This is a genomic window from Litoreibacter arenae DSM 19593 (assembly GCF_000442275.2).
GTDB classification, from domain to species: Bacteria; Pseudomonadota; Alphaproteobacteria; order Rhodobacterales; family Rhodobacteraceae; genus Litoreibacter; species Litoreibacter arenae.
Map to the genome: position 1 here is coordinate 112,368 of NZ_KE557310.1, position 55,125 is coordinate 167,492.

The window sequence follows — 55,125 nt, forward strand, 5'->3', positions numbered from 1 at the left end:
GGACAGCGCACTGTCGCGGGCGGCAAGGTAGGTGACCAGGACGTAATCCATGTTGGACCGGTGGTTGATGATGAACACCACCGTCGCCTCCGGATCAATCGCCGCCATCGCATTCCCGCGCGCATTGACGACGCGCACACGGTAGAGCGAGCGTGACAGCCACCGCGCCAGCTTCGTGCCAAGACCGAAATACACGGACGCGCTGAACGACGGGACTATCTCGCGGGCGTAGCGTTGCGCGGTCTCGAAGGCGACGTTGTCGGGGATGCCTTTCTCGTCGGCGTAGGCGTTCACTGCCCGAATGACGTCCGGATCATAGAGCACGTTCTGGATCATGTCGTGGCGCCGCGCCAGCTTGAACGGCTGGATCGGACGCGCCAGCTTGGTGTTGAGCCGCGCGACCACGCGCTCCGCCCGCCGCCGAAAGAACCAGCGCACCGACGGGAACAGAAGGTGCGACGCAGCGGTGACCGCAGCCAGCACCCCCATCAGCACCAGCGCCCAGACGGGCAGTTCGACGGTGGTAAACATCTGCTCCCTCAATTCACCGCTTGGACCATAGTTTGCGAGATCATACCCAACGGCTCCTGATTGACCGCAATAATTCCGCGGCGCGGGCGATCCAGGTCAATGATAATGAACACCAATGCCACGATCAGGAACATCATCGCATAGATGGGAAAGCCCGCCTTTACCATTGTCAGGCCGGAACTGTATCCCAGTATACTCCCCAACAACACAAACGTGGCGAACATCAAGAACAGCACAGGCTCCGGCACGTGACGCTCGATGGCCGCATCGCGCGCGCCCAGCGAGTCGATCATGTCGTTCAGCGACGCGGCAAAACTGACGGCAGCAGGGCCGCCGACCTCTTGCGCTTCGGCGCTGGCGAGCACCCATAGCTTGTCAAATATCTCTTCCGCGGCTTTGACAAGTTCGTCACGACGCTCGATCTCGCTGGCAGGCACACGTCCCGCCTCGAATCTGGTCAGGCCGTATCTGCTCATCAGGGCTTTCGCCTCGTCGCGTCGCGCGTCACTCAGAAAATCGGTGCGCAACCACGCCGTCCCGATCGCATTCGCCTCGTCTACTACTGCGCGGGACCGGTCATCATAGCGGTTGAGTGCAAGCGAAAAGGTGAAACCCAGCAAAAGCGCGAGCAGACCCAGAAGCGAGCCCTGCACCGCGCCAATCTGCGACTTGCTTTCATCGTTGTGATGGCCAGACCCGCGTTTCCCCACAACGCGCCCCAGGCGCATGGCTACCCCCATCGCCAGCAACAGCAGCACGGCGATCACGAGTGAATTGACGTCATACATTATTTCTTCAGGCCCCATTCCAGTCGGCTCCAGGTTCAACTCAGGGCCAGTTCGCGCCCTTATGTCACAGATCGCGGCAGTGGCCGATAAAAACCATGGCGGAACCCGTGACAAGCGTATAAATTCTGCATTGCAGCGAATTGACAATGGTATAAAATTCCACGTATCAATCTCAGGACGCAACAATATTACGCAACTAATGTCACACGAGGCCCCTATGTCCGACCTGCCGAACACGCCGCAAAAAGACCGCCCATGGCTGTTCCGCACCTATGCGGGGCACTCGACCGCGACTGCGTCCAACGCGCTTTATCGGGGCAATCTGGCGAAGGGGCAAACCGGACTGTCAGTCGCCTTCGATCTGCCGACGCAAACGGGTTATGACAGCGACCACGTTCTGTCCAAAGGCGAAGTTGGCAAGGTCGGCGTGCCAGTGGCGCATTTGGGCGACATGCGGACCCTGTTCAACGATATCCCGTTGGACCAGATGAACACGTCGATGACGATCAACGCCACCGCGCCGTGGCTTCTGGCGCTCTATATCGCGGTGGCCGAGGAACAAGGCGCGGACGTATCGGCCCTGCAAGGGACCGTGCAGAACGACATCATCAAGGAATACCTGTCGCGCGGCACCTATATCTGCCCGCCCAAGCCGTCTTTGCGGATGATTACCGACGTTGCCGCCTACACCCGCGAACACCTGCCCAAATGGAACCCGATGAACGTCTGTTCGTATCACTTGCAAGAAGCAGGTGCGACGCCGGAGCAGGAGCTTGCCTTCGCGCTTGCCACCGCGACCGCCGTTCTGGATGACCTCAAGGGCAAAGTCCCTGCGCAGGATTTCCCGCAAATGGTGGGCCGCATCTCGTTCTTCGTGAACGCCGGCATCCGCTTCGTCACCGAAATGTGCAAGATGCGCGCTTTCGTGGACCTGTGGGACGAGATTTGCCGCGACCGCTACGGCGTCGAAGACCCCAAGTTCCGCCGGTTCCGCTACGGGGTGCAGGTGAACTCCCTTGGGCTGACGGAGCAGCAGCCTGAAAACAATGTCTACCGCATCCTGATCGAGATGCTGGCCGTTACCCTGTCGAAAAACGCCCGCGCCCGCGCCGTACAACTGCCTGCGTGGAACGAAGCCCTTGGCCTGCCCCGCCCATGGGACCAGCAATGGTCGCTTCGGATGCAGCAGATCATGGCCTACGAGACCGACCTGCTGGAATATGACGACCTGTTCGACGGCAACCCCGCTGTGGAGCGCAAGGTCGAAGCACTGAAAGAAGGCGCCCGCGCCGAACTGGCAACCATCGACGGCATGGGCGGCGCCAACGAGGCGATTGAGTACATGAAGTCCCGCTTGGTAGAGGCCAATGCAGAACGCCTCGGCTGCATCGAATCCGGTGACACCATCGTGGTCGGCGTCAACAAATACCAGCAGCACGAGGAAAGCCCGCTGACCGCGGGTGACGAGGCGATTATGGTGGCCGACAAGGACGCCGAGGCCGACCAGATCGCGCGGCTGGACGCATGGCGCGCGTCGCGCGACAATGACGCGGTTGAAGCGGCACTCACTAGGGTCCGCGCTGCCGCAAAAGATGGCACCAATGTTATGCCTGCCACCATCGAAGCTGCCAAAGCTGGCGCCACAACCGGCGAATGGGGCGACGTGATCCGGCAGGCTTTCGGGCAGTATCGCGGCCCAACAGGCGTCTCGCGCAACCCGTCGAACCGCACCGAAGGGCTGGAGGAAATCCGCGAACGGGTCGATGCCGTGTCGACCAAGCTCGGCCGCCGCCTCAAGTTCCTCGTGGGGAAACCTGGTCTCGACGGCCACTCCAACGGGGCCGAGCAGATCGCCGCCCGCGCCCGCGACTGCGGCATGGACATCAGCTATGAGGGCATTCGCCTGACGCCTGACGAGATCGTCGAGGCTGCCCTGAAAGACGAGGCGCATGTGGTCGGCTTGTCGATCCTCTCCGGCTCCCACATTCCGCTGATCGAGGACTTGATGAAAAAGATGCACGCGGCGGGCATAGGCCATATCCCGGTCGTGGTCGGTGGCATCATTCCCGAAGACGACGCGCAGCGGCTGCGGGCTATGGGCGTGGCCAAAGTCTACACCCCGAAGGATTTCGAGCTGAACCGGATCATGATGGACCTCGTGGCTCTGGTGGAGCCTGAAGACATCGCAGCGGAGTAATCCCGTACTTGACACGCGGCACGCAGGGTCTGACCCTGCGCCCAACGAACTGTGACCAAAGGTTTTTCCATGAGTGCTGCCATGCCCCAGACCCGCCGACCCGCGCGGGAGTGGATCCCCATTCTCAAAGCATATCGCGACCCGTCACTGCCCCGCTCGCTTTGGGAACTCGCGACGACCTTCGTGCCATATGTTACCCTGTGGGCAATCGCGTGGTGGTCGCTATCGGCTGAGCTATACTGGATCACCATCCCCGCCGTCATTCTGACAGGCATGCTGATGATGCGCATGTTTGCCATCCAGCACGATTGCGGCCACGGCGCGATCTTCAAATCATGGGCCGCGAACCGCTGGTTGGGCCGCTGCCTTGGCGTGATCTGTATCGCCCCCGCCGCTGTCTGGGCCAAGAAACACGACGTCCACCACGCCACCCACGGCAACCTGGACCGCCGCGAGATGGGCGACCTGCTGACCCTGACGGTCGCGGAATACAACGCCAAAGGCCCGCTCGCCAAAGCCGCCTACCGCCTTTACCGCAACCCGTATTTCCTGCTCGCCTTCGGGCCGTTTTACTCCTTCTTTCTGGAGTACCGCCTGCCCTTCCGCCTGATGGACCGCCGCGAGTATTGGATCAGCGCCATGGGCACCAACCTGTCCATCGCGATTGTGCTCGGCACGATCTACTATTTCGGCGGCTGGGGTCCGATCCTCTTCATCTTCGTGCCCTCCACCCTGATCGGGGCGTTCTGCGGCGTCTGGGTGTTCTACATCCAGCACCAGTTCGAGGGCGTCGAATGGGATCACCAAGGCAACTGGTCGGTGCACGATTCCGCGCTCTATGGCTCCAGCTACTACGTGCTGCCGGGCTGGCTGAACTGGTTCAGCTGCAACGTAGGCATCCACCACGTCCACCACCTCTATGCCCGCATCGCCTTCTACCGCTTGCCCGAAGTCCTGCGCGACCACCCCGAACTGGCCGGAACCAACCGCGTCACCTTCCGCGATAGCCTCAAATGCATGAAGCTGAAGCTCTGGGACGAGGACACCCGCCGCATGGTCGACTTCGCAGCGGCCGACGCGAAAGCGGCGCAAGGGGCACTCGCACCGGCGGAATAGGGCTGATATACGGGACGGAAACCAGTCCCAAAGGAGCCCGCCCCATGACCGTCCATATCGGTGCCAAACTCGGCGATATCGCTGAAACCGTCTTGCTGCCCGGCGATCCCTATCGTGCCAAATGGGCGGCGGAGACGTTCCTTGAGGACGCTAAACTGGTCAACGAGGTGCGCGGCATGCTGGGCTTCACCGGCATGTGGAAGGGCAACCGCGTCACCATCCACGGCTCTGGCATGGGGATGCCGTCGCTGTCGATCTACGTCAACGAGTTGATCAAGGACTACGATGCGAAAACGCTGATCCGCATTGGCTCCTGCGGCGGCATGCGGGACAAAGTCGCCGTGCGCGACGTGATCCTAGCTACCGCGACCACAACCCTGTCCACCCCGTCGCGTGGCATCTTCAAGGAACTGCAATTCGCCCCGACTTGCGATTGGGACCTCCTGCACAACGCCTTCCACGCCGCCGAAGCGAAAGGCGTGCCGACCCATGTGGGCGGTATCTATTCGGCCGACGTGTTCTACGACGAACGCCCCGACCTGAATGAACAGATGACCCGCCACGGTATCCTCGGCGTCGAGATGGAAGCGGCCGAGCTCTATACCCTCGCCGCCCGCTACAACCGCCGCGCCTTGGCGGTGCTGACAGTGTCCGACCACCTGCTAACCGGCGAGGCGCTGCCCTCCGAAGACCGGGAACGCAGCTTTGGCGACATGGTGGAAATCGCACTCGAGGCGGCCTTCGCATGAAGACGCGCCAGCTTGGAAAAGGCGGTCCTCAGGTCGGCGCAGTCGGTCTAGGTTGCATGAGTTTCGCAGGTTTCTACGGCGAAACCGACCTTGCCACATCGCACGACACCTTGGATGCCGCCCGCGAATATGGCGTCGACTTCCTCGACACCGCGCTGATCTACGGCATGGGCAAGTCCGAAGAGGTCATCGGCAGCTACCTCAAAGCCAACCCCAACCACGGCTTCAAGATTGCCACCAAAGGCGGGATCGAGACGCAGCCGACGCGGCATTTCAACAACTCCGAAGCCAGCTTGCGCCGCGCGCTGGAAAGCTCCCTCAAGCGGCTCGGGGTGGATTATGTCGACCTCTATTACATCCACCGCCGCGAGGCCGAGCGCCCGATCGAAGAGGTCACAGAAACGCTGGCCAAGTTCATCAAAGAAGGCAAAATCGGCGGCATCGGCTATTCCGAAATCGCGCCCTCCTCCTTGCGCCGCGCCCATGCGGTCCATCCCGTCATGGCCGTGCAAAGCGAATACTCGCTTTGGACACGTCAGCCCGAAATGGGCATGATCCAGACCTGCGCCGAACTTGGGGTGGCCTTCGTGCCGTTCTCTCCGGTCGCCCGTGGCATGTTCGCTGACGCGTTCCCCGATCCCGCCGACTTTGCCGAAACCGATTTCCGCAAAAAGCAACCGCGTTTCATGGAAGAGAACTTCGCGGCGAACTGCAAAATCCTCGAACGTTTCCAAGACTTCTGCACCTCTCGCGGCTGGAGCCCGGCAGGCACCGCAATCGCATGGACACTGGACCAAGGGAGCCACATCATCCCGATCCCCGGCACCCGCACCCGCGCGCATCTGGAGCAACTGGTGGAAGGCGACGCCATTGAGTTCACCGACGAGGACCGCGCCGAAATCAAACGCATCCTGCCCATCGGCTGGGCACATGGCGATCGCTATTCCGACGCCCAGATCGTCGGTGTGGAGCGCTACTGCTAGGCCCGAAGAACAGTCTGTTTCCTTAAATTCGGCGCATTCACCCCCCAAATATGAGGTATGCGCCGCTCTTTGATCTCATTGTATGTTTTGCTGACGACCCGTCTGCCCATCCCCAAGGGCCTGCTGGCGCGGGCCATAGCCGTCATTTTTACCTACACGGCCGCCCTGGCCATCGTGCCACAATTAGCGCTGAATATCGCCGTGGCGATGGGGCTGGCCGCGACGCTTTGGGTGCGCCTGCCACAAGCGTGGTTCGAGGGCGAAAACCGCGACGCCAGCACAGGCGCAACCATACTCGCAGTCAGCCTAAGCCTCATTGCCATTTGCCTCTTCCTGCCCGCCAACATGGTGCAAATCTCCATCTCTTTGGGATTCTTTGTAATGGCCGCGCTCTACGGCCTTATCTGGGCTGTGGACCCGGACATGCTCGACAAAATGGGCTGGGATGTGAACAGTTGGGGCGTTGAGGGTCGCGCCAATGCAGTGCGCTGGCAGGTCGTACGCAGCGCCGCGCTTGGCGTGGCAAACGCCTACACCGCGTCTAATTTGATACCCCATGAATGGATCGTGGCCCATGCCATTCTGCCTTTGGCGGCCTATTACCTCTACCATTGGACCGTCCTTTCCACTCACCCTCATGACGATCCATAGTCGCCGAGATACAAGCCGAATTGTATGATGCTGGCCGTTCAGGCGCTGGCCATCAAGCTTTCGAAGCACCCTTTCATCGTCAAATGCACTCTTCTCCTCGCCCTAATGCAAAACGGGGCGCCGCTCTAACGACGCCCCATCCAATCTGACAAGCTGTCGCCAACCTAGACCTGACGTTCCACCATCAATTTCTTGATCTCAGCGATGGCTTTGGCCGGGTTCAATCCTTTGGGGCAGGTCTTTGCACAGTTCATGATCGTGTGGCAGCGATACAGTTTGAACGGGTCTTCCAACTCGTCCAGCCGCTCCCCCGTGGCCTCGTCACGGCTGTCGATGATCCAGCGGTAGGCGTGCAACAACGCGGCTGGCCCGAGGTAGCGGTCGCCGTTCCACCAGTAGGACGGACAAGCGGTCGAGCAAGACGCGCACATCACGCATTCATATAGCCCGTCCAGCTTCTTGCGATCCTCGATGGATTGCCGCCATTCCTTCTTGGGGCGGTTGGTCTTGGTTTCCAGCCACGGCATGATCGAGGCGTGCTGGGCATAGAAATGCGTCAGGTCGGGGATCAAGTCCTTGATCACCGGCAGGTGCGGCAGCGGGTAGATTTTCACATCGCCCTTGATCTCGTCCATGCCGTAGATGCAGGCCAGCGTGTTGATCCCGTCGATATTCATCGCGCACGACCCGCAGATACCCTCGCGGCAAGAGCGGCGGAAGGTCAGCGTCGGGTCAATCTCGTTCTTGATCTTGATCAGCGCGTCCAGAACCATCGGCCCGCATTTGTCCATATCGACAAAATAGGTATCAACCGAGGGGTTCTTTCCGTCGTCAGGGTTCCAGCGGTAAATCTGGAACTTGCGCACATTGTTGGCACCTTCGGGCTTCGGCCATGTCTTGCCGCCCATGATCTTGGAATTCTTGGGAAGGGTCAGTTGGACCATGGTGTTCTCCTACGTCAAAAACGGCGCGATGCCGTCTTCCAAAAGACAAGCGATCGTGTCGCGGCGGGTGGCGATCTCGATCACCAGTTGTGTTTCTTCCGGGCCAAGGCCGGTAGCACCAGCGCGGGCCAGCTTTATGATCTCGGCGGCGGATGCGTTATGGATGACGCATTCCGTGGCAGGCTCCAGCGGCACACCGGGGAAGCGTTTCGCCAGCACGGGTCGCACCGCGTCGGAGGCTTGCTTGCGGGCGACCTGGTCAGCCAGCCCATCCTCGCCACAAGCCGAAAGCCCCATCAGGACAACAAGTGAAAGCGTGACAATCCGTTTCATGTGTTCCACCTCGTGAACAATACATCCATATGGCGCGGTTGCGCCTTTTTTCCAGCATGTGCTGCCATCGCCAGCACGTCGCGGAACTCCAGCCCTGCTTTCGCCAGCTCTGCAATTACCGCCGATGGCGGGCCGACACCTGCAAATCGGTGAGTTACCGACAGCTCCAGAATGACGAAGTCGCAGCGCTTCAATGTCTCCGCGCCGCCCTTGAGAACCTCGAACTCAAAGCCTTCGGTGTCGATCTTCAACCCGAGACGTCCGGGCAAATCCGCAGCCAGCACGTCGAGGGTCATCACCGGCACTTCCCGCTTCGCCACCTCGGAAAAGCTGTCTGCCAGCTTGTCCACGCGTTCCTTCAAGCTCGCCATGGCGCCGCCCTTGCCCGGTTCGGTTTCAGGCACGGACAACATGGCCTTGCCCTGCTCTGCCCCCAAAGCCACCGCGCGGAAGTCGAAACTTTTGGGCGAGACACCGGCTTTTACCGCCGCCTCACATTCCGCTTGCGGGTCCACCAGCACGAAATGCGCATCGGGGAAACTGCGGTACAGCCAGGGCGTGCCGTCATGTACGCCGACGTCGATCACGCAATCCGGCGCGAAGCCGTATGCCTTAAGATAGGGCGGGCGCGTCTTCCACGGGTGGAGAATAAACCCCTCGTCCCGCGCGGCGCGGCGTATGTCGGCGAGCTCTGTCAGGACGTCACCCCAAGATACTGCTCAGCGCGCATCATGTCTTGGCCCCGATCGTGATGCCAAAGGTCGTGGGTTGCGGCTTACCGCTGATCTTGCGGTCGATGCACTCAGCGAACGCGGCATCTGCGGATTGCGGCCGGAACACCTTGTCCGTCACCGTGATCGAGCCGCGCGCCTTGCCACCGCCGGTGCCGACACCCACGCCGATATTGCCCTGAACACCATCAGCCAGCCCCACCTCGTCGCGGCACTCCCGCGCAGCCCGTTCCGGTGACATCGGAACAGGCGCACATGCCGCCATAAGCAAAGGAAGGACCAGCCAGCGCATCAGTATACCCGGGCTTTCGGTGCGATCTTCTTGAGGTCGATGCCACCTTCATCCTGTGGGGTCAGCGGGTCCAGATGCACGCCACGGTAGCTCAGGGTCACCTTGGTGCCATCGACATGGGCCAGCGAGTGTTTGCGCCAGTTCTTGTCGTCACGGTCCGGATAGTCCTCATGGGCATGCGCCCCGCGGCTTTCCTTACGCGCTTCGGCCCCCACGATGGTCGCCAAGGCGTTCGGCATCAGGTTCGCCAGCTCCAGCGTCTCCATCAGGTCGGAGTTCCAGACCAACGAGCGGTCGGTGACGTTAAGGTCGTCCATCTTGGCGGCCACGGCAGCCATCTTGTCCACGCCCTCCGCCAGCGTTTTGTCCGTGCGGAATACCGCCGCGTCTTCCTGCATCGTTTTTTGCATTTCCAACCGCAATTCTGCGGTCGACACGGTGCCCTTGGCGTTGCGGAAGCTGTCGAAGCGGTCAATCGCCGCGTCGATGGACTTCTGCGGCATCTCTGGGTTCGGCGCGCCCGGCGTGACGATCTCGGCGGCGCGGATCGCCGCTGCACGGCCAAACACCACCAAGTCGATCAGCGAGTTGGACCCAAGGCGGTTCGCCCCATGCACAGACGCGCAGCCCGCTTCGCCTACAGCCATCAGGCCCGGTGCAATAGCTTCGGAGTTGTCTTTGGTCGGGTTCAGAACCTCGCCCCAATAGTTGGTCGGAATGCCGCCCATGTTGTAATGCACAGTCGGCAGCACCGGAATCGGCTCCTTGTGCAAATCCACGCCCGCAAATACTCGCGCCGATTCCGAGATACCCGGCAAACGCAGCGCCAGCGTTTCAGGTGGCAGGTGGTTCAGGTGCAGGTGGATGTGGTCCTTATGCTCGCCCACGCCACGACCTTCGCGGATTTCCATGGTCATGCAACGCGACACCACATCGCGTGACGCAAGGTCCTTGTAGGTCGGCGCATAGCGCTCCATGAACCGCTCGCCCTCGGAGTTGGTCAGGTAGCCCCCCTCCCCGCGTGCGCCCTCGGTGATCAAACAGCCCGCGCCATAGATGCCCGTCGGGTGGAACTGCACAAACTCCATGTCCTGCAACGGCAAGCCCGCGCGGGCCACCATGCCTCCGCCATCGCCGGTGCATGTATGCGCCGATGTGGCCGAGAAATACGCACGACCATAGCCGCCCGTGGCCAGCACCACCATTTTGGCGCTGAACACGTGCAGCGTGCCATCGTCCAGCTTCCAACACAAAACGCCGGTGCAGACACCCTCATCGTTCATGATCAGGTCGGTGGCGAAGTATTCAATGTAGAATTCCGCGTTGTTCTTCAGCGACTGGCCATAGAGCGTGTGCAAAATAGCGTGGCCGGTGCGGTCGGCGGCAGCACAAGTACGCTGCACGGGCGGGCCTTCGCCAAACTCGGTGGTGTGGCCACCGAACGGGCGCTGGTAAATCTTGCCCTCTTCGGTCCGCGAAAACGGAACGCCGTAATGCTCCAGCTCGTAGACCGCCTTCGGGGCCTCCCGCGCCAGATATTCCATCGCATCCGTGTCGCCCAGCCAGTCCGAGCCCTTGACGGTGTCATACATATGCCACTGCCAGTTATCCGGCCCCATATTCGACAGCGACGCGGCGATGCCGCCCTGTGCCGCAACCGTGTGGGACCGGGTCGGGAACACCTTGGTCACGCAGGCCGTGCGCAGACCTTGTTCAGCCATGCCCAACGTGGCCCTCAGGCCAGCGCCACCGGCACCAACCACCACAACGTCATATTCGTGAGTTTCGTATTCGTAAGCAGCCATGTCAGACGGGCCTTCCGATTAAAGAGCGAGGCGGGCGATGGCGAACAGGCCAATCCCGGCGATGGTGTAGCACAGGCAGATCGACAGGATGATCGCGACCTTGCGCGCTGTGCCTTGCACATAGTCCTCAATCAGCACCTGAACACCGTTTTTGAAATGAATCATGGACACCAAAATCGTTAGCGCGGCCACAATCGCCGGAAACGGGCGGCTGTAATAGGCAACGACTTCTTCGTAGGGCGCGCCCAGAATGCGCCCGAATGTGAAGATGAACAGCGGCACAAGGCTGATCAACATCGCAGAGCTAACGATCATGCCCCAGTGATGCATGGTGCCGGACTTGGCCGAGCCCAGGCCGGTAGCGCGTTTGCGGTCTGTCAAAATAGGCATCTCAGCTCCCTCACAAAATAACTGCGGTTATGATTGTCAGCACAAAGCTGCCAATCACCACGCCGTAGGCCAACCTCTTGGCCGCGTCCAACTCAAGACCTCGCCCGCTGTCCCAATACAGATGACGCAGCCCCGCCAGGTAGTGATACCAGACCGCCCAGAGCGAGCCGAACATGATCAGATCACCGAACCAGCCGGTGACAAACCCGTTCGCGGTGTTGAAATAATCCTCGCCGTAACTGGCGGCCAGAAGCCACCATACGACCAAAACCGACGCGACAATCAGCGCGTTGCCGGTCAGTCGCGTCAGAATGGACGTGATTGAAGTCCATTGCGGGCGGTAGATGGAGATATGGGGGGAAAGAGGTCGTTTTCCCCGATTGACGTCAGCCATGGCGCGTCCTTCGTTTTGCTACGGTGTTTGTGCATTATCATTAGACTATTAGCGCACCGAGTCACGCCCCATACGCGCCGAAATGCGCGGTGATTTGTAGCAATTTTGTAGAATTTTTGCTTTTGTGATCACGCTATTCTAGCGCGTGATCACAAATCAAAGCTTCCAGCGGCTACTCCAGAGACGCGACCTGTTTTGTGATCTCGCGCAACAACTTCTGGCGAATGCGCTTCGGATAGTCCTCGAAAGTCAGCGCCTCCAGGGCAAAGCTCCCCGGGCCGACGATAAGATTTGCACGGTAGTAGTCGACCAACTTGTTTTCGGACTCCGCGATCGCCAACCCGTTGATCGTCACGCCCTTGCGCAAAGCTGCCGACTTCATCTCCGCTGGCGGCACGCCCTCATTTGAAAAGCCGTCGCCCGAGACGTCGATCACCCGCCGCTTGCACTCGGGCACAGCGTCGAACTCGATTAATGCACTGCCCACAGCTTCACCAATTGCCGTAGAAAAGTTGCGCCATTCCCGCGGCGCACCACGCACGCGAAGGGCCAGTGCATCCGCAGCGTTCAGATCAGTCACATGCGTCCACGGCACCGAGACCCGTTGGCGCGAGATACCGGTCCATTGCAAAAGCATCACCTTGGCTTGCGCGGCCACCAAGGCCTCCGTCACCGCACCGTCGGCCAGCGCCGCCCCGAGGCCGTCCATCTGAAGGCGGTATTCTATGTGATCCACTGAACCCGAGACATCCACCGCCAGCACCAGCGCCAGCTCACAGGCCTGCGCAGAGGCGCAGCCGACCCATGTGGCCATGATGAACGAGCAGGTTCGCATACAGGACACCATGCCCGATACGGCGCACATGGCACATCACGTTTTCGCGTGCTGGGTCGAGCCGGCCTTCAGACCCTAAACCGGCATCAACGCCCAGTAATCCAGATCAAGCAGGACATGAGGCAGATATTTCCCGTCCTCGCCTTTCAGCGTGAACGGATCGCCCTCCGCCTCATACGCCACCAGCCGCAGCCGGATCGCGCCAACGCCCTCGGCACCAGTCTCGGCCACATCCAACACCTCGGACCACGCCTTGACCGTGTCGCCAGCCCCGCAGGGGTTCGCATGCGCACCGGAATTCAGCCCGACAATGATCTGCGCATTGGCCAGCCCGTTGAACGACAGCGCCCGCGCCAGCGAGATCACATGACCGCCATAGATCAACCGCCCACCATCCCGCGCCGTTGCGTCGAAATGCACCTTGGCCGTGTTCTGCCACAGGCGGGTGGCAAGCATATGCTCGGCCTCCTCAATGGTGACACCATCGACATGGTCGATCTTCTCACCCACTTTGTAGTCAGCCAGACGGTGCGGCTCCCCCGCTTGCACGAAGTCGTAATTCGCAAAGCTAAGCCCTTCCGGCACAACCAGATCACCCGCCTTCACCGCATCTGCCAAATCAGGCACCACCGTCTCCGGCGCAGGTGCATCGACGTCGCCCTTGCGCACCATGACCCAACGAACGTAGCTCAGCACATCCTCGCCCAACTGGTTGCTGCCCGTGGTACGGACCCAGACAACCCCGGTCTTGCCGTTGGAATTCTGCTTCAGCCCGATCACTTCGGAGCGCGACCGGATGGTGTCGCCCATATGCACGGGTTTCAGGAACCGCCCCTCGGCATAACCCAGATTGGCCACCGCGTTCAGCGAGATATCCGGCACCGTCTTGCCAAACACAGTATGAAACGCGATCAAGTCATCCAGCGGAGCCTCGTGCAACCCGCAGTCACGGGCGAACTCGTCCGACGAATAAAACGCATGCCGCGCCGGATAAAGCGCGTGATACATCGCCCGCTCCCCGCCCGACAACGTGCGCGGCACCGCATGTTCGATCACCTCGCCGACGGTGTAATCCTCGAAAAACCGCCCTGCGTTGGTCTTGCTCATCATTGCGCCCCCAGTTTCATGTCGGGGCTATAGCTGCCCTTAACTTCCTTGGTGACCGCCTGCCCGCAGCGCATGACGCCGTTGGAGGCATCGAACGCATAGGTCGGGTCACCGTAAAGCTCCCAGCCTTTCGACAGCGCCTCGGATACCTTGTGGCAAAAGGCGGAGGTATCGTCCTCGGTCAGCAAACGATAGAGCTTCATCACACACCTCCGAACGGGTTGACGCCGAGCCATGCATGGATCCCCGCGGTGACGCTAAACAGCACCAACGTGACCACGACCAGCACGATTTCCTTCTTGACCGGCGCTTGCGGCGGCGGTGTCCACGGCCCTTCGGAGCGGTTGATCATGATGACCGAAATCACCGCCCATGCCAGCATCCCGCCGAACAGGATGATCGAGGCCAGATCACCATTCGACAGCAAATGCGCGAACGCCCAGATTTTGACCGCCGTCAGCTGCGGGTGGCGTATCTTGGTCCCAAGCCACACTTTGGCGGGCTTGGCCGCAGACGCGCCGAACACGTAGAAGGCCAGCAACATCAACAGGTTGTTGATATGCCCGGCGAAGCTGGGCGGGTACCAAACGGGGATGAACTCGGCACTGCGATAACCGATCACCATCAACACGATGGACAGAACCAACAAGGCTGCAATTGCCCCCTTGGAGGCGTCTCCCATCCTGTCCTGCATGGCCTTGCGCATGTCAGGAACCAGCCGCTTCATCCAATGCGCAAACGCCCACAAAAGGACGCCGATAATAAGAAGTGTCATGCACCCTCCACCAGTTTGATCGCGTCCGCCTTGGCCAAAAGCCGCGTCGCTGTCTCAACATGCAGGTTTTCCACGATTTTACCATCGACAACCGCAACGCCCTGCCCGTCGGCCTTGGCTTGCTCATACGCCTCGATCTGGCGGCGGGCCAGATCAAGCTCGTCCTCCGACGGCCCGAACACTTCGTTGGCGATGGCAACCTGAGCGGGGTGGATCAGCGTTTTGCCGTCAAACCCCATGTCGCGGCCTTCGTCACACTCGGCCCGCAACCCGTCTTCATCCTTGAAGGCGTTGTAGACGCCATCCACGCAAACCAACCCCTCGGCTCGCGCCGCCAGCAGGCAAAGCTGCAAGCTCGTCAGCATCGCACCACGACCGCGAGAGCCCAAGTCCTTGGCGAGGTCGTTCGTCCCCATCACGAACCCCTCCATCTTCGGGGCAGCGGCGATAGCCGAAGCGTTCAGAATTCCCCGCGGTGTTTCCATCATCGCCCAAATCGTCGTGGCGCCTTTCAGCAGCCCCGAAAGCGCAGCGATGGTCGCAGGGTCTTCCACCTTCGGCAGCAAGATCGCGTCAGGCGCGACGTCGATAAACGTCGCCAGATCATCCGCGCCCCATTCGGTGTCACCGCCATTGACGCGCACGATCCGTTTGCGGGGGCCATAATCCGTCGTATTCAATGTCTTGGCCAACAATTGCCGCGCCGCGACCTTTTCATCCGGCGCGACAGCATCCTCCAGATCGAAGATAATTGCATCCACCGGAAGGCTCTGCGCTTTTTCCAAGGCCCGGGTCTTGGACCCTGGGATATAAAGCACCGAACGGTAAGGCTGCGCGACGTTTTGCATCGAATCCAACTCCTGTTTTGTTACTTTATGAGTCACCACACCGCACGCAGGGCCGCAACTGCTCTTTTGCGGCGTTGCAGAAAATTGCGTCGCAACCGGCCTATGTCAGCCCGTCAAAAATCAGCTTACCGCCAGCGCCGACCAACAAGGCGTAGGTGAGCAGGAAGAAATAACGCTCCGGCATCGCCCGATGTGCATAAACCCCTACCGCCACCCCCACCAGAAGGGGCGGCAGCATATACAAATCCGCGCGGAACGTGTCCCAGCTGAACACGCCCAGAAACGCGTAAGGCACTGCTTTCATGGCGTTGATCGCCCAGAACGTAAGCACCGTCGTCGCCTGATAGGTGGTTTTCCCCATCCCCTGCGCCAGAAGGAATATTGCGGTCGGTGGGCCGCCTGCGTGGCTTACAAAGCTGGTAAACCCCGACACGACACCCGCCACCAGCCCGCGCCGCTGGCTAAATCCCGTGCGCTCTACCGAGACCCATCCCCGCGTCCGTGCCACCTGAAACGCCACGAATAAAAGCGAGATCACCCCGATCAGCACCCGCAAGACGTCCGGATTGGTCGCCTGATAGAGCATCGCTCCCAGAACGACGCCAGGTATTCCGCCCAGCATCAGCGCCTTGGCGCTTGGCCAGTGCCACTCCCCCCAATAGGGGCGCAAGGTGGCCAGATCAGCGATCATCAGAAGCGGCAGCATGATGCCCAACGCGGTTGCCGGGGGCAGGAACAGCGCAAGAATCGCGGTTGCCACGAACGCGGCCCCACCGCCGAACCCGCCCTTCGCCACACCTGCGATAAGGGCCGCAGGAAGCGCGAGGGCGAAAAAGGTTGCGTCGAACTCCATGCCTGCCAGCTAGGGCGAAAAGCCGTGTCAGTTCAACACCTAACGACCTTTCGAAGCACGTATCCCAATTTACAATCTGCGTTTCTGCACTGCGGCACACTTGCGCGACTCCCTCGCAGGCGCTACCCCTCGCCCCCAACATCAACCGCACCAAGGACCAGTCACATGGCCAGACCTAAAATTGCCCTTATCGGCGCCGGACAAATCGGCGGCACCCTCGCCCACCTTGTCGCGCTGAAAGAACTCGGCGACGTTGTCTTGTTCGACATCGCGGACGGCACTCCGCAAGGCAAGGCGCTCGACATCGCAGAAGCTGGCCCCGCCGGCCCGTTCGATGCGACCCTGAAAGGCACCACCGACTACGCCGACATCGCAGGCGCAGACGTGTGCATCGTCACCGCCGGTGTTCCCCGCAAGCCTGGCATGAGCCGCGATGACCTGCTGGGCATCAACCTGAAGGTCATGAAATCCGTTGGCGAAGGCATCGCGGCCAACGCGCCAAATGCGTTCGTGATCTGCATTACCAACCCGCTCGACGCGATGGTTTGGGCGCTGCGCGAATTCTCCGGCCTGCCGCATGAGAAAGTCTGCGGCATGGCTGGCGTGCTTGACTCCGCCCGCTTCCGCCACTTCCTTGCGACCGAGTTCGAAGTCTCCATGAAGGACGTCACTGCGTTCGTCCTCGGCGGCCACGGCGACACCATGGTGCCGCTAACCCGCTACTCCACCGTCGCAGGCATCCCGCTGCCCGATCTGGTGGACATGGGCTGGACCACGCAGGAAAAACTCGACGCAATCGTGCAACGCACCCGCGACGGCGGCGCCGAAATCGTCGGTCTGCTGGGCAACGGCTCCGCCTTCTACGCGCCTGCGACGTCCGCAGTCGAGATGGCCGAAAGCTACCTGAAAGACCAAAAACGCGTGCTGCCCTGTGCGGCCTACGTTGATGGCGCATACGGCCTCGACGGCTTCTATGTCGGCGTGCCGACCGTGATTGGCAAAGACGGCATCGAGCGCGTGGTCAACATCAAGCTCAGCAAGGACGAGCAAGCGATGTTCGACAAATCCGTCGACGCCGTGAAAGGCCTCGTCAAAGCCTGCAAGGAGATCGACGGCTCGCTGGCCTAAGCCACCCGCCTCGACCAAAATCAAAGGCCCGCCCCACCCGGCGGGCCTTTTTGCGTCAACGGCCCCCTATGCCCCCACGTCACGACTTGCCAGCACTGGAATGTGCTGCGTTGCAGCATTATATTCTGTTTTATAATCAGCAATATGGCAGTCATCGACCATGACCCACCCCGTGAAACCTCAAAGTGATAAGCTGCACGCCGATATCAGACGGCTCCGCAACTCCGACCGGCAGGTGCTGGTCGATCACTTCCTCAGGCTCGACCCCGAGACACGTCGCCTCCGCTTCGGCGGGCTGGTCTCTGACGACTTCGTCAAAGACTACGCTGAAAATATCCTAAGCCTCGATTCCGTCGTCTTCGGGGCCTTCGTCGACGGCGACCTGCACGGTGTCGCCGAGCTGCGCGGTCTGCGCCAAACCTGGCCCGAAACCGCCGAGGTCGCCCTTTCGGTAGAGCCAACATGGCAGCACGAAGGCATCGGTGACGCCCTATTGAACCGCCTCATCGCGGCTGCGCAAAACCGTGGGGTGAAGTCGCTCCACATGCAATGTCTGCGTGAAAACCGGCAAATGCAGCACCTTGCCAAGAAGCACGACGCCGTTTTGCATTTCGACATGGGCGAGGTCGACGCAACGCTCGCGACCCCTTGGCCCACATTCCGTTCGGTCTGTGTCGAGCTGTTCGGCGACACCCGCCGCTACCTCGGCAAAGCCTTTCACCTGCCAGTCTAGGCTCGCCCCCCTAGGCCAGCGCGTCGAAAAACTCTGCCTTCTCCTCCCGCAGCCAGCGGTCGAACCCTGCCGCCGACAAGTCAAACGTCTCATGCGGCAGCAGTGCGCTGAGCCCGCGCGTGACGTCGAACGGCACCTCCAGCAGCAGATCCTCCGCCCTCAGCGCCTCCGCCATCACGCCCAGCACCTTGATCCGGTCATGCAGCGCGTTCGCCGCCTCCATGTCGCCACCAGCGGCGTCAATCGCATCAATCTGCGCCTGCATCTGCTCTGTGATCGGCTGGCCCACCTGAATGCTGCGAAACAGCGCCTTGCGCAGCCGCTTGTAGACCCAATGCAGCCGCGTCATGCCGTCGAAATGCAGCACCACCGACGACCGCGACCGCTTTACCCCCGGAAAGGTCCACGGCCGCTCCGTATCGTGATGCGGCCGGTGTATCCCCAGCACGTAGTCGTATCCGGTGGGCGTGCACGCCTTGCCCTCGCTATGCCCCGTCAGCCCAAACCGCGTCAGCCCCTCGCCGTCCAGCACCAGCCGCGAGAAATCCGCTTCCAGCCGCTTGGTCGACGCGCGGAAGTTCCCGCTGAACATCGCATCCTGCGGCTCCCCCTCCAGCCAGACCCGCTCCAGATTGGGGATGCTCAGATAGTCGCCGGGCCGCATGCGTTGCAGCCGCATCAGTTCCTGCTCCAGAGGCTCGACCTGATGGATGAATTCGTCCGCGTCCAGATGCACCAGATAGTCCACGTCCGTGCGCCGATACGCCATCGTCGCATTCAAAGTCTGCCGCCGCTGATGCGTTTTGGGCACCTTGATATCCAGCTCCGACCGCCAATACGCTTCATCCGCCACCGTCACATGCACCGCTGCCAACGGCGCGAGAAGCGCCCGCGTGCGCGGGTTGTCGCGATCCAGATAGATATGCACCGCCGACGCCCCCGCCCACAGGTGATGGGCCGCGTAGGCTGCGACAAGCTCCGGCGGCTCGTCCATCGTGCCGACGACACCCCATTTAGGTGCGGGCATCAGGCAGGCTTTCATATCTTCGATTCTTCATATTTTATAAGTCCCAAGCCCCGCCCGCGCCGTCAATGACCAAGGCGATTCGTCCTTTCATTAGAATTGTGATCACACGCTCAAATACTGTGATCACAAATGTCGCTTTTCTGGCCCCTAGGTCAAATTCAACGTTTGCCCAACGCTTTTCCCATGTATCAAAGCCAAGAACCCCCTGACTCAAGGAGAGAGTTTTGAACATCCATGAATACCAAGCGAAGGCGCTCCTTCGCTCCTACGGTGCCCCCGTCTCGGACGGTCGCGTCGTCCTCGCCGCCGAAAACGCAAAATCAGCAGCAGGTGAACTGGACGGCCCGCTCTGGGTGGTCAAAGCTCAAATTCACGCAGGTGGCCGCGGCAAGGGCTCCTTCAAGGAAGCCGATGCAGGCGAAGCAGGCGGCGTCCGCCTTGCCAAATCCGTAGAAGAGGCCGCGACCGAAGCCAAGAAGATGCTGGGCCGCACGCTGGTCACGCACCAGACCGGCCCCGCAGGCAAACAGGTCAACCGCATCTATATCGAAGACGGCTCCGGCATCGAGACGGAACTCTATCTGGCTCTGCTCGTCGATCGCCAAACCTCCCGCGTCAGCTTCGTTTGCTCGACCGAGGGCGGCATGGACATCGAAGAGGTCGCCGCGTCGACCCCTGAAAAAATCCTCAGCTTCTCCGTTGATCCGGCCACCGGCTACCAAGCCTTCCACGGCCGCCGCATCGCCTTCTCGCTGGGCCTCAAGGGCGGCCAGATCAAGCAATGCGTCCAGCTGATGGGCATCCTCTACAAACTGTTCACCGAAAAAGACATGGAGATGCTGGAAATCAACCCGCTGATCGTGTCCGACAAGGGCGATCTGAAATGCCTCGACGCCAAGATGGGCTTCGACGGCAACGCCATCTACCGCCACTCCGACATCGCGGAGCTGCGCGACACCACCGAAGAAGACCCCAAAGAGCTGGCAGCGTCGAAATATGACCTGAACTACATCGCGCTGGACGGTGAAATCGGCTGCATGGTCAACGGCGCGGGCCTTGCCATGGCGACCATGGACATCATCAAGCTCTACGGCGCCGAGCCTGCCAACTTCCTTGACGTAGGCGGCGGTGCGACCAAGGAAAAGGTGACCGAGGCGTTCAAGATCATCACCTCCGACCCGAACGTGAAAGGCATCCTCGTCAACATCTTCGGCGGCATCATGCGCTGCGACGTCATCGCCGAGGGCGTCGTCGCCGCGGTGAAAGAAGTGGGCCTGAAGGTGCCGCTGGTCGTCCGTCTCGAAGGGACCAATGTTGAAGAGGGCAAGGCGATCATCAACAATTCCGACGTGGACATCATCGCCGCCGACGACCTGAAAGACGGCGCCGAGAAGATCGTGAAGGCGGTTAAGGGGTGAGCGGGCAAGGCACGCCACTCACAAAGCAGTGTCAGCACTGTGGTGAGACTAAACGCTTAGACGAATTTTATCATAACGCAACTAAGGCCGATCATCACAATGGCATCTGTAAAGTGTGCCAAGCTGAAGTTGACAAGAAAAATAGGGGCTAACATGGCCATTCTCATCGACGAAAACACCAAGGTAATCTGTCAGGGCTTTACCGGCTCTCAAGGCACTTTCCACTCGGAACAAGCCATCGCCTACGGCACCAAAATGGTCGGCGGCGTGACCCCCGGCAAGGGCGGGCAAACCCATCTGGACCTGCCCGTGTTCGACAGCTGCCACGAGGCGGTAGAGCGCACCGGCGCGGATGCAACCGTGATCTACGTCCCGCCCCCCTTCGCGGCGGACTCGATCCTCGAAGCCATCGACGCCGAAATCCCCTTCATCTGCTGCATCACGGAAGGAATCCCCGTCCTCGACATGATGAAGGTCAAGCGCGCGCTGGAAGGCTCCAAGTCCCGCCTGATCGGCCCCAACTGCCCCGGCGTCATCACGCCGGATGCATGCAAGATCGGCATCATGCCCGGCCACATCCACAAGCGCGGCTCCGTTGGCGTGGTCTCGCGCTCCGGCACGCTGACCTATGAGGCGGTGAAGCAGACCACTGATAGCGGCCTTGGTCAGTCCACCGCCGTCGGCATCGGCGGCGACCCGATCAAAGGGACCGAGCATATCGACGTCCTCGAAATGTTCCTCGCCGACCCCGAGACCCAGTCCATCATCATGATCGGCGAAATTGGCGGCAGCGCGGAGGAAGAAGCCGCCCAGTTCCTCGCCGACGAGAAGAAGGCAGGCCGCTGGAAGCCAACCGCAGGCTTCATCGCAGGCCGCACCGCCCCTCCCGGCCGCCGCATGGGCCATGCCGGTGCCATCGTGGCAGGCGGCAAAGGCGACGCGGAAAGCAAGATCGAGGCGATGAAATCCGCAGGCATCACCGTCGCTGAATCCCCCGCCGGACTGGGCGAGGCCGTGCTGAAAGCCATCGGCAAATGATCAAACCGGCCGCCATAGCTGCGTGCGTCAGCACCGCTTTGGCGGCCGGTTCAGCTATGGCAACCTCTGGCGATTTGGTGTCAAAAACCATCGAAATCTGTTCGCAGCCGACCGCTGATCTTTCCAAGAAACTCACGGAGCTTCGCGGCGTCGGTTGGGGCGGGCTGTCGGGCGACCTTCGGCCAATCGCGGAGACGTTCGCGAATGCAGCATATCTCACCGAACTCAAAACCGGCCTGACTGTCAGCGCCACAATCAGGCCAGATTATTCTTGGTACGTGTCGAAAGAGCTGGAGATCCTAGACCAACTCGCCACATATGCTGACGCCGCTACACCCTATTTCGGCTATTTGACTGTGTCAGAGCCGCTTCCGGCAGCGCTTAACGTCAAGTGGGACGGCCCGTTCCTTTTGACCTGCATACTCGCTTGGAACGCGGATATTTCCGTCACGTCGATCGGAGCGGCCGAACATAACTTTTCGCGCCGCTGGAAGAACAACAACCCCAAGCTGATGCAGGTTGACCTGCGAGTCTGGAAACGGGACACATTCGGCACACACGTAGACCTCGACTTGCGCAGCGCTTTGGATCAAAGCTTAATGCCGTATCAAATCGTACCGGACGCTAAAACTTCCGTACTGGTCATCTCCACCAGTACTACGCAGGTGCCAAAATGATCCGTTCGCTCGCACTCTTGCTGTTGTCGACCCTCCCCGCCAGCGCCCAGACGCTCACCGAAATGTCCGGCTCCATCGACGCCTGCCACCAGCCGACCGCCAATGTCGACGACACCGTCACGTCACTCGCGCAGCAAGGCTGGGCGCTGGTCCCGCAAGGTGACCTCTCCCCCGAAACCATAGAGCTTCTGATCTGGCCCCAAGTGGCCTTCTACGCCACTGGCGACACGGGTGGTGAACAGATCAAGGCCATCGTGGATCTGCAACGCAAGACCGTCGCAGGGTTCGCCAAGAAAAAAGACATCCCCCAAAGCAAGACCCGCATCCTGACCCGCCAGATCGGTTCGGATACGGAGGCCGCTTTGGTCTTCTGGCTGCAACCCGACCCCGCGCAGACCAACATCATCTGCCGTTTCGCGCTGTCCTCCGCTTCGCTCTCGGGCCAACCAACCGAAGATTTTGCCGCCCCGCGGGTGGTCGAGACCTCGCCCACCCAACGCTTCGCCATCACGCCCATGAACGCCGCGAGCCTCGCGACTAAAATCGGCGCCCCAGTCACTGTCTCCGGCACGCTAGAGACACAAACCAGCTTCCCGTCCCAGGAGTAGCACCAATGACCGAACACTCCCCCAACGACCAGTTCCACGCGTCTTCCTTCATGCAAGGCCACAACGCCGAGTATCTGGAGCAGCTTTATGCGCGTTACGCCAAAGACCCCAACGCGGTCGATCAGGGCTGGCAGGACTTCTTCAAAGCCCTGGGCGACGCCGACACCGATGTGACTGCCGAGGCCGCCGGCCCAAGCTGGGCGCGCGCTGACTGGCCGCCGCAGCCCAATGACGACCTGACGCAGGCGCTGGACGGCCAATGGGCGGAGCCGGAAAAAGCCGCCGACAAGATCAAGGCCAAGGCCGCCGAGAAGGGTGTCCCTGTCTCCGACGACCAGATCAAGCAGGCGGTGCTGGATTCCATCCGCGCCATCATGATCATCCGCGCCTACCGTATCCGCGGCCACCTTGCCGCCGATCTGGACCCGCTGGGTATGCGCGAGATCACCGAACACCCGGAATTGGAGCCGAAGAACTACGGCTTCACCGAGGCCGACATGGACCGCCCGATCTTCATCGACAACGTGCTGGGGCTGGAAACCGCCTCCATGCGCGAAATCGTGGCCATCCTGAAACGCACCTATTGCGGCACCTTTGCGCTGCAATTCATGCATATCTCCGACCCCGAACAGGCGGGCTGGCTGAAGGAACGCATCGAAGGCTGGGACAAGGAAATTACCTTCACGCAGGAAGGCCGCAAGGCGATCCTGAACAAGCTGGTCGAGGCCGAGGGCTTCGAGAAGTTCCTGCACGTCAAATACATGGGCACCAAGCGCTTCGGCCTTGATGGCGGCGAAAGCCTCGTGCCCGCGATGGAGCAGATCATCAAACGTGGCGGTAGCCTTGGCGTAAAAGACATCGTCATCGGCATGCCCCACCGTGGTCGCCTGTCGGTCCTCGCCAACGTGATGAGCAAGCCCTACAAGGCGATCTTCAACGAATTTCAGGGCGGCAGCTTCAAGCCCGAAGATGTCGACGGCTCCGGCGACGTGAAATACCACCTCGGCGCGTCGTCCGACCGCACCTTTGACGGCAACGAGGTCCACCTGTCCCTGACCGCCAACCCCTCCCACCTCGAGGCGGTGAACCCCGTCGTGCTGGGCAAGGCCCGCGCCAAGCAGGACCAGAACAACGACCCCGACCGCACGACCGTCATGCCGATCCTGCTGCACGGCGATGCGGCCTTCGCGGGTCAGGGCGTCGTGGCGGAAGGCTTCGGCCTGTCCGGCCTCAAGGGCCACAAGACCGGCGGCACAATGCATATCGTGGTGAACAACCAGATCGGGTTTACCACCGCGCCGCATTTCTCGCGCTCCTCGCCCTACCCGACCGACATCGCGCTGATGGTCGAGGCGCCGATTTTCCACGTCAATGGCGACGACCCCGAAGCCGTGGTCCACGCCGCCAAGATCGCCACCGAATTCCGTCAGAAGTTCCACAAGGACGTGGTGATCGACATCATCTGCTACCGCCGGTTCGGCCATAACGAGGGCGACGAGCCCATGTTCACCAACCCGCTGATGTATAAGAAAATCAAGCAGCAGAAGACCACGCTGACCCTTTATACCGAACGTCTGGTGCGCGACGGGCTGATCCCCGAGGGCGAGATCGACGACATGAAGGAGACCTTCCAGAACCATCTGAGCGAGGAGTTCGAGGCCGGCAAGGACTACAAGCCCAACAAGGCCGACTGGCTCGACGGCAAATGGTCCCATCTGGACCGCCGCGCGGAGGACGACTACCAGCGCGGGCAGACCTCCATCTCCAAGGAAACTTTCGATCAGGTGGGCCGCGCGCTGACCAAGGCCCCCGACGGCTTCCCGCTGCACAAGACCGTGGGCCGCCTGCTGGAAACCAAGGCCGAAATGTTCAAATCCGGCGAAGGCTTCGACTGGGCCACCGGCGAGGCGCTGGCCTTCGGCTCGCTCTTGACGGAAGGCTATCCGGTTCGCTTGTCGGGGCAGGACAGCACCCGTGGCACATTCTCGCAGCGCCATTCCGGCCTGATCAATCAGGACACCGAGGAACGCTACTACCCCCTCAACCACATCCGCGAGGGCCAGTCGCATTACGAGGTGATCGACTCGATGCTGTCGGAATACGCGGTGCTGGGCTTTGAATACGGCTACTCGCTGGCAGAGCCCAACGCGCTGGTCCTTTGGGAAGCGCAGTTCGGTGACTTCGCCAACGGGGCGCAGATCATGTTCGACCAGTTCATCTCGTCGGGCGAGTCCAAGTGGCTGCGCATGTCCGGTCTCGTCTGCCTGCTGCCCCACGGCTATGAAGGCCAAGGCCCCGAACACTCCTCCGCGAGGCTGGAACGCTTCCTGACCATGTGCGGCGGCGACAACTGGATCGTGGCGAACTGCACAACGCCCGCCAACTACTTCCACATCCTGCGCCGCCAGCTGCACCGCGACTTCCGCAAGCCGCTGATCCTGATGACGCCGAAATCGCTCCTGCGCCACAAGCTGGCCGTCTCCAAGGCCGAGGAATTCCAAGACGGCTCAAGCTTCCACCGCGTCCTCTGGGACGACGCGCAGCACGGCAACTCCGACACCGAGCTGGTGTCGGACGACAAGATCAAACGGGTCGTCATGTGCTCCGGCAAGGTCTATTTCGACCTGCTGGAGGAACGCGACGCCCGCGGCATCGACGACATCTACCTGATGCGGTTCGAGCAGTTCTACCCCTTCCCCGCCATCTCCGCGGTGGGCGAGCTGGAGCGCTTCAAGAACGCCGAAATGGTCTGGTGTCAGGAAGAGCCGAAGAACCAGGGTGGCTGGACCTTCATGGAGCCCAATATTGAATGGGTCCTGACCCGCATCAAAGCCAAGCATACGCGTCCGACCTATATCGGTCGCGCCGCTGCTGCCTCCCCCGCCACGGGTCTGGCCAGCCAGCACAAAGCACAACAAGCCGCGCTCGTGAACGACGCGCTGACACTCGAAGGAAACTGATATGTCTGAGATTCGCGTCCCAACCCTTGGCGAAAGCGTCACCGAGGCCACCGTGGCCACATGGTTCAAAAAGCCCGGCGACACCGTCGCCGTCGATGAAATGCTGTGCGAACTGGAAACCGACAAAGTCACCGTAGAGGTGCCGTCCCCCGTCGCAGGCACCCTGTCGGAAATCGTCGCCCAGGAAGGCGAAACCGTCGGCGTCGACGCCCTGCTGGCGCAGGTCACCGAAGGCGATGCGAAGACCGACGACGCCGCCAAGCCCAAGCAAAACGATCCCAAGGCCGAGCCGGACAAGGCCATCGACGCAGGCCCAACCGACGTCAAACCACGCGACGAAGGCGGCGAGAGCATCGACGTCATGGTCCCCACCTTGGGCGAGAGCGTGACTGAGGCGACCGTCTCCACATGGTTCAAGAAGGTCGGCGACACCGTCGCGCAGGACGAAATGCTGTGCGAGTTGGAGACCGACAAGGTCTCCGTCGAGGTCCCCGCCCCCGCCGCCGGCACGATCACCGAAATTCTGGCCGAGGAAGGCACCACGGTCGAGGCATCCGCCAAACTGGCCGTCCTGTCCTCGGGTGGCGGCGCGGCTGCATCCGCCTCCGCCGCACCTGCCGCCAGCGCGCCTGCGCCCGCATCCAGCGGCGACAAGGACGTCGAAAACGCCCCCTCAGCCAACAAGATCATGGCTGAAAAAGGCATCGACCCCGCCACCGTCCAAGGCTCCGGCCGCGACGGGCGCATCATGAAGGAAGACGTGCAAAACGCCACGGCCTCCGCCCCTGCCCCCGCCGCGCAGGCCCCCCGTGCGCCCGTCTCCGCTGATGACGAGCCACGCGAGGAACGGGTCAAGATGACCCGCCTGCGCCAGACCATCGCGCGCCGCCTGAAGGAAAGCCAGAACACCGCCGCCATGCTGACCACCTATAACGAGGTGGACATGGGCGCGGTCATGGACCTGCGCAACGAATACAAGGACCTGTTCCTGAAGAAACACGGCGTGAAACTCGGCTTCATGTCCTTCTTCACCAAGGCCTGCGTCCACGCGCTGAAGGAAGTCCCCGAGGTCAACGCCGAGATCGACGGCACCGATGTGGTCTACAAGAACTACGTCCACATGGGCATCGCCGCAGGCACGCCCACCGGCCTCGTCGTCCCCGTGATCCGCGACGCGGACTCCATGAGCTTCGCCGAGATCGAGAAAGCCATCGCCGAAAAAGGCGCCAAGGCCCGCGACGGCAAACTGTCGATGGAAGAAATGCAGGGCGGCTCGTTCACCATCTCCAACGGCGGTGTCTACGGCTCGCTCATGTCCTCGCCGATCCTCAACCCGCCCCAATCCGGCATCCTCGGCATGCACAAAATCCAGGACCGCCCGATGGCGATCAACGGCGAGGTCGTCATCCGCCCGATGATGTATCTGGCGCTCAGCTACGACCACCGCATCGTAGACGGCAAAGGCGCCGTGACGTTCCTCGTGCGCGTGAAAGAGGCGTTGGAAGATCCGCGTAGGCTGTTGATGGATTTGTGAAAGGGGATCTGAGCCGGTGGCCCGTCGGTCCAAGGAAGAACTGATCGCCGAATTCCATCGGCTCTATGACGTTTTCGAAACGCTGAAGGCATCTATGGAGCCGCTATACGGTCCTGAGTTTTTCAAGATCATGCAAGAAGGTGTTGTCACTCGTGAACGCATGTTGCGTTTGCTCACCAATGGAACCGCGAATGCGAGCGAACTCTTAGGAGGTGTTCAGCAAGGTCTGAACGATTTGCTCGAGACGATGATGATAGCCTTGGAAGATACACCCGCGAATGCGAACCTCGTTCTCGCTGCATACAAGGAGCAAACAGGAAGAAACCTTTTCGACGACGCCGGAAATCCTCAGAAGGTCGCCAAGGCAATCGTCAAACGAGGAGCGATCGAAAACGATACCGAATTTTACCTGCTCAAAGAGGTGATGAGCAACGTGGACCAGACCGTTTTCAAGGAATCGCAAACCGAAAAGGCTGGCGCCATGCTGGACGACTATGAATTTAGCAAACCGTAGGGTGGGTGGTTCTTCGCCAAAGGCGAACGGTTCACCCACCACACCCCCGTAGGGCGGAGTTCACCCCGCCACACCGCCACCCCACACGAAAGCCCGTACATGACCCCCGAACTCACCATCCTGACCTACGCGGCCCTTTTGCAAGTCGTGCAATTCCTGATCTACTCGGTCACCGCACAAATGCAGGTCGGCACCAAGGCCGCGCTGTCCCCCCGCGACCGCAAGATTGAACTCACCGGCACCGCAGGCCGCCTGCAACGCGCGATGAACAACCATTTCGAGGGCCTCATTTTGTTCACCATCGCCGCCGTCGTGATCTCGGTCAGCGGCCAGTCCACTCCCGTCACCGCGACCTGCGCCTGGCTCTACCTCATCGCGCGCGTGCTCTACATTCCCGCCTACGCCTTCGGGTTGACCCCTTGGCGCTCACTCATCTGGGGGGTAGGCTTCCTCGCAACCGTCACCATGCTCGTCGCAGCCGTGCTCTGACACCATGCCCGACAAAAGTCCGACGCTTTGCCGACGGATCGTAGACACAGAAAAACACGCCTATCCAAGGTAAGGAGATACCCCAATGTCCAGCTATGACGTCATCATCATCGGTTCCGGCCCCGGCGGCTACGTCTGCGCCATCCGCTGCGCGCAACTTGGCCTGAAAGTGGCCTGCGTGGAGGGCCGCGAAACCCTTGGCGGCACCTGCCTGAACGTCGGCTGCATCCCCTCCAAGGCCCTGCTGCACGCCTCGCACCAACTGCACGAGGCAGAGCATAATTTCGCCAAGATGGGCCTGAAGGGCAAGGCCCCGTCCGTCGACTGGAAACAGATGCTGTCCTACAAGGACGACGTCATATCCGGCAACACCTCCGGCATCGAATTTCTGTTCAAAAAGAACAAGATAGACTGGATCAAAGGCTGGGCCTCCATCCCCGAGGCAGGCAAGGTCAAGGTCGGTGACGAGGTCCATGAAGCCAAGAATATCGTCATCGCTTCCGGCTCCGAAGTCGCCACCCTGCCCGGCGTAGAGATCGACGAGAAGACCATCGTTTCCTCCACCGGCGCGCTGGAATTGGGCAAGGTTCCGAACAAGCTCGTCGTCATCGGCGCAGGCGTGATCGGGCTGGAACTGGGCTCGGTCTACAAGCGTCTGGGCGCCGAAGTGAAGGTGATCGAATTCCTCGACACAATCACCCCCGGCATGGACGCCGAAGTGTCCAAGAGCTTCCAGAAACTACTGAAAAAACAAGGCCTTGAGTTCCAACTCGGCGCCGCCGTGCAAGGCGTAGACGTCAAGAACAACAAGGCCAAAGTCACCTACAAGCTGCGTAAGGACGATAGCGAACACACCGAAGACGCCGACGTCGTGCTGGTCGCTACGGGCCGCAAGCCCTACACCGACGGCCTTGGCCTCGAAGCTCTTGGAATCGCTATGGAAAAACGCGGCCAGATCAAGACCGACGCCCATTGGGCCACGTCCGTGAAAGGCATCTACGCCATCGGCGACGCGATCACCGGCCCCATGCTGGCCCATAAGGCCGAGGACGAAGGCATGGCCGTCGCCGAGGTCCTCGCAGGGCAAAAAGGCCATGTAAATTATAACGTTATCCCCGGCGTGATCTACACCCACCCCGAGGTCGCCAGCGTCGGCGCCACCGAAGAACAGCTCAAAGAGGCAGGCCGAAACTACAAGGTCGGCAAGTTTTCCTTCATGGGCAACGGCCGCGCCAAGGCCAACTTCGCCGCCGACGGGTTCGTCAAAATCCTAGCCGACAAGGACACTGACCGCATCCTCGGCGCACATATCATCGGCCCAATGGCGGGCGATCTCATCCACGAGATCTGCGTCGCCATGGAGTTCGGTGCCGCCGCCGAGGACCTCGCCCGCACCTGCCACGCGCACCCGACCTACTCGGAAGCCGTACGCGAGGCAGCGCTGGCCTGCGGCGACGGCGCCATCCACAGCTAACTGCCCATCATTGCTTGATAAATACCTCGGGGTGTGGGGCAGAGCCCCACTAAAACCGGGGGTGCGGGGGCAGTGCCCCCGCGCGTCGGCGGGCCGTAAGGCCCGGCGAAATCGCTATTGCGCCAGCATCCGCAGCCCTTGGGTGACATCCGCGCGCACCGCCAGCCGCAACCCCGGCTCGTCGCCCGCTTTCAACGCTGCAACGATCAGACGGTGATGCTGCGGTATCTCGGTGCGGCGCAGCTTCTCGTACAGACTGCGCATGGTCGGCCCCATTTGGAGCCAGACCGTTTCTGCCATGGCCAGCATGGCGGGGGCCTGCGCCCGCAGGTAGAGCGTCCGGTGGAATTCCAGATTGGTGCGAATGTAGCCCACGGCATCCTGCCGCGCGATAGCCTGCCCGATCACCCCGTTGATTGCCTGCAAGCGGTCAATCAGCGCAAAATGCGCGCGTGGCAAGGCCCGTGCTGCTAGCTCCGGTTCCAGCAACGCACGCAGCGCGGCAAGCTCTTCTATCCGGTCGTTGGAGAGCTCCGGCGTCGAAATGCGCCCCGATGAGGACAGCGAAAACGCCCCCTCCGCCACCAGCCGCCGCATCGCCTCGCGGGCGGGGGTCATGGACACGCCGAATTCCTTGCCGATCCCGCGCAAGGTCTTGGCAGAGCCGGGTAAAATTTCGCCATGCATGATCTGCGACCGCAGGCGGCGGTACACCATATCATTGGCCGCACCTGTCGCGGCGGTGCCTGTCGGCTCGGGTTTGGGTGAGTTCAGCAGCATGGCGGGACTGTGATCACAAAGCCCCGCGCGGTCAAGATGTCAGACGTCCAGCTCCGCCACCAGCGCGGCGAAGGACGCGCCGTGCATGTCCCGGTCTTCGCGCGTGCCCTGCACTGCAGGGCGCGGCAGGCTGAATTTCACCACGTTGAGCGACGCCATTTCGTACCGGTCCACGGTGTCGGGCGACACCTTGAACAATGCCGCGACGCGGTCCCCGGTGACCGAGGCGCAGACCTGCGCATAGGCATCGGGCGTGCCGCAGAAGATATCGACCGTTAGCCAGAACGGTCCCGCATTCTTTGACCGTACTTTCAAGACCATGTCGCCAAGCCTGCTCATGCGCCCAGATCCTCGACCGTCAAGCTGAACGCTTCCATCGGATCGTCTAGTTCCAGCACGTGGTTCAGGCAAAACTCGTAGACGGCACCACGGCTCATTTCCGGCGGCGAGAACGGGAAGGCGAAGGTGGGCATTTCTTCATCCTCGGTCAGGGGATGGTGCAACAGGTAGGGGTTCAAAACCTTGGCCACGTCGCGCGACAACGCCTCGGTTGGCGCGGTGATCAACGCCAGCACGCCGACTTCCGTGCCCACCTGCGCGTCTGTGTCCAACGCGCCAAGCGTGGCGTCCAGCCCAATCACGCGCAGCTCGATCTCGAAGTCTTCACCCACGCGGGCGCGGGCTTTCTCGGTGGCTTTGGTCACGATGTCGTCGCACCATGCGCGGATGTTCGCGACGTAGCGCGGGTCGCGCACGGTGACCAGCGACACGGTCTGGAAGCCAGCCAACCGAGCGCCTTCCAACTTAACCGTGTAGCGGTCGGAGACGACCCATTCGCTGCCGGTGACCCGCACACGCTTGTCGTCCAGCGCCGTGTAGACGGCATGGGTCACGTCCAGATGCCCGCCCGGCTCGTACAAGATGTTCGGGTTGGAGTTCTCGTACAGCATGTGCGCGGAAACAGTGTGTGCCGTCGCGCGAGCGGCTGCGCCCATGGGCGTGATCGTGAATCCCTCCGCATCGAACTCGACCAGAATTGTGCCGGAGTTCGGTGCTGTCGTCGCCAACGCGCCGCATTCCCCGATCTTGGCACCATGCCATGCCGCCCCGGCATGGCATCCCCGCGCCAGTGGCAAGGCAGAGATGATCGCCGTGTCCGTCGTCCGCCCGGCGATGACGATATCGGCGCCCGTTTCCAGCGCCGCCTGTATCTGCTCCGCGCCCGCCAGTGCCACGATGTTCGAGCAGGAGGCCAACACATCCTCCGAAATATCCGGCGCGGGGGACAGCGGGGAAATCTTGCCCTGCCCCAACGCGTCGATCATTGCATCCGGCCTCTGCCCGCTTTTCAGCACCGCCAGCTTCAGGGTCATGCCAAGCTCGCCCGCGATTTCGCGGGTGATCTCCGCCAACCAATCCACAGCGCTATTAGCCCCGCAGGTGCCTGCGGTGCCGATCACCAACGGCACGCCAGCCTCGGCGCGGGCCTGCATCAACTCGCGCCACTCCGCCTTTGTGGAGCCGCGCGCGTATTTGGAGGTACCGGTGCCAAGGTAATGCGGCCCGCTATCGGTGGAGCCGCCGTCGATGGCGATAATATCAGGCCGCTCGGAAATGCCCCGCGCAAGTGCAGCGCGGTCATAGCCAAGGCCCAAAGCGCCCGAGGGGATCAACACCTTCACCATCAGTCTGTGATCGCTTGCGGCTTGCGCAGGATGTTGCGCAGGAACATTGGCGCCACGAAGCCCGCGATTGCCGCCACCCATAGACCGATCGCAATCGGGCTGGAGAACAGGTAGGTCACGTCGCCGTCCGACAAGGTCATGGCACGGCGCAGCGCGTCTTCCATATTGCCGCCCAGCAGGATCCCAAGGATCACCGGCACCGTGGGGATATCGAGTTTGCGCAGGATGTATCCCAGAACGCCGAAGCCCACCATCATCAGCAGATCAAAATAGCTGCCGGACAGCGAATAGATGCCCACGAAAGAGATCATCGTCACGCCCGGAAGTAGTATCCACGCAGGCACCATCAGGACCTTTACGAAGATTTTGACCATCGGCACGTTCATCAGCAGCAGCACGACATTGGCGATCAGCAGCGATGCGATAAGGCCCCATACGACCTCTGGCCGCTCGGTGAACAATGTCGGGCCGGGGGTGATGTTAAGCGTCATCAGCAGCGCCAAGAGCACGGCCGTGGTGCCCGAGCCGGGCACACCGAGCGTCAGCATCGGCACCAGCGCGCCACCTGCGGCGGCGTTGTTGCCAGCCTCCGGCGCGGCTACGCCTTTGGGCACGCCCGTGCCGAAGCCGCCTTTTTCACCGGCGATGGACTTCTCGGACATATAGGCCATGAAAGACCCCAGCGACGCCCCCGCACCCGGCAGAATCCCCGCGATAAAGCCCACACCGGAGGCCCTCAGCATGGTCCACTTGGTAGACCAGATGTCGCCCCACGGAATACCCACCTTTTCGAGTTTGACCCCGATGGACGAGCCCTTGCCATGGCTTTCGATGAAGAAGAACACCTCGGCAATTGCGAAGAGGCCGACGATGGCGACAAGGAAGTCGACGCCATCATACAGGTGCAAATTGCCGCCGGTCAGGCGCGGCAGGCCGGAGGACGAGTCCACACCGATCATGGCAATTCCCAGCCCGATACAGGCCGCCAGCGCGGCCTTGGCCTGATTGTTGGAGGCCATGCCGCCAAGGGTGCAGAAGGCCAGCAAGTAAAGGGCGAAATATTCGGCTGGGCCGAACAGGAACGCCACCCGCGCCAGCGACGGGGCCAGCAGCATCAGCCCGATGGTGGCCAGAAACGCGCCGACAAAAGAGGCGACACCTGACAGCACCAGCGCGTCGCCCGCGCGGCCTTGCTTGGCCATCGGATAGCCGTCGAGGGTGGTCATCAGCGCAGGCTCGTCACCGGGAATGTTCAGCAGGATCGACGAAATCCGCCCGCCATACATCGCGCCGTAATAAACGGACGTCATCAGCACCAAGGCGCTGGTAGCATCAAGTCCAAGTGTGAAGGTGATCGGGATCAGGATCGCCACGCCGTTCGACGGGCCAAGGCCAGGAAGCGCACCGATGATGGTGCCAAGGAAGCAGCCGCAGACTGCGAGAAACAGAGTGTAGGGCGACAGCGCCACACCGAAGCCGAGCGCGAGGTTGGATAGAATGTCCATATCAGTGCCCCACGAACGGAATGAGAATAGAGATCGCGTCCCAGAGCTTTGCAGGCGTCGGGATGCGGTAGGCAACGATGTTGCCAAGGCCCAGCGCGAACTTGAACAGAACGAACAGACCCAGCGACAGGCCGACGCCGGAAAGGGCCGCGTTCCGCGCGTTCGGCGAAATCTGATAGCTCAGGATGCCCGCGGCGAAAATAGTGGGTAGGATAAATCCCAGAGGCTTCAACAGCACAGCGTAGATCGCCAACACGATCACGGCGACGCCCATGGAAATCCATGAACCGGCGGCGGGCCAGTCAGGCTCGGGGTCCGGCTTGAACAGCATGAACAGCGAACAGATTGCCGCCACCCCGCCAATCAGCAGCGGAAACAGCTTCGGCAGGTATTCGCCCGAAAAAAGGTTCGTCTGAATCTGGGTGGCGGCCGCGATATACGCGACCGCCGTGATCAGCGCGACCAGACCAAATATCCGGTCGGAAGCCATTACTGGGTAACCCCCAGCTCTTTGGACATTGCGGCAATATCCGCGACAAGGCCGTCGACATAGGACTGGAAGTCGCCGCCCACTTTGGTGAACGGGGCCAAGCCGTTGTCTTTCATCGCCTGCGCCCACTCGTCGCTATCGGCAACCTGTTGCAGCTTGGCGGCCCACTCGTCAAAGCGCTCGTCAGAGATACCCTTGGGCACATAGAGACCGCGCCAGTTCACCGCGACCACGTCGTAGCCCTGCTCTTTGGCGGTCGGGATGTCGTCGAAGCCCGGCACACGCTCGTCAGTCAGAACCGCAATGACGCGAATGTCGCCATTGGCAAGAAAGGACACGACTTCGGACATATCGCCGGTCATCGCCTGCGTGAACCCACCCACAGTTTGCGTGATCGCATCCGCGCCGCCGTCGACACCGATATACTTGATCTTGGTGATGTCGTTGAAGTCGGCCTTTTGCAGGATCATCAGCGGCTTCATATGGTCGAACCCGCCAACGGCAGAGCCGCCAGCGAAGGCCACGGAACCCGGATCAGCCTTGATGGCCTCCACCAGATCGCCGAGGCTTTGGTACGGGCTGTCAGCCGCAACCACGATGACGCCCGGGTCGGCACCGATGGCACCGACGAAGCGCACTTGGTCGGCGGTCATTCCAGCATAGGCGTTTTGCGCCAGACGGGTTGTTGTGGCAGAGGATGCGGCCACGATCAGGTCGGCATCGTCGCTACGCTCGGTGACCACGTGGTTATAGGCCAGACCACCGCCTGCGCCTGGCATGTTCGTGACTTGCACAGGAGTATCGACCGCGCCGATGTCATACATGATCTTGCCGATCTGGCGGCAGGTGAAGTCCCAGCCGCCGCCGGGGTTGGCTGGCGCGATGCACTCGGCAGCGGACAGCGCGGTGGTGGCCCCAAGGCCCAGAACGGCACTCGTCATGAGCGCCTTGAAAAGACGGTTCGTCATAGATTCCTCCCAATTGACACGGCGGGTTACCCCGCACTTTGTCCCGGCTATCAGCCGGAACCTGTACGAACCTGTCACGACGCTTGGATTCCATCAAGCCATAAGGTGTTGATGGGGCGAGGAAGTATGCAACTTCATGCGAAGCGGATCGTCGCCGACCTTTCCCGGACCGCTGCAACGACGCTCATCGCCGCAAGAGCAGAGCTGCGCGGGTTTTCCGGCATTCCCTTGCCAGTGATGGTGAAAGTCAGCTCGCCGAAAGCGCCTTGCGCCGTGATCTCGTGGGTGTTGCCCTTGGCGTCAGGGTCGGCGATCAACGCAACCGTTGTGTCGTCCAGTCCGATACCGGCCAAGGCCACTGCCGCGGCCACATTGGCGTTCTTGGGGTACTGCAACGCCGCCTGCCGCGCCGATCCGGTGAAATGCGCGACCGCTGTGCCCAGCGGTTTGGACAGGTCCACGACCTCCTCGGCCGGAGAGCCACGCCACCCTGCTGGCGGCTTGCGTCCGGTGTAGGTGACGCTTTGCAACTCCCCGACGCGCGCACCGCGCAAGGCATCGAGCGCACCAATCGCACCGCTCGCCAGCAGCAAAGCCCCACCGCCCTTTGCGGCCGCTTCGGTTAAGCTCTTAGCAATATCCTCGTCCGCCAGCGCCCCGACGGAAACTGTCAGTACGTCAATCCCCCGCGCCAACGCGGTTGGGCCGTGCTCGGCCAAGCCGACGTGACCGGAGCAGTCGATCAGCAGGTTCGTGCCTTCAGGCAAGTCTTTGGCGGAGCCCACGCAGGTCAGCCCTGTCTCGACCTGAAGCTCGGACACCCGCTCCGGACGGGTCAGGATCGTGGTGATCTTGCCACCGGTGTTGGCCCGCACGTAGTTGCCGATGGCGCCTGTGCCTAGAATTGCAATGCTCATATCCGTCTCCGTTTGTCTTCGGGATCAAGCGTAGAGCGCCTGTCGTCCGGCCACCAGCCTCTGTTTGGCAAAGCCGCTAGTCCACCGGCAACCCGCTTGGCACCTTCTCGGGCACACCAAACATGGGCCGGTCCAGTGAAGTCCCCGTCAACGCGTGCAGAAAGGCGGTCAGGTCTGCGATTTCAGCCTCCGAAAGGGGCGGGCCGCTTGCGGCCACATTGCGCCGTTGCCGCGCAATCTCGGCACGGTCCTGCCAGATGACGTAGTCCACCTGATGCAACCACGGCGCGTCCGGCAGTTTGGCCTTCGCAGGCGTCCAGCGATCGAACATGCCCTCTGGGTCAAGATGATGCCGGATCATATCCGCCAGATCCTGATACGCCCCGTTGTGCCCATATGGCGCCGTCAGCGCGACGTTGCGCAGCATCGGCGTGCGGAAGCGGTATGCGTCCTCCAGCCGGTCGCTTTCCCCCATCCGCCCGACATCACGGGCGATCAGATCGAAGCGGCGCGTGCGACCAGGGCCGAAAGGCGGAAGGCCAAGGGCATGAAACTGCTGGTCGCTCAATAGAGGTCCGCTATGGCATGAGGCGCAACCGGCCTTGCCGTAGAATAGATCCAACCCGCGTTCTTGGCTGGCGTCCAAAGCATCCACCGCGCCGCCCAGATACAGGTCAAACGGGCTGTCGAAGCTGCGGAACTCCAGTGCCTGAAAGGCGGCAAGCGCGTTGGCGACATCGACGATGGTGACCTGCTCCGGCGCGTCGATGTGGTCGAACGCCTCGACGAAGCGCCGCCCGTATTCGGGGATCGCGCGTACCCGTTTGGCGACGATGGGCCAGCCCTTGTCGATCCGGTCGTTGACCGCGCCGGACACCTCGTTCTCGTGCGAGCCGCCCGCCATCTCCGCCTCCGACGTCAGGGGAAACAACGCCTGCGCGGCCAACAGCGAGTTCAACCCGTTGGGCAGCCACTCCTCCGCAGGTGTGTTAAAGCCGTTTTCATAGGTGTCGGCGATGCTGACGCGCCCGTCATGCATCAACGTGTGAACGTCGCGGGCACCCAAGTTCCACAGGGCCGGCGCGTTGCGCGGGACGCGCTTTTCGATGCGGGAGTGATCCTGCCCAGCGTTCCGGTCCGGCCCGAGCCCGACACCGCCTTCACCTATGCCAAGCGACCATCCGTCAGAGGTGCCGAACTTGGGATGATGGCAGGTGGCACAGCTGATATTTCTGTTCCCGGACAGGATTTTGTCATAGAAAAGAAGCTGGCCAAGCGCCGCCTGATCTTTGTCCACTGACGCGAAATCCGCCTCGGTCAGTGGCGCAGGCTCAGCCAGAGCGGCTTGAGCCATGACAACCGTGAACATGAAAGCCAATACCCGATGAAGCCATTTCTTGCCCTGCTTGTGATGCTGACGCCCGCTCTTGCGGATATCGAGACTGCCCGCGACCTGATGGAGAACAGCGATTTTGAGGCGGCCTACACGGAACTGGTCCCTGCCGCCCGTGCCGGAAATGCCGACGCGGAGGAGTTGATCGGGATCATGTATGCGATGGGTCTGGGTGTCGAGCGCGACGACGTGCGGGCGTTCGAGTGGTATTTGCGCAGCTCCATGAAGGGACATCCGGGGTCGCAATCGGCTGTCGGCTGGTATTACGAAGTCGGTCGCGGCATGCCCGCGCCGGACCTGACCCGAGCTTATATGTGGTACACGCTGTCGGCCATTGGCGGCGACCCTGACGCGGCGATCAGTCTGGAAGAAGTGGTCAAGAAAATGACCCCTGAGATGATCGAGAAAGCCCATGTGCTGGTCACTGACTACAAAGGTTGGATGTATCCGTTCCGCTAGGGACAGGCAGCGCGGATCGTCCCGCGCTGCCCTTTCGTTTTAGTTCAGGTCGCTTTCATAGGCCGCGTTTAGCTCGGCCTCGGCTTCATCCACCGCCGCGATCAACGCGTCTAGGATTTCGCTGCCGCCGTCGACGTTTTCACGAAACCACTCCTGCACAGGGGCCGCTGCTTCGGCAAAGGCAGCTTTTTCTTCAGGCGTCGGCACGTAGAGGTCGCCGCCACCCGCGACAAAGGCCTCGTAGGCTTCGATAGACTTGCGCTTGGGTGACGCGAAGGTGGCCTGCTGAAGCTGGCTGAACCCGTCCACGACGACGCGGCGCAGGTCTTCGGGCATCGCCATGAAGTTGGCGTTCGACATCCACCACAGCGCACCCATATAGGCGTGGCCGTCCAGCGTCAGGTATTGCAATCCGGCATCGGGGAATTTCATCCCCATGATGTCGGTGATGCCGTTCTTGGAACCTTCCACAACACCCGTCTGGAACGAGGTGAACAGTTCCGGCCACGGGATCGGGGTTGGCGATGCGCCCATCGCGCGGACCAGTTCTTGCGGCAGGTCGGCGACTACGGTGCGAATCTTCAGGCCCTCCATGTCGGACGGCTTGGCGATGCGGCGCTGCGTGTTGGCGAAGTTGCGCCAGCCGCCGGTGTTGCCGATAGTCATCAAACGGATCGCGCCGTCCGATGTCTCCAGCGCCATGTCGCGCATCTTGCGCGTGAAGTCGCCGGTCAGCACGGCTTCGGCCACGCGGTCATTGGCCATCAGATATGGCAGGTCAAGAACCTGCACATAGGGGAAGATGCCAGCGGCGCCGCCGGAGGTCGAAATATAAACGTCGATCGACCCTTCCGCTACGCCCTCAAGGCATTCCGCCCCTGTCGCGCAAAGCTGGGTGCCAATGAACAACTCCACCGCGATACGCCCGTTGGAGGCTGCTTCCACGTAATTTTTGAACACGACGAGGCCGTCATAATCCTCGTCGTTCTCGTTGGAGTTGGCCGTGGCGCGGATGGTGAAATCCTGCGCCCATGTGGCAAGCGGCGTCGCGAGAAGTGCGGCGGTCAGCGCCACTTTGGTTAGGTTTTTCAGCATTGTATCCTCCCTATGGATGCTGTTGTCACGGCGATGGACTTATGCATGCCGCAAAACCGACCTCCGGACCGCAGCCCAGGAAACCGGCAAGATATGGCACCGTCATCGAGATGGCGGGGACATAGGTGATTAGAAAAATAACAAAAACCTCAACCGCCAGAAACGGCAGGATCGCTTTGGAGATGGTCTCGACCTTCTCCCCCGACACCGTAGACGCCACGAACAACACCAGCCCCATGGGCGGGGTGGCGAGGCCAACGGTCAGGTTGACCGACATGATGATGGCGAAATGGACGGGATGCACGCCAAGGTCGACGAAGATCGGGCCAAGGATCGGCCCGAGGATGATGATCGCGGGCCCCGCATCCAGAAACATGCCGACGATGAACAGCAGCAGGTTGATCAGGAACAGCAGCACCAGCGGGTTGTTGGACAGCGACAGGATGTAGTCCGACAGAATTTCCGGCGCGTGGGACAGCGACACCACGGTCTTGAACGACACCGCCGCGCCGACCAGAAACAGCACCGCCGATGTCGACACCGCCGAGCGTGTCAGCACGTCGATCAGGTCGCGCCCGTTCATTGAGCGCAGCACGAAAAAGCTGACGATCAGTGCGTATGCCACTGCCACCGCCGACGCCTCGGTCGGGGTGAACACGCCAATCAGGATGCCGCCCAGAATGATGATCGGGGTTTGCAGCGGCGCCACCGCTTTCTTGCACACCAGCCGGAAGTCGTTGGATACCCGTGCCTTGATCGCCTGCACGATCACATGCGCGACGGGCAGCGTCACCAAAAAGACCAGCCAGCCGTTGACGTGCTGCGGGATCACCCATGTCACCAAGCCAGACACCGCATAAAGCAGACCTGCCACGTTGATGCGGATCAGCACGAAGCTCACGGCGGATTCCAGCGGCGTGATGGTCTGGTCCTTGCGCACGATACGCTCCGCCTTGGGCAGGTCGTAGCGGTCCGCCATCAGGCGCACCATGACCATCAAACCGACGCCCACCAGAACCCCCGGCACGATCCCCGCAAGAAACAGCGCCGCCACGCTTTCGCCCATCACGTAGGCGTAAATAATCATGATGCCCGATGGCGGAATGATCGGCCCGATAACGGAACTCGCCGCCGTGATCGCCGCAGCAAACTTGCGGGTGTAGCCGTTCTTCTCCATCGCGGGGATCAGGGTGGAGCCAAGCGCCGACGTATCCGCTACGGCCGAGCCGGACAGTCCCGCGAACAGGATTGACGCAAGGATATTCACATGCGCCAGCCCGCCCCTTAGATGCCCCATGAAGGCTTGCGAGAACTCCACCAGCCGCAGCGTGATGCCGCCCCTGTTCATGATCTCGCCCGCCAGCATGAAGAACGGCAGCGCCATCAGGGGGAAGCTGTCCATGCCGTTGTAGAGGTTGCGGTAGAGGCCCGCGACCACGTTGCGCTGGTCGCCTTCCAGCATGACCAGCACGATAGGCGAAGCCAGCAGCGCGAAGACCACCGGCAGGCCGACCATGATCAACAGCAAGAAGAGAGGCAGGAACCAAAGCAGCATCAATCAGCCCCCGCCACGATTTCCTCGCGCAGGGGCGGCAGGCCGTCACCGCGCCCCAGTAACGTCGCGACCTGACGAACGATAAGTTCGATATTCACAAGGATCAGCAGGTTAATACCGACCCAAAGCGCCGCATATTGGTAGTTATTCTGGAACTTCGCGCCGCATTTGCCGATCTCGATCCCGAACGGCCAGCGCAGTGAAGACGAGCACCCACGCCCCGACAATGTATCGACATGGTTATTCAACCCGCGATCCCACGCGACGAATAGCACCCACAGCGAAATGCCCAGCAGCAGCAGGCCCAGCAGACCCGCCAGCACCCGTGGCAGTGCCTGCTCGACCATGTCGATGGCGACGAACCCACCCATCCGGTAGGCCATCGGCGCGACGAGGCCGGTCATCCACAACATGCCGAACCGGGCACCCTCCTCGGTCCAGTTGGGCGCGTCGTTCAGCAGGTAACGGAAGAAGACCTGCCCGAGGATCAGGCACACCATGATCGCCAATGCGGTGATCCCGATCCAGCGGCCGACGGACAGAATCCGGCTATTGACCCAATGGAGCAACCGGGCTGCGGACAGTAACACCTGCATCTTTTCCTCCCCCCTTCCGAGACACCTCGCGACCTCCCCGCCGCGATGCGCTCACTGCGCCGTAAAACGCCCCATCTGTCCCTTGTAGAAAGCGAGCGGATCGCCCTCTTCCCGCATCGCCGCACGGTTCACCTGTCCCAGCATGATGACATGATCCCCGCCTTCGTAGACTGCGGTTTTCGTGCATTCGAACCGCGCCAGACAACCTTCCAATACCGGCACGCCCTCGGCGTTTCGACGCAGGTCACGGTCGCGCAAAGCATAGACGTCTTTCGCGACCGCCCAGCATAAATCGTCCTGATCCGTCGACAAAACATGTACGGCGTAATGTGTGGCAGCCTCGAAATAGGAAAACCTGCGCGAGGTTTTATCGGGCGACCACAGCACCAAAGGCGGTGATAGCGACACGGACGAAAAGCTGTTTGCCGTGATCGCGGCGACGCCGTTTTCCGTGGCCGCGGTCACGATGGTCACCCCCGTCGCGAACCGCCCGAACGCATCGCGCAGCAGGCGGGTGTTGTCCTCGTCCGGCACAAACAGATTGGTGGTGGTGCGGTCATGGACCGACATCACGCGACCTCCCGACCGAGGGCGGCCTCATACAGCTCGAACCACGTCTGGCGGTCCAGTTCGACCTTCATCGCGTCGGAAATTTTGGCGATCCGGTCCAGGTTGTTCGTCCCCAGCACTGGCAGGATCTTCGCCGGATGGCGCAGCAGGAACGCTACGGCCACCGCCGCACGGTCCACGCCTTGCTCGGCAGCGATAGCATCCAGACGATCCACAACTGCGCCCGTTCCGGTCATCAGATCACCACCCCCCAAAGGCGACCACGCCATCAGCGCGTGGTCGTGGCGTTGGTGGAAGGCTATGTCGCCATTTGTGAAGGGCGCGATCTCGGCCAGCGAGATTTCGATCTGGTTGGTTGCCAGTTGGGTCTTCATGCCCGATTGCAGCAACTCCCAATCATAGGGCCGGAAGTTCGACACGCCGACGCTGCGCACCTTGCCGCTTGCCACGAGATCGTCCAGCGCCGCACCCGTCTCTTGATGGTCCATTAAGGGGTCGGGCCGGTGGATCAATAGCAAGTCGATATGATCAATCGCCATGTCGCGTAACGAGCAGTCGACCGAGTATTCGATATGCTTGCGTGAAGTGTCATAGTGTTTCACCCGCTTGTCCGCATAGCGGCCAGCGGGGGCGACGATGTCGCATTTGGTGACGATCTCCATCTGCGGGCGCAGGGACGGGTTGGCTTTCAACGCCGCGCCAAGCACACCCTCGGCCACGTAGCCGCCATATATATCGGCTTGGTCGAACGTGGTGATGCCCTGATCCAGACACGCCTGAATCTTCGCCTCTACATGCGGAGGGGAAGTGTCCGCATCATCGGCCACGCGCCACATACCGTAGACAAGGCGGCTGAAGGACAGGTCGGCGGTTAGCGAGACACGGTCCATCAGCGGCGCTCCCCTGCGGCAAGCGGCGTGGCGGGCGGCTGCGACGGAACGCGACCGTAAGCGTGGGGCAAGGAGCAGGTTTTCATCTGCGGCAACACGCGGTTGCCGAAATGCTTGGCCTCGTCGATATGCGGGTAGCCCGACAGGATGAACGCGCGGATGCCCATCTCCTGGTAAGCCTCCAGCTTGCTGAGAACCTGATCGGTCGACCCCACGATCGCGGCCCCGCAGCCGGAGCGTGCGCGGCCCACGCCCGTCCACATGTGCGGCTCGATATAGCCGTGATCATCGGCCACGTCGCGGTTCTTTGCTTGGTGGCTGACGCCCAAGGACTTGGCGTCCAAAGCGCGATCCCGAATGGCGGTGCCTTGCGCGTCGTCCAGCTTGGAGACGATGTATTCCGCGTATTCCTTCGCCTCAGCCTCGGTGTCGCGCACAATGACATGCGTGCGCAGCCCGTAGTCCAGCGTACGGTCGTGCCGCGCGGCGGCCTCGTTGGCGGCTTTCATGCGGCCCTCAAGTTCCTCTATTTTCTCGGGCCACATCAGGTAGACGTCGCAATACTCGCCGCACAACTCCAGCGCGTCGGGGGAGTAGCCGCCGAAATACAGCAGCGGCCCGCCGGTCTGGTAGGGGCGCACGGGGTCGGTCGTCAGGCCCTTGAAGTCATAGATCTCACCAGTGTGATTGATCTCATCCCGCGTCCATGCCTGTTTGAGGATTTGCACAACCTCGCGCGACCGTTGGTAGCGGTAGGGACTCGGCTCTGTCTGGCCGGGGAAGTCGGAGGAGATGATGTTCACCGTCAGCCGCCCTTCCAGCATGTGATCGAGCGTAGCGAGCGTGCGGGCCAGCATGATCGGTTGCATCTCGCCGCAACGCACGGCTGCCAGCAGGTTGATCTTTGACGTGATCGGGGCGCATCCCGCGACGAAGCTCAGCGTGTCCTGACCAACCTGATAGGAAGACGGGCAAAGGATGTTGCGAAAGCCCTGAGCTTCGGCGGTTTTGACAATGTCGGAACAATGCGCCCATGAGGAGCGCAGATCACCATCCGGCACACCCAGAAACTGGTAATCGTCGGAGCACAACGCCGAGAACCACGAGACCTCTGCCGCGTCCAAATCTGGTGACGTAACCGGAACAACTGTCATGTGATTCCTCCCAAAACCCATTCGCAATTTCTTCTTGCGTAGCCTTGTCTTTGATGTAGATCAATAGGGTATCAATTTTTTGCACAGAGAGGCTGGCGGCAAATGTACGAGCGGCAAGACAGCCCTGCGGCGCTTCCGATTTACGCGCAGGTGAGCGAGCTTCTGATCCGTGAAATTGCGTCCGGACGACTTGCCGATGGCGCTCGCCTGCCGCCAGAGCGGCAGCTCGCGGCCACGCATCAAGTGACCGTGCGAACATTACGCAAATCTCTGAAGATACTTGAAGAAAAGGGCCTTCTCGAACGGATTCAAGGGTCTGGAAACTATGTCCGCTCCAACCCCGCCGCGCAAAGCATCTATTCGATGTTCCGTATCGAGTTGTTGGAGGGCGGTGGGCTTCCGACCGCTAAGTTTCTCGACATATCCGAGCACACAAAGCCCGGCGATCTGCCTGCTTTTGGTAGTTCCCCGCGAGGAACCCGCATGCGCCGCCTGCGCTTTCTCAACAAGAAGCCCGCCGCGGTGGAGGAAATCTGGCTCGACGCGGACAGCGGCACGGTGGACCCAGCTCAGGTCTCGGATTCGCTGTATCGCTATTACCAGATGAAGCTTGGCTTCTGGATCACCCGTGCCGAGGATTACGTCAGTATCGGCAAGACCCCCGACTGGGCGCCGCCGGAATTCGGCCCCCAAGCCGGACAGATGACAGGCTATATCGAGCGGCTGAGTTGGGAGCAGAAACCCCATCCGGTCGAATACTCGCGAACATGGTTCGACACCGACATCGCCCGCTATGTACAGCGGCTAAAATAGGACAAAAAGACATGGGTCAACACGTCAGATACGGGCTTATCGGGTGCGGCATGATGGGACAGGAACACCTACGCAACATTGCACTTTTGCCCGACACCAGCGTCGGCGCAATTTTCGAGCCGGACGCGGGTATGGCGGCGCAGGCGTTGGTTTTCGCACCGAATGCCGCGCTGGTCGATAGCGTGGAAGCCTTGCTGGAGGTCGAAGACCTCGACTGCATCCTGATCGTCAGCCCAAATTTCCGCCACGTCGAACAGCTTGAGACCCTTGCCCAAAAACGCCCCCTGCCCGTGCTGGTGGAAAAGCCCCTGTTCACTGAGCCGCAGCACATCCCCCGTATGGAGGCGTTTGCGCAGAGCTATCCCGCCCCTGTCTGGGTCGCGATGGAATACCGGTACATGCCACCCATCGCCGCGTTTCTGTCTGAGGCGGAGGTGGCCACCGGCGGGGTCAAGATGCTTACCATCCGAGAACATCGCTTTCCGTTCCTGCCCAAGGTGGGCGACTGGAACCGCTTCAACCGCGACACCGGCGGCACCTTCGTGGAGAAATGCTGCCATTTCTTCGACCTGATGCGCCTTGTGATGCGGTCCGAACCGGTCCGGGTGATGGCATCGGGCGGGCAAGACGTGAACCATCTGGATGAGAGCTATGACGGCGAGACGCCGGACATTTTCGACAACGGTTACGTGATTGTCGATTTCGCTTCAGGCACCCGCGCCGTGCTGGAATTGTGCATGTTCGCCGAAGGCGCCCGCTATCAGGAAGAGGTCAGCGCCGTCGGCCCGAACGGCAAGATCGAGGCTTTGGTGCCCGGTCCCGGCCGCTTCTGGCCGCCGCATCTGGGCGACGCGCCAGTGCCGCAGGTGATCGTCAGCCCACGTCACCCCAAAGGACCGTTCGTGCGCGAGGTGCCGGTCGATCCGACCATTCTGGACGCGGGCGACCACAACGGCTCGACCTTCTACCAGCATCAGGGCTTCGTCGATCTGGTACGCGGCAACCGCGACGCGCCCGAAGTCGGGTTGCGTGACGGTATGATGTCCGTCCTCATGGGCATGGCCGCGCAACGCTCGATGCTGGAACACCGCGCGGTGCGCATCGACGAGATGACCGCGCTCTAGCGCAAGGTTCTGGCAAGGGGGTGTTTGGTGGAGCCTAGCGGGATCGAACCGCTGACCTCCTGCATGCCATGCAGGCGCTCTCCCAGCTGAGCTAAGGCCCCAAACGGCAACCTTGCGGCTGCGAAGTGGTATCTAGAAGGGCGCGAGGATCAGTTCAAGTGAAAAATCCAACCGCGCCCGACTAATTAGCTTTCGTCATCATCCGACGCAACATCGGCCAACTCGTCCAGGCTGACGGTGTCGTCGTCGTCATCATCTTCAAGAACGTCGTCGCCCAAATCGGCATCTACGTCATCTTCATCATCCTCAAGCACGACCTCGTCGGCGTCATCCTTGACGATGTCTTTGTTCTGCGCATCAGCCTTATCGGCCTGCATAGTGCGGGATTTGTTGCCGGTGATGCTCTCGAGCGTGAACTCGTGGGCGCATGACGGGCAAGTCATCGGATCGTTCCGCAGGTCGTAGAACCGTGTCGAGCAGCTTGGGCAAACGCGTTTAACGCCCCATTCTTCCTTGGGCATAATCGTCCTCTTTCATCGGTGCAGCCATCGCGGCGCACATACGGTTGAATCTCAGAATTGCAGCCAGTTGCCACATGGGGAAAGGCGTGTCAAAGGCTTTCCCCCCAATGTAGCTTCCCATGGCCTATTGGCCGCGCTAACTTGGACATAAGCAGCAAAATGCAGGCACGCAACCAATGGCAGAGACGATTCAACTGGGGCAGCCCCCGATTGACGTGACGTTGAAACACTCGACGCGGGCGCGGCGGTTGTCCTTGCGCGTGTCTGGCGTCGACGGCCGCGTGTCCCTGACCTTACCCCGCCGCGCCTCCATGCGTGAGGCGCAGGCGTTTCTGCGCGCCAAGGAGGACTGGATACGCGGCCATCTGGACCGACAGCCGGACGCCACATCGGTAGCGCCCGGCGCGGTGATCCCCATTGAAGGCCACCCACGGCTGATTGCAGAGACACACACCAAGTCGGTCAGACTGATGCAGGACCATCTTCTCATTCCGAAGGGTTCGGACAAAGCCGGTGTGCGGGTGCGTGCGTTTCTCAAGACGTTGGCGCGGGACCGTCTGGCCGAGGCCAGCGCGCGCTACGCCACCCAGTTGGGGCGACCGTTTGTCAAGATCACCTTACGGGACACGCGGTCACGTTGGGGGTCCTGCACGTCAGAGGGAAACCTGATGTATTCATGGCGGCTGATCCTTGCCCCCGCGCAGGTACTCGACTACGTAGCCGCGCATGAAGTCGCGCATCTGGCCGAGATGAACCACAGCGCTGCATTCTGGACCGAGGTCGGCAAGCTGATGCCCGATTACCAACACCCGCGCAAATGGCTGCGCGACGAAGGCAGAAGTCTTCACCGTTATCAATTCTAGGGAAAAAGAGCGCACGGGGTTGCACTGATAAGCGCTGCGCCCTGCTGAAAGCCACAGCTCACTGGGTAATCCACCCCGAACGCCCTTCCCTCATACCAGCCAGTGCCAGTATGATCTCTTAGGCGAGTTTCCGTCGCCACCATTTATCCACCGGCCCACAGAGGCGCAGCCTTGAAGCTACCCAGTCGGGCCTGCTTGTGCGCATCTTCCAGCGGATTGCCAGATGTGTAGGTTTGCGGCTCCAGTCCTGCAAACGCATCCTTCCCGTCGGCCAACGCCCGCACCATCTTGCGCGCAACCTGCGGGGACGCGCCGGATGTGCCAACCAGCAACGACCGCGACCCGCTGCGCACCCCCTGCCCGAGCGAGCCGGGACGGTTGGGGCTGCGGTCGGACACCGCGCAGACATCCACCGCGCTGCCCCATGGCTCGGGCCCGGTGCTGCCATTGCGCAGGCCCCCTGCCGAAGAATACGCGGCCGGGCTTCCGGTGCATTGCGTATAGCCCGCCACGCGCGTCGTCAGGGCGGCATTTGCCACGCCGTTCAGGCTGCCGAACCCGCGCACCGTTCCCAACGGATGCAGGTAGCGCGGCAGGGACGGATCGTTCGTGGCGACCCTGTCCAACTCCTCCAGGTAGCTTTGCTTGCCACCGGTCTTCAGCTCTGACGGATCGTCGTCGCGCTGGACCCATATATTGATATTGGCACCATCCGGCAGCCGGGCCGCTGTGGGCGAGCGGCGCAACGTCACGGTCCACTGCCCCGACGATGCCCATCTACGTTGAAAACCGGGCAGGTCCACGTCAAGCGGCAACGTCGGTGCCAGTGCCAGCATCGCCCGCCAGCGAGACCCGCGGTTGCGGTCCACCGATATCTGTCCAATCGCCGCACCACCCACGCGAAGGTCCGCGAAATTTCGCTCGTCGCCGCGTGGGAAGTGCGGGTCGCCCCGCAAAGCCAGGGAAGGCACGGTATCAAGCGAGACACCGCGTGGCGGGGTAACTTCAAAACTGTAATCTTCGACGTCGAGTTCTTCGGGCAACCAGACCTCCAGATAGCTGGAGGTGCGGTCGTCAGGCTGCACCTTCCAGCCGATGGAGACCGAGTCGTCGGTGAAACTTGCCTCGTCCAACTGCGCGTGAAGCTTGTCGTCATAGGTATTGCCCGCTGGCATCACCAAGTAAGTCGGCGCCAGTTTCCGGCGTTCTTCGAGCAGTTCCTGAATGGCTGCGTCCATCTCGGATTTGCCGTCATGACGCCCGCCGGACCAGCCGTAGGAGAAATTGATGACCACAGGTATCTCGTCCACCCCGGCGGCGTCGGCAATGCGCTTGGCCCGCTCGAATATGTAGTGGATGGCCGAGAGCATATACATCTCCTTGCCAAAGCCCGACGTGTCCCACGCGATGGTGTTGGGAAGTTGCACGGCGATGATCCCGATATCGTCCTGATCCGGCTCCTCCACCCCGGCAAGTGATGCGCCTGCGGCGAGCGATAGCACATGTGCGCCGTGGGTCGTGCCGCGTGCAATATAAGTGCCAAGCTCCGGCAGCGCTGCATCAACCGCACCCGACATGCGGTAGAGCGTGTCCTCGTCACCGCCGTGATCTGCGATCAGATCGTCGATCTGGCCATTGCTATATTCGCGCCCGAAAGGCACCGTGCCCGCACCGGGACTGCGAGCCGATTGCAGCCAACAATGGCTGATGCGGGTTTTGCCGGCGGTGTCGAGATAAGTCCGGTTGGCGAACGGTATACCGTCATCAATCACGCCGATAATGGCCTTGGGAGGCGTCGTCCGCGCGGTGTAGCCCGCCACATCCCGTTTGGCGTCGTAATCTTTCGTCCATGACGCCGGATTGATTGGAAAGTTGACACGGTATCGCGGCCTCTTGCGCAGCGCATCGGGGTCGTTGGCTTGCAAAAACTGGTCGAACAGTTCCAGAAGTTCCGCCAGCAACACCTGCAAATCGGTAAGCGCAGGGTCTTCAATATCATCGGGGTCAAAGAAGCAGAATGGCCTGACCTTCAGGGCATTACCATCGTTCCACAGCGGGGGATAGCGCAGCGCAATACGCTCTATCGGCGCTCCAGCCTCGGCACGATATATCAGCTTGGAGACATCAGGCAGTTTTGTGTCGCTATCCATCAGCGCGGTGAAGTAGCTCGACGTCCGGTCCCTGATCGCCGGAAATGAAAACGGACGGCCCAGATCATCTCCATAGACCCAACGCTCGTATGGGCCGGTATATTGGTCAATGCGCCTGCGCATGTCAGGAACCTGGGTCCGAATGGGTGTGCGACTCCTTCGCCGCCTTGTCCCAAAGCCATGTGAAAACATCCGACTGGGTGGACTGTACAGCCGCGCCGACGGTGATGCCGTAGTCGGCTGCCACAGTCTCGCCCTTGATGAGACGGTCCAACTCGTCGCCAAAGAAATCCGTATCTGTCGGCGCGTAGGTGATCTGCTTGGCCGTATGCGCGACGCCGCAGCGGCCCAGAATCGCGCCGCCAATAGCCTGCCCCAGAGCCGCGCCTGCCCAGCTGTCCATGGGATAGTGGACACCCGCGACCGTGCGGTTGACGGTGATCCGCTCCGCCAGTTTGCGCAGCAGTTTGCCCCTGTCGTCATTGTCGGCATGGCTCGCCCAAGCCTCCATCAGGGCCAGAAGCACCGTCAGTACCGAATGAGCCTCGGTCGCGTGCGCGGAGGGAAACGCGCCGTGCCCGGGTGTTGCGATCATCGGCAGGATGCGGGTGTCGACCTGATCGGGGCGGCGGATCGCAAGCGCGTGCTTGACCATCATCGCCACATGGGCCGACAGAACCTGCGTCGCCGTGATCAACTCCAGCGTGTGGCGGCTTTGCGCAGGGTGCAGCGCGAGGATCATGGCGAAATACTCGGTCGGGAACCCAAGCTGTGACTGGATTTCCGCGCCGCGATCCGCCCTGAGGTCGGCATAGTCGCGCACCCATTTGGCCTGCGCCGCCATCAGCGCCTCGGTCGGGCGGGTAATCTTCACGAGCGTGCTAGTCTCGAAGCCGAGCGTGGTGTCGTCACCTGAAACGCTAATGTCGAGGTCTTTGATAAAGTCCGTCAGGTAGAGCGATGCCCGAACCCAGTCGGCGGATCTTTTCATGTTTTTCTTGGAGTTCGCAGGCAGATGCGTGGGCTGGGGCGCGTCGCCCGAGCCGGCCACGTGCGCGATACCTTCCGCCGTGGTCTGAAGTCCAATAGCGGTCAGCGGATCATACGGGCCTACCGCCCCTGCGCCCAGAAAGTCGCCAAGACCGGTGCTGCCTACGCCACCAACACCTCCGACGCCGCCAACACCACCTACTCCGCCGACGCCACCAACGCCCCCTACCCCGCCATATCGCGCCATTCGCTTAACCTTCCTTATGAAATACCCGCAGCCTCAAGAGCTGCAATAACCTTTAACCCCAAAGCGGCTTTCGCGACCGGATGGGCACTCTTGTAGTTGGTAAGACTGAAGCCGGGCGCCCTGCGCAGCAGTTCTGCGCCAGCGGTCTGAGCCTCCTCGCCGCGTCCCAGAAAATGCAGCGCCGTAATCTTGGCGCGCAATGTGGACAGGTGGCGGTCGTTAAAGGCCAGCGACCGTTCCGCCAGTTCCAGCGCACGCTGGTAATCCTCGGCGGCCAGATAGGCCGTGCTGGACAGGCTGTCGTAGTAATACCCGAACGGGTCGATCGGGGAGAGGTTGCGCGCCTGCTCGGCGGCGGCGATGGCGTCGATGCCCTCGTCCTGGAACGCCAGCAAGGCCCCGCGCAGCAGCCATGACAGGCTTTCATTGGGATTGATATCGATGGCCGTGTCGTAGCGCTGGCTGGCCACGTCCATGCGTTGCATCAGGTTGTTATGCGCGAACCCGTCGATCACCAGCGAGAATGAGCTGTCGGGGTTGATATCAAGCGCCCGGGACGACGAATCCAACGCCTTTTGCGTGTCGCCCTTCTGGTCGGTCGTCCAGCCGTTGAACACGCTCAGCACATACCACTTGGCCAACCATGCATGGGTTTCGGCAACCATGGGCGCACGCAATACCGCCTCTTCCAGAAGTGTGCGGGATTTGGCGAAGTCGCGGAAGGTCGGGCGGTGCATCAGGGACACCCCACCAATGACGAGGTGGTGATCCTCCAGCTCCGGCAATGGTCGGTCGTTGACATAGGCAATCGCCTCGTCGGCGATGGAGCGGCCAATGGCGCGCACGACACCGTCGAGGCCGCTTGTCACATTATCCCAGAAATTCGACTGTGGCCCGGCGATCTGCCGTGTCCAGAGGATATTGCCGTCGCGGGCATCAACAAAGTCCATGTCCACCACAATGCGCCCGCCCATATCGCGGATCGAACCTGTCACGAAATAGTCCACATCCAGTTCGCGACGCACATCCAGCGTGTCCGTGGTGCGTGCCGCCAGCGCACGGCTGGACAGGTGCGAAATCACCGACAACAGGTTGGAGCGGGACAGGGAACGACAGACCTCTTCGGCCAGCCAGTCGCCCAGAACGCTCAGATCGTCGCCGCCCACGATCCGCTGAAACGGCAGCGCGGTGATGCGCGGCAACGGGCGGCCTAATTCCGTGCGCGGCGTCGTACGGTACAGCGCGGCAATCTGGCTCTCGTCGGCACGCATCGACGCGACCCACTCCTCGAAACCCTTGTCCCGAATGCCGGTCCCTTCCATGAACGTCCCGGTGCCGGGGGCGCCTAGGAAGTTCACCAGCGACAGGTCAAGTTCGACATCGCTGTTGGTGCATTTGATGAAACGGTCGAAATCCGCGCCCAGAAGGTTGCGAAGATCAGACAACGCACGACGCAGGTTCTGCCGCCCGCCATCGTAGCACGACGACCCCCACAAAGTGCGCTGAAGATACGACCGCGTACGACGCCCGAGCGGCGCAGTTGCCAGCAAGGCAAACAGCGCACGATGCTTCGCACCCTTGATCTCGACACCATCTGCGCCGTCCACACGGACTACGCAGGAGCCGAATAACGATATGTTAATCTTTTCTGCCAAAGCTTATCCAAACGCCTTCCCTAAAGGTAAGTTTAACAACCTAACCCGAATTGCTCCAAGACCTTCACGTTTTTTTCACATGTCGGCTTGCTTAAGCGTTGATACTTTGAAGAAATTCACAGTCGTCGAACACCGGAGCACCGCATGATGCCATTAAAAAAAGGTCCAGAGCCTATTACAGACCTGCTCGATTTCTATGACCGCTGGCCGTTATTGCGAGTCGAGATGAAGGCGCTCAGCGAGGGAAACCTGCTGAACGAGGATGAACGAGAGACGTTGTCCTGGCTTATTTTGCTGGCAGATCGCGTCGGCCCGGCGGACCTGCGCGACTGATCCCCGCCCTTGCTGGACAGGACCGCTCGGGCTAAGGCTCGCAGATGTCTATCACCTTGCTCCGGACCCTGATCGCAGTCGCTGAAACCGGCAGCTTTGTCGCAGCATCTGGCCGCGTACATGTCTCGCAAGCCGCAGTGGGCCAGCAAATGAGGCGTCTCGAAGAAATTACGGGCGCAATGTTGTTCAACCGTCAAGCCAAACCACCGACCCTGACGCCCTTGGCACTGTCACTCATATCTCAGGCCCGCGAGGTGGTTGCCGCCTATGACAGCCTGTTGACAGAGGCCGGAGGTGACACCGCCCTGACCGGCAGCCTGACCTTGGGCGCGGTCCCATCAAGCCTGCACGGCCTCGTCCCCAAATCGCTGAAACGTCTGATCCAGAGCACTCCGCAGTTGCAGGTTCGCGTATTGCCCGGCTTGTCGGACGAGTTGAAAGATATGGTCGAACGAGGCGCAGTGGACGCGGCTATCACCTCCGCCCTGCCGATCCCTTCGCCGCGCTTTCGCACCTACCATATCGCGCATGAACCGCTGGTCCTGATCACAGCGCCCGACGCGGCTCAGGACACGCCGGAAAATCTGCTGCGCGCGCTGCCCTATATCCGCCATACCAGACGGGCGGCTGCGGGCAGGATTGCTGAGGACTGGCTTGCCCGAAACGGCATCGAAGTGCAAAGCAGCATGGAGCTGGAATCGCTTGAAACGGTCGCAAGCGTGGTTGCGCACGGGCTGGGCATTTCGGTCGTGCCGGACATTTGCGTGCCGGATGCTGTGTTTGCGAGCCTGCGCCGCGTGCCGCTCGACACGTCGGGGCGCAACCTTTGCATGCTAACGCGGGCCGATTGCCCGAAAACCCCTTTGATAGAACGCCTGATGGAGGAGGTCACCGCGACGGTTGCGGAATATAAAGAAAAACTTCAGTCACACTAAAGTCGATATGGTTTGACCGCAGGCTGTCTTTAGGTCAATTGCATGTCTGACAGGATTTAAGGGAGCCGACACATGTCAGTCAATGACGTCATCATAGATGGCTTTGTGAGCAACAAAGTTGAATTCATCACGACCGTGCCGTGCAAACAGCTGGGCGGCGTTATTGAGGCTGCGGAAGCGCATCCCGACATCTACCACATCCCCTCCAACAAGGAGGACGAGGGCATGGGCCTGTGCGCCGGTGCTTTCATGGGCGGCAAGCGTTCCGCCATTATCATGCAAAACACCGCCATCGGAGTGACGATCAACACGCTGGTCACCCTGACGCAATTCTACCGGATGCCCCTGCCGATGCTGATCTCATATCGCGGCGAGTTGAGAGAACCTGTCGCCTGTCAGGCCGAAATGGCCGTGCACACAAAAGCGCTGCTGGCGCAGATCAACATTCCGACATACCATTTCCACCGCCAATCCGACGTGGAAGAGTTCGACGACATCCTGAAATACACGTTCATGTGCAACAAACCGGTCGCCATCCTGACGGATGCAACATTCTGGGGAGGCTACTAGTATGATCCGTTCCGACATAATCAAAGAACTGGCCCCGACCATCAAGGACACGCTGACCGTGTGCAATATCGGGCTTCCCAGCCAGGAAATGCACATGATCGACGACCAGCCGTCCAACTTCTACATGCTGGGCACCATGGGGCTGGCATCCTCCATCGGCCTCGGGCTGGCCCTTGCGCAGAAATCCAAGGTGCTCGTCATCGACGGCGACGGCTCGGTGCTGACCAATCTGGGCACACTGCCCACCATCGCCAACAATGTGGCCGACAACTACGTGCTGCTGATCATCGACAACGGCTCCTACGGCTCCACCGGCGACCAGCCTACCTATGCAGGCAAGAAGACCTCCCTGACCGCCGTGGCGAAAGCCTGCGGCTGCGAAAACGTGATCGAGTGCAAGGCCGAAGACACCGTACAGGTCGTCAAGGATGCGCTGGCAGGCGACAAGATGACCGTGATCGTGTCCAAATGTGAAAGCGGCAACATCAAAGTGCCGGTGATCACGATGGACCCGGTGGTGATCCGTGACCGCTTCATGAAGACGGTTGCTGCCCAGAACGCATGACGAAACTCGTCATAGCCGAGTTCATGGACGAGGCCGCCGTGGATGATCTCCGCCGCGACTTCGACGTGGTCTATGATGCCGGCTTGGTGGACGATCCGGCGCGGTTGATGCGCGAAATCTCCGATGCCGCCGCGCTGGTCGTCCGAAACCGCACACAAGTGCGCGTCGCCCTGCTCGACGCCGCGCCAAACCTGAAGGCTTTGGGGCGTCTCGGCGTTGGCCTCGACAACATCGACCTCGACGCCTGCGCCGCGCGCGATATCAAGGTGCTCCCGGCCACGGGCGCCAACGACGTGTCGGTCGCGGAATATGTCCTGACCAGTGCCATGATGCTTCTGCGCGGCGCATATTTCGGCGCAGACCGAATGATGCGCGGCGAC

Annotated in this window: 59 protein-coding genes and 1 tRNA gene (2 of these 60 running past the window's edge); 25 read left to right on the top strand and 35 right to left on the bottom strand. The window is 61.3% G+C overall.

Translation table 11 applies throughout. The annotated features are described in order from the left end of the window. Together THALAR_RS08235 and THALAR_RS08240 are read right to left on the bottom strand one after the other, a co-directional pair. A protein-coding gene (locus THALAR_RS08235; RefSeq protein WP_021101066.1) for a 1-acyl-sn-glycerol-3-phosphate acyltransferase crosses the window boundary here: on the bottom strand, positions 1-531 show its beginning. 852 nt of this gene lie to the left of the window's left edge; 531 of the gene's 1,383 nt are visible here — the first part of the coding sequence; the start codon lies at positions 529-531; the stop codon falls past the left edge of the window. Positions 532-539: 8 nt separating this feature from the next. After that, positions 540-1,337: a bestrophin-like domain gene (locus THALAR_RS08240; RefSeq protein WP_040818115.1), complete on the bottom strand. Its 798-nt coding sequence runs from the start codon at positions 1,335-1,337 to the stop codon at positions 540-542. A gap of 181 nt (positions 1,338-1,518) precedes the next feature. Here THALAR_RS08240 and THALAR_RS08245 point away from each other — a divergent pair, with 181 nt between their 5' ends. The 5 genes from THALAR_RS08245 to THALAR_RS08265 all read left to right on the top strand — a co-directional run bounded on the left by THALAR_RS08245 (position 1,519) and on the right by THALAR_RS08265 (position 7,015). Next, positions 1,519-3,516 (top strand): protein meaA, encoded by a 1,998-nt coding sequence (locus THALAR_RS08245; protein WP_245622393.1) that lies wholly within the window; start codon positions 1,519-1,521, stop codon positions 3,514-3,516. A gap of 81 nt (positions 3,517-3,597) precedes the next feature. Further along, entirely contained in the window at positions 3,598-4,632 is a 1,035-nt protein-coding gene (locus THALAR_RS08250; RefSeq protein ID WP_245622394.1) for a fatty acid desaturase family protein, read from the top strand. Positions 4,633-4,676: 44 nt separating this feature from the next. Continuing rightward, the gene (gene deoD / locus THALAR_RS08255; protein ID WP_021101070.1) at positions 4,677-5,381 is read left to right on the top strand and encodes a purine-nucleoside phosphorylase; all 705 of its coding nucleotides are present in this window, start codon (positions 4,677-4,679) and stop codon (positions 5,379-5,381) included. Continuing rightward, a complete protein-coding gene (locus THALAR_RS08260; protein WP_021101071.1) occupies positions 5,378-6,364 on the top strand; it encodes an aldo/keto reductase in 987 nt (328 codons plus the stop codon). The genes deoD and THALAR_RS08260 overlap by 4 nt, the downstream gene beginning before the upstream one ends. A gap of 57 nt (positions 6,365-6,421) precedes the next feature. Continuing rightward, positions 6,422-7,015 carry a hypothetical protein gene (locus tag THALAR_RS08265; RefSeq protein WP_021101072.1) on the top strand — a complete coding sequence of 198 codons (594 nt, stop codon included), beginning with the start codon at positions 6,422-6,424 and terminating at the stop codon, positions 7,013-7,015. Between the two features lie 164 nt (positions 7,016-7,179). Here THALAR_RS08265 and THALAR_RS08270 read toward each other — a convergent pair whose 3' ends face one another. The 13 genes from THALAR_RS08270 to THALAR_RS08330 all read right to left on the bottom strand — a co-directional run bounded on the left by THALAR_RS08270 (position 7,180) and on the right by THALAR_RS08330 (position 16,322). After that, positions 7,180-7,959: a succinate dehydrogenase iron-sulfur subunit gene (locus THALAR_RS08270; RefSeq protein WP_021101073.1), complete on the bottom strand. Its 780-nt coding sequence runs from the start codon at positions 7,957-7,959 to the stop codon at positions 7,180-7,182. A 9-nt stretch (positions 7,960-7,968) separates the two neighbouring features. After that, positions 7,969-8,292 carry a hypothetical protein gene (locus THALAR_RS08275; RefSeq protein ID WP_021101074.1) on the bottom strand — a complete coding sequence of 108 codons (324 nt, stop codon included), beginning with the start codon at positions 8,290-8,292 and terminating at the stop codon, positions 7,969-7,971. Beyond that, positions 8,289-8,879 carry an FkbM family methyltransferase gene (locus THALAR_RS08280; RefSeq protein ID WP_021101075.1) on the bottom strand — a complete coding sequence of 197 codons (591 nt, stop codon included), beginning with the start codon at positions 8,877-8,879 and terminating at the stop codon, positions 8,289-8,291. Before THALAR_RS08280 ends, THALAR_RS08275 begins: the two co-directional genes overlap by 4 nt. Positions 8,880-9,021: 142 nt before the next feature. Beyond that, positions 9,022-9,315 carry a hypothetical protein gene (locus THALAR_RS08285; RefSeq protein ID WP_021101076.1) on the bottom strand — a complete coding sequence of 98 codons (294 nt, stop codon included), beginning with the start codon at positions 9,313-9,315 and terminating at the stop codon, positions 9,022-9,024. After that, a complete protein-coding gene (sdhA, locus tag THALAR_RS08290; protein ID WP_021101077.1) occupies positions 9,315-11,120 on the bottom strand; it encodes a succinate dehydrogenase flavoprotein subunit in 1,806 nt (601 codons plus the stop codon). Before sdhA ends, THALAR_RS08285 begins: the two co-directional genes overlap by 1 nt. 18 nt (positions 11,121-11,138) lie before the next feature. Further along, a complete protein-coding gene (gene sdhD, locus THALAR_RS08295; protein WP_021101078.1) occupies positions 11,139-11,510 on the bottom strand; it encodes a succinate dehydrogenase, hydrophobic membrane anchor protein in 372 nt (123 codons plus the stop codon). Positions 11,511-11,520: 10 nt separating this feature from the next. Continuing rightward, positions 11,521-11,904 carry a succinate dehydrogenase, cytochrome b556 subunit gene (gene sdhC / locus THALAR_RS08300; RefSeq protein ID WP_021101079.1) on the bottom strand — a complete coding sequence of 128 codons (384 nt, stop codon included), beginning with the start codon at positions 11,902-11,904 and terminating at the stop codon, positions 11,521-11,523. 172 nt (positions 11,905-12,076) lie between these two features. Continuing rightward, positions 12,077-12,769 carry a DUF1194 domain-containing protein gene (locus THALAR_RS08305; protein ID WP_021101080.1) on the bottom strand — a complete coding sequence of 231 codons (693 nt, stop codon included), beginning with the start codon at positions 12,767-12,769 and terminating at the stop codon, positions 12,077-12,079. Between the two features lie 45 nt (positions 12,770-12,814). After that, entirely contained in the window at positions 12,815-13,846 is a 1,032-nt protein-coding gene (locus THALAR_RS08310; protein ID WP_040818208.1) for a MaoC family dehydratase, read from the bottom strand. Then, entirely contained in the window at positions 13,846-14,049 is a 204-nt protein-coding gene (locus tag THALAR_RS08315) for a DUF1737 domain-containing protein (RefSeq protein ID WP_021101082.1), read from the bottom strand. Before THALAR_RS08315 ends, THALAR_RS08310 begins: the two co-directional genes overlap by 1 nt. After that, positions 14,049-14,621: an NnrU family protein gene (locus THALAR_RS08320; RefSeq protein ID WP_021101083.1), complete on the bottom strand. Its 573-nt coding sequence runs from the start codon at positions 14,619-14,621 to the stop codon at positions 14,049-14,051. The genes THALAR_RS08315 and THALAR_RS08320 overlap by 1 nt, the downstream gene beginning before the upstream one ends. Then, a complete protein-coding gene (locus tag THALAR_RS08325) occupies positions 14,618-15,469 on the bottom strand; it encodes an HpcH/HpaI aldolase/citrate lyase family protein (RefSeq protein WP_021101084.1) in 852 nt (283 codons plus the stop codon). The genes THALAR_RS08320 and THALAR_RS08325 overlap by 4 nt, the downstream gene beginning before the upstream one ends. A 100-nt stretch (positions 15,470-15,569) precedes the next feature. Next, positions 15,570-16,322, bottom strand: a complete 753-nt coding sequence (locus THALAR_RS08330) for a sulfite exporter TauE/SafE family protein (RefSeq protein WP_021101085.1) — start codon at positions 16,320-16,322, stop codon at positions 15,570-15,572. 165 nt (positions 16,323-16,487) lie between these two features. Between THALAR_RS08330 and mdh the strand changes: the two genes are divergently transcribed. Together mdh and THALAR_RS08340 are read left to right on the top strand one after the other, a co-directional pair. Further along, on the top strand, positions 16,488-17,450 hold the full coding sequence (gene mdh, locus THALAR_RS08335; RefSeq protein WP_021101086.1) for a malate dehydrogenase: 963 nt from the start codon (positions 16,488-16,490) through the stop codon (positions 17,448-17,450). Between the two features lie 160 nt (positions 17,451-17,610). Continuing rightward, positions 17,611-18,183, top strand: a complete 573-nt coding sequence (locus THALAR_RS08340; protein ID WP_021101087.1) for a GNAT family N-acetyltransferase — start codon at positions 17,611-17,613, stop codon at positions 18,181-18,183. Positions 18,184-18,193: 10 nt separating this feature from the next. On the opposite strand, the gene THALAR_RS08345 is transcribed toward THALAR_RS08340, so the two are convergent. Then, a complete protein-coding gene (locus THALAR_RS08345) occupies positions 18,194-19,210 on the bottom strand; it encodes a glycosyltransferase family 2 protein (RefSeq protein WP_169788527.1) in 1,017 nt (338 codons plus the stop codon). 224 nt (positions 19,211-19,434) lie between these two features. Here THALAR_RS08345 and sucC point away from each other — a divergent pair, with 224 nt between their 5' ends. The 9 genes from sucC to lpdA all read left to right on the top strand — a co-directional run bounded on the left by sucC (position 19,435) and on the right by lpdA (position 29,922). Continuing rightward, entirely contained in the window at positions 19,435-20,628 is a 1,194-nt protein-coding gene (gene sucC / locus THALAR_RS08355) for an ADP-forming succinate--CoA ligase subunit beta (RefSeq protein ID WP_021101089.1), read from the top strand. A 153-nt stretch (positions 20,629-20,781) separates the two neighbouring features. After that, positions 20,782-21,666, top strand: a complete 885-nt coding sequence (sucD, locus tag THALAR_RS08360) for a succinate--CoA ligase subunit alpha (protein WP_021101090.1) — start codon at positions 20,782-20,784, stop codon at positions 21,664-21,666. Between the two features lie 77 nt (positions 21,667-21,743). Continuing rightward, a complete protein-coding gene (locus THALAR_RS08365; protein ID WP_211264792.1) occupies positions 21,744-22,343 on the top strand; it encodes a hypothetical protein in 600 nt (199 codons plus the stop codon). Next, positions 22,340-22,951: a hypothetical protein gene (locus THALAR_RS08370; protein ID WP_021101092.1), complete on the top strand. Its 612-nt coding sequence runs from the start codon at positions 22,340-22,342 to the stop codon at positions 22,949-22,951. The genes THALAR_RS08365 and THALAR_RS08370 overlap by 4 nt, the downstream gene beginning before the upstream one ends. 5 nt (positions 22,952-22,956) lie before the next feature. Then, positions 22,957-25,911 (top strand): 2-oxoglutarate dehydrogenase E1 component, encoded by a 2,955-nt coding sequence (locus THALAR_RS08375; RefSeq protein ID WP_021101093.1) that lies wholly within the window; start codon positions 22,957-22,959, stop codon positions 25,909-25,911. A gap of 1 nt (position 25,912) precedes the next feature. Continuing rightward, on the top strand, positions 25,913-27,445 hold the full coding sequence (gene odhB / locus THALAR_RS08380) for a 2-oxoglutarate dehydrogenase complex dihydrolipoyllysine-residue succinyltransferase (protein WP_021101094.1): 1,533 nt from the start codon (positions 25,913-25,915) through the stop codon (positions 27,443-27,445). A 16-nt stretch (positions 27,446-27,461) separates the two neighbouring features. After that, entirely contained in the window at positions 27,462-27,959 is a 498-nt protein-coding gene (locus THALAR_RS08385) for a hypothetical protein (protein ID WP_021101095.1), read from the top strand. Between the two features lie 99 nt (positions 27,960-28,058). Next, positions 28,059-28,448, top strand: a complete 390-nt coding sequence (locus THALAR_RS08390) for an MAPEG family protein (RefSeq protein WP_021101096.1) — start codon at positions 28,059-28,061, stop codon at positions 28,446-28,448. Positions 28,449-28,533: 85 nt separating this feature from the next. Then, entirely contained in the window at positions 28,534-29,922 is a 1,389-nt protein-coding gene (gene lpdA / locus THALAR_RS08395; RefSeq protein ID WP_021101097.1) for a dihydrolipoyl dehydrogenase, read from the top strand. A gap of 114 nt (positions 29,923-30,036) precedes the next feature. Here lpdA and THALAR_RS08400 read toward each other — a convergent pair whose 3' ends face one another. The 8 genes from THALAR_RS08400 to THALAR_RS08435 form a co-directional block, all read right to left on the bottom strand. Then, positions 30,037-30,702 (bottom strand): GntR family transcriptional regulator, encoded by a 666-nt coding sequence (locus tag THALAR_RS08400; protein ID WP_021101098.1) that lies wholly within the window; start codon positions 30,700-30,702, stop codon positions 30,037-30,039. 39 nt (positions 30,703-30,741) lie between these two features. After that, entirely contained in the window at positions 30,742-31,041 is a 300-nt protein-coding gene (locus THALAR_RS08405) for a DUF4387 family protein (protein WP_021101099.1), read from the bottom strand. Then, positions 31,038-32,387 (bottom strand): acyclic terpene utilization AtuA family protein, encoded by a 1,350-nt coding sequence (locus THALAR_RS08410; protein ID WP_021101100.1) that lies wholly within the window; start codon positions 32,385-32,387, stop codon positions 31,038-31,040. The genes THALAR_RS08405 and THALAR_RS08410 overlap by 4 nt, the downstream gene beginning before the upstream one ends. Beyond that, positions 32,387-33,892: a tripartite tricarboxylate transporter permease gene (locus tag THALAR_RS08415; RefSeq protein ID WP_021101101.1), complete on the bottom strand. Its 1,506-nt coding sequence runs from the start codon at positions 33,890-33,892 to the stop codon at positions 32,387-32,389. The genes THALAR_RS08410 and THALAR_RS08415 overlap by 1 nt, the downstream gene beginning before the upstream one ends. A gap of 1 nt (position 33,893) precedes the next feature. Then, entirely contained in the window at positions 33,894-34,382 is a 489-nt protein-coding gene (locus THALAR_RS08420) for a tripartite tricarboxylate transporter TctB family protein (protein ID WP_021101102.1), read from the bottom strand. Next, a complete protein-coding gene (locus tag THALAR_RS08425; RefSeq protein WP_021101103.1) occupies positions 34,382-35,350 on the bottom strand; it encodes a Bug family tripartite tricarboxylate transporter substrate binding protein in 969 nt (322 codons plus the stop codon). Before THALAR_RS08425 ends, THALAR_RS08420 begins: the two co-directional genes overlap by 1 nt. A 134-nt stretch (positions 35,351-35,484) precedes the next feature. Continuing rightward, positions 35,485-36,267, bottom strand: a complete 783-nt coding sequence (locus THALAR_RS08430; RefSeq protein ID WP_021101104.1) for an aspartate dehydrogenase — start codon at positions 36,265-36,267, stop codon at positions 35,485-35,487. Between the two features lie 76 nt (positions 36,268-36,343). Then, positions 36,344-37,636, bottom strand: a complete 1,293-nt coding sequence (locus THALAR_RS08435) for a cytochrome-c peroxidase (protein ID WP_021101105.1) — start codon at positions 37,634-37,636, stop codon at positions 36,344-36,346. 15 nt (positions 37,637-37,651) lie between these two features. Here THALAR_RS08435 and THALAR_RS08440 point away from each other — a divergent pair, with 15 nt between their 5' ends. Beyond that, on the top strand, positions 37,652-38,119 hold the full coding sequence (locus THALAR_RS08440; protein WP_021101106.1) for a tetratricopeptide repeat protein: 468 nt from the start codon (positions 37,652-37,654) through the stop codon (positions 38,117-38,119). 39 nt (positions 38,120-38,158) lie between these two features. On the opposite strand, the gene THALAR_RS08445 is transcribed toward THALAR_RS08440, so the two are convergent. The 6 genes from THALAR_RS08445 to THALAR_RS08470 are packed head-to-tail and all read right to left on the bottom strand — an operon-like array spanning position 38,159 to position 43,979. Then, the gene (locus THALAR_RS08445) at positions 38,159-39,214 is read right to left on the bottom strand and encodes a TRAP transporter substrate-binding protein (RefSeq protein ID WP_021101107.1); all 1,056 of its coding nucleotides are present in this window, start codon (positions 39,212-39,214) and stop codon (positions 38,159-38,161) included. 25 nt (positions 39,215-39,239) lie between these two features. Beyond that, on the bottom strand, positions 39,240-40,769 hold the full coding sequence (locus THALAR_RS08450; protein ID WP_021101108.1) for a TRAP transporter large permease: 1,530 nt from the start codon (positions 40,767-40,769) through the stop codon (positions 39,240-39,242). Next, positions 40,769-41,365 (bottom strand): TRAP transporter small permease, encoded by a 597-nt coding sequence (locus THALAR_RS08455; protein ID WP_021101109.1) that lies wholly within the window; start codon positions 41,363-41,365, stop codon positions 40,769-40,771. Before THALAR_RS08455 ends, THALAR_RS08450 begins: the two co-directional genes overlap by 1 nt. 51 nt (positions 41,366-41,416) lie before the next feature. Next, entirely contained in the window at positions 41,417-41,935 is a 519-nt protein-coding gene (locus THALAR_RS08460; protein ID WP_021101110.1) for a flavin reductase family protein, read from the bottom strand. Next, complete coding sequence (locus THALAR_RS08465) at positions 41,935-42,825, bottom strand: aldo/keto reductase (RefSeq protein WP_021101111.1); 891 nt, start codon at positions 42,823-42,825, stop codon at positions 41,935-41,937. The genes THALAR_RS08460 and THALAR_RS08465 overlap by 1 nt, the downstream gene beginning before the upstream one ends. Then, positions 42,825-43,979: an LLM class flavin-dependent oxidoreductase gene (locus THALAR_RS08470; protein WP_021101112.1), complete on the bottom strand. Its 1,155-nt coding sequence runs from the start codon at positions 43,977-43,979 to the stop codon at positions 42,825-42,827. The genes THALAR_RS08465 and THALAR_RS08470 overlap by 1 nt, the downstream gene beginning before the upstream one ends. A 102-nt stretch (positions 43,980-44,081) precedes the next feature. Between THALAR_RS08470 and THALAR_RS08475 the strand changes: the two genes are divergently transcribed. Both THALAR_RS08475 and THALAR_RS08480 read left to right on the top strand, forming a co-directional pair. Beyond that, complete coding sequence (locus THALAR_RS08475) at positions 44,082-44,792, top strand: GntR family transcriptional regulator (RefSeq protein WP_021101113.1); 711 nt, start codon at positions 44,082-44,084, stop codon at positions 44,790-44,792. An 11-nt stretch (positions 44,793-44,803) separates the two neighbouring features. After that, positions 44,804-45,916, top strand: a complete 1,113-nt coding sequence (locus tag THALAR_RS08480) for a Gfo/Idh/MocA family protein (protein WP_021101114.1) — start codon at positions 44,804-44,806, stop codon at positions 45,914-45,916. Between the two features lie 25 nt (positions 45,917-45,941). Here the strand turns inward: THALAR_RS08480 and THALAR_RS08485 are convergent. After that, positions 45,942-46,017: transfer RNA gene (locus THALAR_RS08485), tRNA-Ala, on the bottom strand. Between the two features lie 84 nt (positions 46,018-46,101). Continuing rightward, complete coding sequence (locus THALAR_RS08490; RefSeq protein ID WP_021101115.1) at positions 46,102-46,437, bottom strand: TIGR02300 family protein; 336 nt, start codon at positions 46,435-46,437, stop codon at positions 46,102-46,104. Between the two features lie 176 nt (positions 46,438-46,613). On the opposite strand from THALAR_RS08490, the gene THALAR_RS08495 reads away from it, so the two are divergent. Beyond that, positions 46,614-47,300, top strand: coding sequence for a M48 family metallopeptidase (locus tag THALAR_RS08495; RefSeq protein ID WP_021101116.1), 687 nt, complete (start codon positions 46,614-46,616; stop codon positions 47,298-47,300). A gap of 143 nt (positions 47,301-47,443) precedes the next feature. Here THALAR_RS08495 and THALAR_RS08500 read toward each other — a convergent pair whose 3' ends face one another. From THALAR_RS08500 to THALAR_RS08510, 3 genes are read right to left on the bottom strand one after another with little or no spacing between them, the layout of a single operon-like run. Next, positions 47,444-49,573: a S8/S53 family peptidase gene (locus THALAR_RS08500; protein WP_021101117.1), complete on the bottom strand. Its 2,130-nt coding sequence runs from the start codon at positions 49,571-49,573 to the stop codon at positions 47,444-47,446. A gap of 1 nt (position 49,574) precedes the next feature. After that, the gene (locus THALAR_RS08505; RefSeq protein WP_021101118.1) at positions 49,575-50,687 is read right to left on the bottom strand and encodes a phosphatase PAP2 family protein; all 1,113 of its coding nucleotides are present in this window, start codon (positions 50,685-50,687) and stop codon (positions 49,575-49,577) included. Between the two features lie 14 nt (positions 50,688-50,701). Next, positions 50,702-52,294: a hypothetical protein gene (locus THALAR_RS08510; RefSeq protein WP_021101119.1), complete on the bottom strand. Its 1,593-nt coding sequence runs from the start codon at positions 52,292-52,294 to the stop codon at positions 50,702-50,704. 192 nt (positions 52,295-52,486) lie between these two features. On the opposite strand from THALAR_RS08510, the gene THALAR_RS08515 reads away from it, so the two are divergent. The 5 genes from THALAR_RS08515 to THALAR_RS08535 all read left to right on the top strand — a co-directional run. Further along, a complete protein-coding gene (locus tag THALAR_RS08515; RefSeq protein WP_021101120.1) occupies positions 52,487-52,675 on the top strand; it encodes a hypothetical protein in 189 nt (62 codons plus the stop codon). 44 nt (positions 52,676-52,719) lie between these two features. Further along, a complete protein-coding gene (locus tag THALAR_RS08520) occupies positions 52,720-53,610 on the top strand; it encodes a LysR family transcriptional regulator (protein ID WP_021101121.1) in 891 nt (296 codons plus the stop codon). A gap of 72 nt (positions 53,611-53,682) precedes the next feature. Next, entirely contained in the window at positions 53,683-54,180 is a 498-nt protein-coding gene (locus THALAR_RS08525; protein WP_021101122.1) for a Sulfopyruvate decarboxylase - subunit alpha, read from the top strand. A gap of 1 nt (position 54,181) precedes the next feature. Beyond that, positions 54,182-54,745, top strand: a complete 564-nt coding sequence (comE, locus tag THALAR_RS08530) for a sulfopyruvate decarboxylase subunit beta (protein ID WP_021101123.1) — start codon at positions 54,182-54,184, stop codon at positions 54,743-54,745. Continuing rightward, a protein-coding gene (locus tag THALAR_RS08535; protein ID WP_021101124.1) for a hydroxyacid dehydrogenase crosses the window boundary here: on the top strand, positions 54,742-55,125 show its 5' end (the start). It continues 531 nt past the right edge of the window; the window shows 384 of its 915 coding nt (coding positions 1-384); the start codon lies at positions 54,742-54,744; its stop codon lies off the right edge, out of view. Before comE ends, THALAR_RS08535 begins: the two co-directional genes overlap by 4 nt.

What these genes read in the sequence shown, in the direction of transcription:
- THALAR_RS08250 (WP_245622394.1), top strand. Translation starts at nt 3,598, where the DNA reads ATGCCCCAGACCCGCCGACCCGCGCGGGAGTGGATCCCCATTCTCAAA.
- THALAR_RS08495 (WP_021101116.1), top strand. Translation starts at nt 46,614, where the DNA reads ATGGCAGAGACGATTCAACTGGGGCAGCCCCCGATTGACGTGACGTTG.
- THALAR_RS08490 (WP_021101115.1), bottom strand. Translation starts at nt 46,437, where the DNA reads ATGCCCAAGGAAGAATGGGGCGTTAAACGCGTTTGCCCAAGCTGCTCG.
- THALAR_RS08275 (WP_021101074.1), bottom strand. Translation starts at nt 8,292, where the DNA reads ATGAAACGGATTGTCACGCTTTCACTTGTTGTCCTGATGGGGCTTTCG.
- THALAR_RS08435 (WP_021101105.1), bottom strand. Translation starts at nt 37,636, where the DNA reads ATGTTCACGGTTGTCATGGCTCAAGCCGCTCTGGCTGAGCCTGCGCCA.
- THALAR_RS08480 (WP_021101114.1), top strand. Translation starts at nt 44,804, where the DNA reads ATGGGTCAACACGTCAGATACGGGCTTATCGGGTGCGGCATGATGGGA.
- deoD (WP_021101070.1), top strand. Translation starts at nt 4,677, where the DNA reads ATGACCGTCCATATCGGTGCCAAACTCGGCGATATCGCTGAAACCGTC.
- THALAR_RS08410 (WP_021101100.1), bottom strand. Translation starts at nt 32,387, where the DNA reads ATGGTGAAGGTGTTGATCCCCTCGGGCGCTTTGGGCCTTGGCTATGAC.
- THALAR_RS08315 (WP_021101082.1), bottom strand. Translation starts at nt 14,049, where the DNA reads ATGAAGCTCTATCGTTTGCTGACCGAGGACGATACCTCCGCCTTTTGC.
- THALAR_RS08430 (WP_021101104.1), bottom strand. Translation starts at nt 36,267, where the DNA reads ATGAGCATTGCAATTCTAGGCACAGGCGCCATCGGCAACTACGTGCGG.
- THALAR_RS08440 (WP_021101106.1), top strand. Translation starts at nt 37,652, where the DNA reads ATGAAGCCATTTCTTGCCCTGCTTGTGATGCTGACGCCCGCTCTTGCG.
- THALAR_RS08520 (WP_021101121.1), top strand. Translation starts at nt 52,720, where the DNA reads ATGTCTATCACCTTGCTCCGGACCCTGATCGCAGTCGCTGAAACCGGC.
- THALAR_RS08340 (WP_021101087.1), top strand. Translation starts at nt 17,611, where the DNA reads ATGACCCACCCCGTGAAACCTCAAAGTGATAAGCTGCACGCCGATATC.
- lpdA (WP_021101097.1), top strand. Translation starts at nt 28,534, where the DNA reads ATGTCCAGCTATGACGTCATCATCATCGGTTCCGGCCCCGGCGGCTAC.
- THALAR_RS08525 (WP_021101122.1), top strand. Translation starts at nt 53,683, where the DNA reads ATGTCAGTCAATGACGTCATCATAGATGGCTTTGTGAGCAACAAAGTT.
- THALAR_RS08320 (WP_021101083.1), bottom strand. Translation starts at nt 14,621, where the DNA reads ATGACACTTCTTATTATCGGCGTCCTTTTGTGGGCGTTTGCGCATTGG.
- THALAR_RS08345 (WP_169788527.1), bottom strand. Translation starts at nt 19,210, where the DNA reads ATGCCCGCACCTAAATGGGGTGTCGTCGGCACGATGGACGAGCCGCCG.
- THALAR_RS08515 (WP_021101120.1), top strand. Translation starts at nt 52,487, where the DNA reads ATGATGCCATTAAAAAAAGGTCCAGAGCCTATTACAGACCTGCTCGAT.
- THALAR_RS08405 (WP_021101099.1), bottom strand. Translation starts at nt 31,041, where the DNA reads ATGAGCAGGCTTGGCGACATGGTCTTGAAAGTACGGTCAAAGAATGCG.
- odhB (WP_021101094.1), top strand. Translation starts at nt 25,913, where the DNA reads ATGTCTGAGATTCGCGTCCCAACCCTTGGCGAAAGCGTCACCGAGGCC.
- THALAR_RS08245 (WP_245622393.1), top strand. Translation starts at nt 1,519, where the DNA reads ATGTCACACGAGGCCCCTATGTCCGACCTGCCGAACACGCCGCAAAAA.
- sdhA (WP_021101077.1), bottom strand. Translation starts at nt 11,120, where the DNA reads ATGGCTGCTTACGAATACGAAACTCACGAATATGACGTTGTGGTGGTT.
- THALAR_RS08420 (WP_021101102.1), bottom strand. Translation starts at nt 34,382, where the DNA reads ATGGCTTCCGACCGGATATTTGGTCTGGTCGCGCTGATCACGGCGGTC.
- THALAR_RS08445 (WP_021101107.1), bottom strand. Translation starts at nt 39,214, where the DNA reads ATGCTGAAAAACCTAACCAAAGTGGCGCTGACCGCCGCACTTCTCGCG.
- THALAR_RS08325 (WP_021101084.1), bottom strand. Translation starts at nt 15,469, where the DNA reads ATGCAAAACGTCGCGCAGCCTTACCGTTCGGTGCTTTATATCCCAGGG.
- THALAR_RS08375 (WP_021101093.1), top strand. Translation starts at nt 22,957, where the DNA reads ATGACCGAACACTCCCCCAACGACCAGTTCCACGCGTCTTCCTTCATG.
- THALAR_RS08270 (WP_021101073.1), bottom strand. Translation starts at nt 7,959, where the DNA reads ATGGTCCAACTGACCCTTCCCAAGAATTCCAAGATCATGGGCGGCAAG.
- THALAR_RS08240 (WP_040818115.1), bottom strand. Translation starts at nt 1,337, where the DNA reads ATGGGGCCTGAAGAAATAATGTATGACGTCAATTCACTCGTGATCGCC.
- THALAR_RS08305 (WP_021101080.1), bottom strand. Translation starts at nt 12,769, where the DNA reads ATGTGCGCCGTATCGGGCATGGTGTCCTGTATGCGAACCTGCTCGTTC.
- THALAR_RS08400 (WP_021101098.1), bottom strand. Translation starts at nt 30,702, where the DNA reads ATGCTGCTGAACTCACCCAAACCCGAGCCGACAGGCACCGCCGCGACA.
- THALAR_RS08370 (WP_021101092.1), top strand. Translation starts at nt 22,340, where the DNA reads ATGATCCGTTCGCTCGCACTCTTGCTGTTGTCGACCCTCCCCGCCAGC.
- THALAR_RS08460 (WP_021101110.1), bottom strand. Translation starts at nt 41,935, where the DNA reads ATGTCGGTCCATGACCGCACCACCACCAATCTGTTTGTGCCGGACGAG.
- THALAR_RS08265 (WP_021101072.1), top strand. Translation starts at nt 6,422, where the DNA reads ATGCGCCGCTCTTTGATCTCATTGTATGTTTTGCTGACGACCCGTCTG.
- THALAR_RS08450 (WP_021101108.1), bottom strand. Translation starts at nt 40,769, where the DNA reads ATGCTGCTTTGGTTCCTGCCTCTCTTCTTGCTGTTGATCATGGTCGGC.
- comE (WP_021101123.1), top strand. Translation starts at nt 54,182, where the DNA reads ATGATCCGTTCCGACATAATCAAAGAACTGGCCCCGACCATCAAGGAC.
- sucD (WP_021101090.1), top strand. Translation starts at nt 20,782, where the DNA reads ATGGCCATTCTCATCGACGAAAACACCAAGGTAATCTGTCAGGGCTTT.
- THALAR_RS08475 (WP_021101113.1), top strand. Translation starts at nt 44,082, where the DNA reads ATGTACGAGCGGCAAGACAGCCCTGCGGCGCTTCCGATTTACGCGCAG.
- THALAR_RS08505 (WP_021101118.1), bottom strand. Translation starts at nt 50,687, where the DNA reads ATGGCGCGATATGGCGGGGTAGGGGGCGTTGGTGGCGTCGGCGGAGTA.
- THALAR_RS08415 (WP_021101101.1), bottom strand. Translation starts at nt 33,892, where the DNA reads ATGGACATTCTATCCAACCTCGCGCTCGGCTTCGGTGTGGCGCTGTCG.
- mdh (WP_021101086.1), top strand. Translation starts at nt 16,488, where the DNA reads ATGGCCAGACCTAAAATTGCCCTTATCGGCGCCGGACAAATCGGCGGC.
- THALAR_RS08500 (WP_021101117.1), bottom strand. Translation starts at nt 49,573, where the DNA reads ATGCGCAGGCGCATTGACCAATATACCGGCCCATACGAGCGTTGGGTC.
- THALAR_RS08310 (WP_040818208.1), bottom strand. Translation starts at nt 13,846, where the DNA reads ATGAGCAAGACCAACGCAGGGCGGTTTTTCGAGGATTACACCGTCGGC.
- sdhC (WP_021101079.1), bottom strand. Translation starts at nt 11,904, where the DNA reads ATGGCTGACGTCAATCGGGGAAAACGACCTCTTTCCCCCCATATCTCC.
- THALAR_RS08465 (WP_021101111.1), bottom strand. Translation starts at nt 42,825, where the DNA reads ATGGACCGTGTCTCGCTAACCGCCGACCTGTCCTTCAGCCGCCTTGTC.
- THALAR_RS08455 (WP_021101109.1), bottom strand. Translation starts at nt 41,365, where the DNA reads ATGCAGGTGTTACTGTCCGCAGCCCGGTTGCTCCATTGGGTCAATAGC.
- THALAR_RS08390 (WP_021101096.1), top strand. Translation starts at nt 28,059, where the DNA reads ATGACCCCCGAACTCACCATCCTGACCTACGCGGCCCTTTTGCAAGTC.
- sdhD (WP_021101078.1), bottom strand. Translation starts at nt 11,510, where the DNA reads ATGCCTATTTTGACAGACCGCAAACGCGCTACCGGCCTGGGCTCGGCC.
- THALAR_RS08285 (WP_021101076.1), bottom strand. Translation starts at nt 9,315, where the DNA reads ATGCGCTGGCTGGTCCTTCCTTTGCTTATGGCGGCATGTGCGCCTGTT.
- THALAR_RS08260 (WP_021101071.1), top strand. Translation starts at nt 5,378, where the DNA reads ATGAAGACGCGCCAGCTTGGAAAAGGCGGTCCTCAGGTCGGCGCAGTC.
- THALAR_RS08425 (WP_021101103.1), bottom strand. Translation starts at nt 35,350, where the DNA reads ATGACGAACCGTCTTTTCAAGGCGCTCATGACGAGTGCCGTTCTGGGC.
- THALAR_RS08330 (WP_021101085.1), bottom strand. Translation starts at nt 16,322, where the DNA reads ATGGAGTTCGACGCAACCTTTTTCGCCCTCGCGCTTCCTGCGGCCCTT.
- THALAR_RS08470 (WP_021101112.1), bottom strand. Translation starts at nt 43,979, where the DNA reads ATGACAGTTGTTCCGGTTACGTCACCAGATTTGGACGCGGCAGAGGTC.